The organism is Paraburkholderia saeva, assembly GCF_907164555.1.
GTDB lineage: Bacteria > Pseudomonadota > Gammaproteobacteria > Burkholderiales > Burkholderiaceae > Paraburkholderia > Paraburkholderia saeva.
The window spans coordinates 1-57671 of record NZ_CAJQZC010000007.1; the positions used below are offsets into that span (position 1 = coordinate 1).

General features: G+C 62.9%; 52 protein-coding genes (1 of these 52 running past the window's edge). 27 read left to right on the top strand and 25 right to left on the bottom strand.

Features of this window, described 5'->3' with window-relative positions; translation table 11 throughout:
* From LPA36_RS18590 to LPA36_RS18610, 5 genes are all read right to left on the bottom strand, one after another.
* The coding region (locus LPA36_RS18590; protein ID WP_228879774.1) for a dihydroxy-acid dehydratase at positions 1-1293 on the bottom strand (1293 nt) is incomplete at its 3' end.
* Between the two features lie 58 nt (positions 1294-1351).
* Positions 1352-2362 (bottom strand): L-arabinose ABC transporter permease AraH, encoded by a 1011-nt coding sequence (gene araH, locus LPA36_RS18595; protein ID WP_228879778.1) that lies wholly within the window; start codon positions 2360-2362, stop codon positions 1352-1354.
* A gap of 44 nt (positions 2363-2406) precedes the next feature.
* Positions 2407-3939: an L-arabinose ABC transporter ATP-binding protein AraG gene (gene araG / locus LPA36_RS18600; protein ID WP_228879780.1), complete on the bottom strand. Its 1533-nt coding sequence runs from the start codon at positions 3937-3939 to the stop codon at positions 2407-2409.
* 75 nt (positions 3940-4014) lie between these two features.
* Positions 4015-5019, bottom strand: coding sequence for an arabinose ABC transporter substrate-binding protein (locus tag LPA36_RS18605; protein ID WP_228879783.1), 1005 nt, complete (start codon positions 5017-5019; stop codon positions 4015-4017).
* Positions 5020-5163: 144 nt separating this feature from the next.
* Entirely contained in the window at positions 5164-6627 is a 1464-nt protein-coding gene (locus tag LPA36_RS18610; protein WP_228879786.1) for an aldehyde dehydrogenase family protein, read from the bottom strand.
* A gap of 183 nt (positions 6628-6810) precedes the next feature.
* On the opposite strand from LPA36_RS18610, the gene LPA36_RS18615 reads away from it, so the two are divergent.
* Complete coding sequence (locus LPA36_RS18615; RefSeq protein WP_228879787.1) at positions 6811-7788, top strand: LysR family transcriptional regulator; 978 nt, start codon at positions 6811-6813, stop codon at positions 7786-7788.
* Positions 7789-7850: 62 nt separating this feature from the next.
* Entirely contained in the window at positions 7851-8405 is a 555-nt protein-coding gene (locus LPA36_RS18620) for a YaeQ family protein (RefSeq protein WP_228879789.1), read from the top strand.
* Between the two features lie 35 nt (positions 8406-8440).
* Here the strand turns inward: LPA36_RS18620 and LPA36_RS18625 are convergent, their stop codons facing one another.
* On the bottom strand, positions 8441-8866 hold the full coding sequence (locus LPA36_RS18625; RefSeq protein ID WP_228879791.1) for a VOC family protein: 426 nt from the start codon (positions 8864-8866) through the stop codon (positions 8441-8443).
* 436 nt (positions 8867-9302) lie between these two features.
* On the opposite strand from LPA36_RS18625, the gene ada reads away from it, so the two are divergent.
* The 4 genes from ada to LPA36_RS18645 all read left to right on the top strand — a co-directional run bounded on the left by ada (position 9303) and on the right by LPA36_RS18645 (position 13993).
* Positions 9303-10436, top strand: coding sequence for a bifunctional DNA-binding transcriptional regulator/O6-methylguanine-DNA methyltransferase Ada (ada, locus tag LPA36_RS18630; protein WP_228879795.1), 1134 nt, complete (start codon positions 9303-9305; stop codon positions 10434-10436).
* Complete coding sequence (locus LPA36_RS18635; protein ID WP_228879797.1) at positions 10433-11359, top strand: DNA-3-methyladenine glycosylase family protein; 927 nt, start codon at positions 10433-10435, stop codon at positions 11357-11359. Before ada ends, LPA36_RS18635 begins: the two co-directional genes overlap by 4 nt.
* Positions 11360-11584: 225 nt before the next feature.
* Positions 11585-13198 (top strand): glutamate--cysteine ligase, encoded by a 1614-nt coding sequence (gene gshA / locus LPA36_RS18640; RefSeq protein WP_228879800.1) that lies wholly within the window; start codon positions 11585-11587, stop codon positions 13196-13198.
* 294 nt (positions 13199-13492) lie between these two features.
* The gene (locus LPA36_RS18645) at positions 13493-13993 is read left to right on the top strand and encodes a hypothetical protein (protein ID WP_228879802.1); all 501 of its coding nucleotides are present in this window, start codon (positions 13493-13495) and stop codon (positions 13991-13993) included.
* Positions 13994-14012: 19 nt separating this feature from the next.
* On the opposite strand, the gene LPA36_RS18650 is transcribed toward LPA36_RS18645, so the two are convergent.
* Complete coding sequence (locus tag LPA36_RS18650; RefSeq protein ID WP_228879804.1) at positions 14013-15584, bottom strand: DHA2 family efflux MFS transporter permease subunit; 1572 nt, start codon at positions 15582-15584, stop codon at positions 14013-14015.
* 440 nt (positions 15585-16024) lie between these two features.
* Here LPA36_RS18650 and LPA36_RS18655 point away from each other — a divergent pair, with 440 nt between their 5' ends.
* Positions 16025-16390, top strand: a complete 366-nt coding sequence (locus tag LPA36_RS18655) for a hypothetical protein (protein WP_228879807.1) — start codon at positions 16025-16027, stop codon at positions 16388-16390.
* A gap of 229 nt (positions 16391-16619) precedes the next feature.
* A complete protein-coding gene (locus LPA36_RS18660; RefSeq protein WP_324250952.1) occupies positions 16620-18233 on the top strand; it encodes an efflux transporter outer membrane subunit in 1614 nt (537 codons plus the stop codon).
* 38 nt (positions 18234-18271) lie between these two features.
* On the opposite strand, the gene LPA36_RS18665 is transcribed toward LPA36_RS18660, so the two are convergent.
* The 8 genes from LPA36_RS18665 to gspG form a co-directional block, all read right to left on the bottom strand.
* Positions 18272-19051, bottom strand: coding sequence for a type II secretion system protein N (locus tag LPA36_RS18665; RefSeq protein WP_228879809.1), 780 nt, complete (start codon positions 19049-19051; stop codon positions 18272-18274).
* Positions 19052-19073: 22 nt separating this feature from the next.
* On the bottom strand, positions 19074-19577 hold the full coding sequence (locus LPA36_RS18670) for a type II secretion system protein M (protein ID WP_228879811.1): 504 nt from the start codon (positions 19575-19577) through the stop codon (positions 19074-19076).
* Positions 19574-20938 carry a type II secretion system protein GspL gene (gspL, locus tag LPA36_RS18675; protein WP_228879813.1) on the bottom strand — a complete coding sequence of 455 codons (1365 nt, stop codon included), beginning with the start codon at positions 20936-20938 and terminating at the stop codon, positions 19574-19576. The genes LPA36_RS18670 and gspL overlap by 4 nt, the downstream gene beginning before the upstream one ends.
* Positions 20939-20958: 20 nt before the next feature.
* Positions 20959-22239 (bottom strand): type II secretion system minor pseudopilin GspK, encoded by a 1281-nt coding sequence (gene gspK / locus LPA36_RS18680; RefSeq protein ID WP_228879815.1) that lies wholly within the window; start codon positions 22237-22239, stop codon positions 20959-20961.
* Between the two features lie 626 nt (positions 22240-22865).
* Positions 22866-23585, bottom strand: a complete 720-nt coding sequence (locus LPA36_RS18685) for a PulJ/GspJ family protein (RefSeq protein WP_407674305.1) — start codon at positions 23583-23585, stop codon at positions 22866-22868.
* Positions 23563-23961: a type II secretion system minor pseudopilin GspI gene (gspI, locus tag LPA36_RS18690; RefSeq protein ID WP_228879817.1), complete on the bottom strand. Its 399-nt coding sequence runs from the start codon at positions 23959-23961 to the stop codon at positions 23563-23565. The genes LPA36_RS18685 and gspI overlap by 23 nt, the downstream gene beginning before the upstream one ends.
* 1 nt (position 23962) lies before the next feature.
* Entirely contained in the window at positions 23963-24448 is a 486-nt protein-coding gene (locus LPA36_RS18695; protein WP_228879819.1) for a GspH/FimT family pseudopilin, read from the bottom strand.
* A 12-nt stretch (positions 24449-24460) separates the two neighbouring features.
* Positions 24461-24925: a type II secretion system major pseudopilin GspG gene (gspG, locus tag LPA36_RS18700; protein ID WP_228879821.1), complete on the bottom strand. Its 465-nt coding sequence runs from the start codon at positions 24923-24925 to the stop codon at positions 24461-24463.
* A gap of 171 nt (positions 24926-25096) precedes the next feature.
* On the opposite strand from gspG, the gene LPA36_RS18705 reads away from it, so the two are divergent.
* Positions 25097-25507 (top strand): type II secretion system protein N, encoded by a 411-nt coding sequence (locus LPA36_RS18705; protein ID WP_228879823.1) that lies wholly within the window; start codon positions 25097-25099, stop codon positions 25505-25507.
* Between the two features lie 53 nt (positions 25508-25560).
* On the opposite strand, the gene gspF is transcribed toward LPA36_RS18705, so the two are convergent.
* Genes gspF through gspD form a run of 3 tightly spaced genes read right to left on the bottom strand, consistent with a single transcriptional unit; the run spans position 25561 to position 30588 of the window.
* The gene (gspF, locus tag LPA36_RS18710) at positions 25561-26778 is read right to left on the bottom strand and encodes a type II secretion system inner membrane protein GspF (RefSeq protein ID WP_228879827.1); all 1218 of its coding nucleotides are present in this window, start codon (positions 26776-26778) and stop codon (positions 25561-25563) included.
* A gap of 4 nt (positions 26779-26782) precedes the next feature.
* Positions 26783-28297 carry a type II secretion system ATPase GspE gene (gene gspE / locus LPA36_RS18715; RefSeq protein ID WP_228879830.1) on the bottom strand — a complete coding sequence of 505 codons (1515 nt, stop codon included), beginning with the start codon at positions 28295-28297 and terminating at the stop codon, positions 26783-26785.
* Positions 28294-30588: a type II secretion system secretin GspD gene (gene gspD, locus LPA36_RS18720; protein ID WP_228879832.1), complete on the bottom strand. Its 2295-nt coding sequence runs from the start codon at positions 30586-30588 to the stop codon at positions 28294-28296. The genes gspE and gspD overlap by 4 nt, the downstream gene beginning before the upstream one ends.
* A 467-nt stretch (positions 30589-31055) precedes the next feature.
* Between gspD and LPA36_RS18725 the strand changes: the two genes are divergently transcribed.
* Together LPA36_RS18725 and LPA36_RS18730 are read left to right on the top strand one after the other, a co-directional pair.
* The gene (locus tag LPA36_RS18725; protein WP_228879835.1) at positions 31056-31493 is read left to right on the top strand and encodes a lytic transglycosylase domain-containing protein; all 438 of its coding nucleotides are present in this window, start codon (positions 31056-31058) and stop codon (positions 31491-31493) included.
* 197 nt (positions 31494-31690) lie between these two features.
* Positions 31691-32986 (top strand): GTP-binding protein, encoded by a 1296-nt coding sequence (locus tag LPA36_RS18730; RefSeq protein WP_228879838.1) that lies wholly within the window; start codon positions 31691-31693, stop codon positions 32984-32986.
* Between the two features lie 57 nt (positions 32987-33043).
* On the opposite strand, the gene LPA36_RS18735 is transcribed toward LPA36_RS18730, so the two are convergent.
* Positions 33044-33322: an HU family DNA-binding protein gene (locus LPA36_RS18735; protein ID WP_074262967.1), complete on the bottom strand. Its 279-nt coding sequence runs from the start codon at positions 33320-33322 to the stop codon at positions 33044-33046.
* A 438-nt stretch (positions 33323-33760) separates the two neighbouring features.
* Here LPA36_RS18735 and mnmC point away from each other — a divergent pair, with 438 nt between their 5' ends.
* The 8 genes from mnmC (at position 33761) to LPA36_RS18775 (ending at position 43821) form a co-directional block, all read left to right on the top strand.
* On the top strand, positions 33761-35728 hold the full coding sequence (mnmC, locus tag LPA36_RS18740) for a bifunctional tRNA (5-methylaminomethyl-2-thiouridine)(34)-methyltransferase MnmD/FAD-dependent 5-carboxymethylaminomethyl-2-thiouridine(34) oxidoreductase MnmC (protein ID WP_228879840.1): 1968 nt from the start codon (positions 33761-33763) through the stop codon (positions 35726-35728).
* Positions 35729-36613: 885 nt separating this feature from the next.
* Positions 36614-37813: a cation:proton antiporter gene (locus LPA36_RS18745; protein WP_228879843.1), complete on the top strand. Its 1200-nt coding sequence runs from the start codon at positions 36614-36616 to the stop codon at positions 37811-37813.
* Positions 37814-37927: 114 nt separating this feature from the next.
* A complete protein-coding gene (locus LPA36_RS18750; RefSeq protein ID WP_228879847.1) occupies positions 37928-39043 on the top strand; it encodes a YbdK family carboxylate-amine ligase in 1116 nt (371 codons plus the stop codon).
* Between the two features lie 623 nt (positions 39044-39666).
* Entirely contained in the window at positions 39667-40305 is a 639-nt protein-coding gene (locus LPA36_RS18755) for a MarR family winged helix-turn-helix transcriptional regulator (RefSeq protein ID WP_228879850.1), read from the top strand.
* Between the two features lie 161 nt (positions 40306-40466).
* Positions 40467-41183 carry a glutamine amidotransferase gene (locus tag LPA36_RS18760; protein WP_228879852.1) on the top strand — a complete coding sequence of 239 codons (717 nt, stop codon included), beginning with the start codon at positions 40467-40469 and terminating at the stop codon, positions 41181-41183.
* Positions 41180-41905 (top strand): MOSC domain-containing protein, encoded by a 726-nt coding sequence (locus LPA36_RS18765; protein WP_228879855.1) that lies wholly within the window; start codon positions 41180-41182, stop codon positions 41903-41905. Before LPA36_RS18760 ends, LPA36_RS18765 begins: the two co-directional genes overlap by 4 nt.
* A 109-nt stretch (positions 41906-42014) precedes the next feature.
* Positions 42015-43127, top strand: a complete 1113-nt coding sequence (locus tag LPA36_RS18770; RefSeq protein ID WP_228879858.1) for an NADH:flavin oxidoreductase/NADH oxidase — start codon at positions 42015-42017, stop codon at positions 43125-43127.
* A 214-nt stretch (positions 43128-43341) separates the two neighbouring features.
* Positions 43342-43821, top strand: a complete 480-nt coding sequence (locus tag LPA36_RS18775) for an SET domain-containing protein (protein ID WP_228879862.1) — start codon at positions 43342-43344, stop codon at positions 43819-43821.
* Between the two features lie 42 nt (positions 43822-43863).
* On the opposite strand, the gene LPA36_RS18780 is transcribed toward LPA36_RS18775, so the two are convergent.
* On the bottom strand, positions 43864-45363 hold the full coding sequence (locus LPA36_RS18780) for a sensor histidine kinase (protein WP_228879865.1): 1500 nt from the start codon (positions 45361-45363) through the stop codon (positions 43864-43866).
* A 138-nt stretch (positions 45364-45501) separates the two neighbouring features.
* Positions 45502-46188, bottom strand: a complete 687-nt coding sequence (locus LPA36_RS18785) for a response regulator transcription factor (RefSeq protein ID WP_133661401.1) — start codon at positions 46186-46188, stop codon at positions 45502-45504.
* Positions 46189-46304: 116 nt separating this feature from the next.
* On the opposite strand from LPA36_RS18785, the gene LPA36_RS18790 reads away from it, so the two are divergent.
* On the top strand, positions 46305-46529 hold the full coding sequence (locus tag LPA36_RS18790) for a DUF3717 domain-containing protein (RefSeq protein WP_228879868.1): 225 nt from the start codon (positions 46305-46307) through the stop codon (positions 46527-46529).
* A 113-nt stretch (positions 46530-46642) separates the two neighbouring features.
* Here LPA36_RS18790 and LPA36_RS18795 read toward each other — a convergent pair whose 3' ends face one another.
* Both LPA36_RS18795 and phhA read right to left on the bottom strand, forming a co-directional pair.
* Complete coding sequence (locus tag LPA36_RS18795; protein WP_267478596.1) at positions 46643-47005, bottom strand: 4a-hydroxytetrahydrobiopterin dehydratase; 363 nt, start codon at positions 47003-47005, stop codon at positions 46643-46645.
* Positions 47006-47066: 61 nt separating this feature from the next.
* The gene (phhA, locus tag LPA36_RS18800; RefSeq protein WP_228879873.1) at positions 47067-47966 is read right to left on the bottom strand and encodes a phenylalanine 4-monooxygenase; all 900 of its coding nucleotides are present in this window, start codon (positions 47964-47966) and stop codon (positions 47067-47069) included.
* Between the two features lie 140 nt (positions 47967-48106).
* Here phhA and LPA36_RS18805 point away from each other — a divergent pair, with 140 nt between their 5' ends.
* Positions 48107-48598 carry an Lrp/AsnC family transcriptional regulator gene (locus tag LPA36_RS18805; protein WP_228879875.1) on the top strand — a complete coding sequence of 164 codons (492 nt, stop codon included), beginning with the start codon at positions 48107-48109 and terminating at the stop codon, positions 48596-48598.
* Between the two features lie 34 nt (positions 48599-48632).
* On the opposite strand, the gene LPA36_RS18810 is transcribed toward LPA36_RS18805, so the two are convergent.
* The gene (locus LPA36_RS18810; RefSeq protein WP_228879877.1) at positions 48633-49169 is read right to left on the bottom strand and encodes a class IV adenylate cyclase; all 537 of its coding nucleotides are present in this window, start codon (positions 49167-49169) and stop codon (positions 48633-48635) included.
* 187 nt (positions 49170-49356) lie between these two features.
* Entirely contained in the window at positions 49357-50256 is a 900-nt protein-coding gene (locus LPA36_RS18815; protein ID WP_228879879.1) for a LysR family transcriptional regulator, read from the bottom strand.
* Between the two features lie 130 nt (positions 50257-50386).
* Between LPA36_RS18815 and LPA36_RS18820 the strand changes: the two genes are divergently transcribed.
* From LPA36_RS18820 to LPA36_RS18845, 6 genes are all read left to right on the top strand, one after another.
* Positions 50387-51907 (top strand): CoA-acylating methylmalonate-semialdehyde dehydrogenase, encoded by a 1521-nt coding sequence (locus LPA36_RS18820; RefSeq protein WP_228879881.1) that lies wholly within the window; start codon positions 50387-50389, stop codon positions 51905-51907.
* A gap of 746 nt (positions 51908-52653) precedes the next feature.
* Entirely contained in the window at positions 52654-54360 is a 1707-nt protein-coding gene (locus LPA36_RS18825; protein ID WP_228880463.1) for a GMC family oxidoreductase, read from the top strand.
* A gap of 240 nt (positions 54361-54600) precedes the next feature.
* On the top strand, positions 54601-55380 hold the full coding sequence (locus LPA36_RS18830; RefSeq protein WP_228879884.1) for an ABC transporter ATP-binding protein: 780 nt from the start codon (positions 54601-54603) through the stop codon (positions 55378-55380).
* Positions 55377-56135, top strand: coding sequence for an ABC transporter ATP-binding protein (locus tag LPA36_RS18835; protein ID WP_228879890.1), 759 nt, complete (start codon positions 55377-55379; stop codon positions 56133-56135). The genes LPA36_RS18830 and LPA36_RS18835 overlap by 4 nt, the downstream gene beginning before the upstream one ends.
* 67 nt (positions 56136-56202) lie before the next feature.
* Entirely contained in the window at positions 56203-57411 is a 1209-nt protein-coding gene (locus LPA36_RS18840) for an ABC transporter substrate-binding protein (protein ID WP_228879893.1), read from the top strand.
* 149 nt (positions 57412-57560) lie between these two features.
* Positions 57561-57671 carry the start of a branched-chain amino acid ABC transporter permease gene (locus LPA36_RS18845; protein ID WP_228879894.1) on the top strand. Its footprint extends 774 nt past the window's final position, so the window shows 111 of its 885 coding nt (coding positions 1-111); the start codon lies at positions 57561-57563; its stop codon lies beyond the right edge, outside the window.

The following is a 57671-nucleotide window of genomic DNA, read 5'->3' on the forward strand; positions in this document are numbered from 1 at the left end:
GATATCGAGCGAATCGTCGTCGACCTTCGCATGGAGTTCCTCGACGTTTTCGAATACCACCGCGCGGCCGCGATGCTTGAGCAATGAAGCGGTAGCCGCCGATGGCTTGATCACCGCACCATTCGGCGCGAGATTGCCCTTCAGCACCGCGATGCCTGCCTTCGGCTTGAACGGCTCGGCGAACGTCGTGATGACCTTTTCGTCGTAATTGGGCGCGCTGGACACGTTGTCCCAGATCGTCTTGCCGTTGACAGTCAGCGCATCGCGATGCAGCAGGCCCTGTTCGCCGAGTTGCTTCAGCACCGCCGGCAGACCGCCTGCGTAATAGAAGTCTTCCATCAGATACTCGCCGGAAGGCTGCAGGTTCACGAGGCACGGCACGTTCGAACCGAGTTCCCAGTCTTCGAGCGACAATTCCACGCCGATGCGCTTCGCGAGCGCGATCAGGTGAACGACCGCATTCGTCGAGCCGCCAATCGCCGCATTCGTGCGGATCGCGTTTTCAAAGGCCTGGCGCGTGAGGATCTTGTCCATCGTCAGGTCTTCACGAACCATGTCGACGATGCGGCGCCCGGCCAGGTGCGCGAGCACCTGACGGCGCGCATCCACCGCCGGAATCGCGGCGTTGTGCGGCAGGCCCATGCCGAGCGACTCGACCATCGAGGCCATCGTAGACGCCGTGCCCATCGTCATGCAGTGACCGCGCGAGCGGTTCATGCACGATTCGGCTTCCGTGAATTCTTCCTGTGTCATCGTGCCGGCGCGTACTTCCTCCGACATCTGCCAGACGCCCGTGCCCGAGCCGATGTTCTTGCCGCGAAAGCGGCCGTTCAACATCGGGCCGCCGGAGACCGCGAGCGCGGGCAGGTTGCACGATGCCGCGCCCATCAGCAGCGCCGGCGTCGTCTTGTCGCAACCGACGAGCAGGATCACGCCATCCATCGGATTGCCGCGAATCGATTCTTCGACATCCATCGATGCGAGATTGCGGAACAGCATTGCAGTAGGGCGCAGATTCGTTTCGCCGAGCGACATCACCGGAAACTCGAGCGGCAGGCCGCCCGCTTCGTAAACGCCTTTCTTCACGTACTCCGCGAGTTCCCGAAAATGCGAATTACACGGCGTGAGTTCCGACCACGTATTGCAGATGCCGATGACCGGACGACCATCGAATTCGTCGTGCGGGATGCCCTGGTTTTTCATCCACGAGCGGTGCAGAAAACCATCGCGATCCTTCAGGCCGAACCAGGCCTGGCTGCGAAGCGGCTTCGCGTTTTTTTTGGAATCAGCCATAAAAAGCTCCTGTTATTTCCGTTGCGGCGGGCGCCAATGGGTGCGGGAGGCACGCGCGTCAGTGCACGCGTTTGCTGCGGCGGTACTGGTCGAACAGCACCGCGAGCAGCAGAATTCCGCCGCGAATCAGGTATTGATAGAAAGTCGGCACGTTCATCAGGCTCATTGCGTCCTGCACCGAGCCCATGATCAATACGCCGACGAGCACGCCGGAAATCGTCGCCACGCCGCCCGTCAGCGACACGCCGCCGAGCACGCAGGCGGAAATCACGCCGAGTTCGAGACCCACCGATGTCTTCGGATCGCCGAGGCTCATCCGCGACGCGAGCATCACGCCCGCGAAGCCGGTCACGAGCCCCTGCAGCACGAACACGGTGACCTTGATGCGCGTCACCGGCAACCCCGCGAGCAAAGCCGCTTCGCTGTTGCCACCGACGGCCAGTACGTTCTTGCCGAACACGGTCTTCTTCAGCAGGAAACCGAACAGCACGAAGCCGACGATGTTGCTCCAGATCGGATACGAAATGCCGAGGAACGAACCGCCACCGAGGTCGAAAAAGCTTTCTTCGGAGATCATCACCGCGTCGCCGTTCGACGTGATGAACGCGAGGCCGCGCACGACTTCCATCATCGCGAGCGTGACGATCAGCGAGTTGATCCTGTAGCGCGCCACCAGCACGCCGTTCACGAGCCCGACCGCGCCGCCGGCCAGCACGCCGGCGGTCACGCCGAGCACGACGCTATGCGTCGCGGTAATCAGCGTCGACGCCACCACGCCCGAAAACGCGACAATCGACGCCACCGAAAGGTCGACTTCGCCGAGTGCAAGCACGAACATCATCGTCACGGAAATCGAGCCGATCAACGTGACCGACAGCAACAGCCCCTGGATATTGCGCGAGCTGATGAAGCCCGGCACGGTCAGCGCCAGCACCGTGAACAGGATGAGAAACACCATCACGATGCCGGACTTGTTGATGAGATCCCACGTGCGCGCCGCGCGTGCGCTGACGCCAGCCGACGCGCCCGGCGGCGGCGGCGCAGAAGAATTGGTGGATTGCGTTTGCATATTGTCTGTTCCCGTTTCGGTTGCCTGATTCGCGCGCCGATGTGTCAGCGCGGTAGCGCGAGCTTGATGAGCGCGTCGGGCGTTGCCTGCGCCTTGGGCAGGTCGCCCGTGATGCGGCCTTCCTTCATCACGAGCACGCGGTCGGCAACGCCGATCACTTCCGCGAGATCGCTCGACACGACGATCACCGTGCGGCCCGCTTCGGCGAGTCCGTACAGCAGCCCATATATTTCGCTGCGTGCGCCGACGTCAATGCCACGCGTCGGCTCGTCCATCAGAAACACATCGATTTCCTCGGCGAGCCAGCGCGACAGGATTACCTTCTGCTGGTTGCCGCCCGAAAGCGTGCCGATCGCCGTGTCGCCGCTGCGCGTCTTGATCGCGAGCTTTGCGATGTATTCCTTCGCGGTTTGCGCTTCCTTGCGGCCGTTGAGCACATTGAAGCGGCTGAAGTGGCGGCGGCAGCTGATGTTCAGGTTGTCCGACACCGAAGCGATCGTGACAATACCTTCCTGCTTGCGATCTTCCGGACACAGCGCCACACCTGCACGCACCGCATCGCGCGGTGTCGCGAACTGCACGCGTTTGCCCTTCAACGTGACTTCGCCGGCCGTGGGTTTGACCGCGCCATAGATCAGCTTCATCAGCTCTGAACGCCCCGCACCGACAAGACCAAAGAAGCCGACGATTTCGCCCGCGCGCGCCGCGAAAGAAGCCGGCTCCGAAAGGCCCGGTCCCATCAGTCCCTTGACGTCGAGTTGCACGGCGCCCACGTCGCGCGCGCGATAGCCATACACGTCGCTGATCGAGCGGCCCACCATGCAGCTGATGAGCCGGTCGCGATCGAGCCCGTCGACGTCGCCGAATGTTTCGATGCGGCGTCCGTCGCGAAACACGGTGACGCGGTCGCACAGTTCATAGACTTCGTCCATCCGGTGCGTGACGTAGACGATCGCGCGGCCTTCGGCCTTCAACGCACGGATGATGCGGAAAAGCTGCTCCGTCTCGCGTGACGACAGCGAGCTCGTGGGCTCGTCGAACGCGATCACGCGCGCGTCGCGCATCAGCGCCTTGCCGATTTCGATCATCTGCCGCTGACCGATCGACAGATGCTTCACCTGCATCGACGGATCGATCTTCTCGCCGAGCCGGTCGAGTTCGTGGATCGCGCGTTTGATCAGCGCTTTCTCGTCGAGCACGCCGAAGCGGTTCGGCAGCGCGCCGAGCATCAGGTTTTCGGCGACCGTCAGTTCCGGTACGAGATGCAGTTCCTGATAGATGATCGCGACGCCGGCTTCGATAGCCGCCTTCGTCGTGGCGAACTGCTGTTCGACACCGTTCAACGACAGCACGCCCGCTTCGGGATGATTCACGCCCGACAGCACCTTCAGCAGCGTCGATTTGCCCGCGCCGTTTTCGCCCATGAGGCCATGCACTTCGCCGCGCCGCACGCCAAGCGACACCTGATCGAGCGCGAGCACGCCCGGAAAGCGCACGGTAATGCCTTCGAGCTGGAGATACGGATCGACGGCGCGCGGATCGGCCGCCGTCGTTTCCTCTTGAGATAAAGCGGTCATCGAATGCCTCTTGCTGATGGAGCGAGGAGCGAGGCACGCGACACCCGCCGCGCCGCGCGCCTCGCGCATGCATCCTTAGATACCCAGTTCCTGACGCACCTGCTGCCAGTTATTGCGCACCATCAGCTTGCCGGTCGTCTGCGTATCGGCCGGCGGTTGCTTGCCCTTCTGGATCCACTCGACGAGGTTCTCCGTGCTGTCCTTGCCGTGGTTCGTCGAGCTGACGGCGATCGTGCCGTAGAAGCCCGTCGGTTCCTTCTTCTGGAACTCGGCGAACGCTTCGCCCGCGCCGTTGATGCCCACGCCGATCACATCCGCCGAAGGGATGTGCAGCTGTTCGGTGGCGCGTACGCCGCCCAGCACGCTTTCTTCGTTGAGCGCGAAGACCACCCACTTCTTGATGTTCGGATGCTGCGCCAGCACCGGCGACGAAGCGTTAAAGCCGCCTTCGTCGTCCGTCGTCTTTTGCGGCGCATCGAAGATGTTTTCCTTCTTGAAGCCGCCTGCGAGCAGCGATTGCGTCGCGCCGTCGGTGCGCAGCTTTGCCGTCGGCAGTTCGTAGTTCGTGATGCGCAGCGCGCCGACTTCTTCCGGCTTCCAGCCACGGCGCTTCATTTCATCCGAAATCGCCTGACCGACCTGGTTGCCGATCTTGAACGCGGACATGCCAAGGTGCGGCACGTTCGCGAGCGGCTTGCCGGTCGAGTCGACGAGCTGGTCGTCGACCGTGACGAACTTCATGTTGTAGCGCTTCGCACGCGCCTGAATGGCCGGTCCGAGGCGCACGTCGGGCGCGCAGATCACGAAGCCTTTCGCGCCCTGAGCGCCGAGATTATCGATCGCGGCCAGCACTTTTTCGCCATCGGGCGTACCGATATTCACGACCGAGAAGTTTTCTTTCTGGCCGAGCGTCGTAGCGGCTTTCTGTTCGTTGATGAACCATGCCTGCTCGGGCATCTTCACGAGGAAGCCGATCTTCAGCGGTTCGTCGGCCTGGGCCGACATATGGAAAGCAAACGGGGCGGCGAGGGCGGCCGCGGCCATCGCGGACAGCGTCAAACGGCGAAGCTTGTGATTCACAGGTCTGTCTCCTTCGATTATTAAAGCTGCATGCCTTACTGGCGGATTGCAGCCGGTCAATGCAGACGCATGCGGATCCGGGTGCCCGCGTGCGCCGGTGTGCCACCTCGCGTGCGGCGCTGGTTCATGCTCCAGCGCGCGCGTTCAACCTGCGACGTAGGCGGTTTTCACAGTCGTGTAGAACTCCGCGGCGTACGTGCCCTGCTCGCGGGGTCCGTAACTCGAGCCTTTTCGTCCACCGAACGGCACGTGATAGTCGACGCCGGCAGTCGGGAGATTCACCATCACCATGCCGGCCTGGCTGTGGCGCCTGAAATGCCGCGCGTATTTCAGCGACTGCGTGCAGATGCCCGCGCACAGTCCGAATGGCGTGTCGTTCGCGAGATGCAGCGCGTGGTCGTAGTCGTCGGCGGGAAACGTGACGGCGACCGGTCCGAAAATCTCCTCGCGCGCAATGCGATGGCCCGGTTCGCCGATGAAGAGCGCGGGTTCGACGTAGTAGCCGCGCGTCGCGCGTTCAAGCTGGCGGCCGCCCGCCACGAGTTCCGCGCCTTCTTCGCGCCCGGCGCGCAGGTAATCGAGCGTCACGTCGAGTTGCTGTTCGTTCGCGATCGGGCCGATGTCGGTGCCGCGCTTGAGCGCGTGATCGACCGTGAGCGCGGCGAGTTTCGCCTTGAGCGCCGCGACGAACGGCTCGAACACACCGCGCTCGACAATCAGCCGCGACGACGCCGTGCAGCGCTGTCCGGTCGAAAAGAACGCACCGTTCAACGCGGCGTCGACGGCGATGTCCAGATTGGCGTCGTTCAGCACGACGAGTGGATTCTTGCCGCCCATCTCCAGTTGCACGCGCGCCTGGCGCGCGGCGGCCGCCTTCAGCACGCGCGTGCCCGTCGTCACCGAGCCGGTGAAGCTGATCGCCTGCACGAGCGGACTCGCGACGATCCGTTCGCCGACCTGGCGCCCGCTGCCCATCACGAGGTTGAACACGCCCGCCGGCAGCCCGGCGCGATTGATGATGCCGGCCAGCGCCGCTGCGCACGCCGGCACAGTTTCGGCCGGCTTGAAGACGACGCAGTTGCCATAGGCGAGGGCGGGTGCGATCTTCCACGCAGGAATGGCAAGCGGGAAATTCCACGGCGCGATGATGCCGATCACGCCAACGGGCTCGCGCGTCACGTCGATATCGATTCCGTTACGCACCGACGCTACATGCTCGCCGGGAATGCGCAACGCTTCGCCCGCGAAGAACTTGAAGATCTGCCCGGCACGTGTCGCTTCGGCGATGGCCTCCGGTAGCGTCTTGCCTTCTTCGCGTGCCAGCAGACGGCCGAGTTCGTCCTTGCGCGCGAGGATTTCACTGCCGATCGCATCGAGCGAATCGGCGCGGCGCTGGATCGAAGCGAGCGACCACTCGCGAAACGCGGCGCTTGCAGCCTCGATCGCGGCGTCGGTCTGACGGGCATCGGCGCGCGCATATTCGCCCACCGGATCGTCGAGATCGGACGGATTCAGCGACAGCCCGGTCGTCGCGCCCGATTCCCACGCACCATTGATGTAGTGCCGGAATGGACCCGAAACGAGGGGGACGAGAAAGTCGCGATTCATCGATGCACACTGCCGGTTCGCTGAAAGTCCACGAATGGTATGAGTCGGCGCAATAACTTTCCAATCCCTTTTTGGGACATCGTGATATCGTTTCTGGTATGACACGACTGTTTTCGCCCTGTCGCGCCGCGGATCATTTCCGGCGCTTCAAGGCACGACAGCGACAACGGAGCGAGACACGCAATGACCCGCAGCTATTCGAACTGGTTTGTGCGCGCGCGGTTGAAGACACGGCAGCTGCTGCTGCTCGCGGCGATGGAAGAAGAAGGCAACGTGCGCCGCGCCGCCGATGTGCTGGGCATGACGCAGCCCGCAGCATCGCGGTTGCTGAAGGAACTCGAAGACATGCTCGGCGTCAGCCTGTTCGATCGCACGCCGCACGGCATGCACGCCACGCTCTACGGCGAAGTAATGATCCGGCACGCGCGGATGGTGCTGTCAAACCTGAGTCACGCGCACGATGAAATATCGGCCTTACGCGAAGGGCTTGCGGGGCAGGTGCGCATCGGCGTGATCGCGGCGGCGGCCGCGACGATGGTGCCGCGCGCGATCGCGAACGTGAAGGCGCAATACCCACAACTGCAGATCTGGGTGCAGGTCGAAACGTCGGACGTGATGTTGCCGCGCGTCGCTGAAGGCGAACTCGATATCATGATCGGTCGCGTGCTGGAGCGGCAGGACCAGCTCAAGACGGAGATTCACTACGAGCCGCTCGCCGACGAGCCGCTGTGCGTTGTCGCACGGCCCGGCCATCCACTCGAAGGTGAAACCGGGCTGACGTTGCGCGGCATCGTGAACGCCGGCTGGGTGCTGCATCCGCCCGGGAGCGTGCTGCGTCACCGGTTCGACATGATGTTTTCGCAGATCGGCCTGAACCCGCCGCAGAACGTGGTGAACACGAACAATTTTCTGGCAATCGCGAGCCTGCTTCTGCAAAGCGACATGCTCGCCGTGTTACCCGACGAAGTGACGCGACAGTATCAGCAGTACGGTGTGCTGAAGCGCCTGCCGATCGAACTGCCATACCGGATGGATGCTTTCGGTATCATCACGCGCCAGTCGCATCTGCTTTCGCCCGCGGCTTCGGTCGTGCTCGACGCACTGCGAGCGGCTGCCGCAGAGGTGTACGGCGGCCCGTTCGACGCCTCGGCGGCCCGCTAGACGGCGGTCCGCTCTCTGATTCCTATCCTGAAACGCCCGTGCGAGCGGGCTGAAAACGTTGCATGGCTATCAAATCGACGATTTACAAGGCTGAACTCCAGATCGCCAACATGGACCGGCACTATTACGCCGACCATCAGCTGACGATCGCCCGCCATCCGTCCGAAACCGACGACAGAATGATGGTCCGCGTCGCCGCTTTTGCGCTCTTCGCACAGGAACGCCTCGAATTCTGCAAGGGCCTCTCGGACACCGACGAGCCGGATCTCTGGCAAAAGGATCTGACAGGCGCGATCGAAACCTGGATCGACGTCGGGCAGCCAGACGAGCGCCGCATCGCGAAGGCAAGCGGGCGCGCAAACGACGTGATCGTCATCGCGTATGGCGGACGCACGTCCGATATCTGGTGGCAAGGCGTGCGCAGCAAGGTGGAACGGCTGCGCAACGTGACGGTGTGGTCGCTTGGCGAAGGCGTGGCGGCATCGCTCGGCAGTCTCGCCGAACGAACGATGCGGCTGCAATGCACGGTGCAGGACGGCGCCGCATGGCTCGGCAGTTCCGCCGCTGACCCGGTACCCATCGAGTGGTCGGTGCTGAAGGCGCCTGCCGGCGCCTGAGGTCTACGTGCGGGCCGCGGCGCTCTATCAGGCATCTACAGTGTGTTGGAGCGCGCTGCCTCGGGCGGCCCTTTCAGTTCGACCATGTTGCCTTCCGGATCGAACAGATACTGTGACGGCCCGTATCCATCCGCGCCGTATCGCAGCGCCTGCTCACCGGGCTGTACGCCATGCGCGGCCAGATGGGCCTTGAGCGCGTCGACGTCGAACGGCTCGATGCGCAGGCAGAGGTGATCCATATTGCGCCCGGCATCCGGCGAGCCGCTCTCCGGACGGTCGATCGGGCCGCCTGTTCTCAGCAGGTCGATCAGCGAGCGCCCGGCGCGCAACTGCGTGAGGCCGATATCCGGCTGCTCTTTCTCGACATTGCAGCCGAGCACGTCGCAGTAAAACCGCGTCATCGCCTCGGGATCGCGCACCCTGATGACGACATGATCGATCTCGCGAATATGAAACTTCATGGGAATCTCTCCTTCGTTCTGACCCGGTTGTCGCGGGATGGCAGTCTACGAGTGTAGGAGAGCAGGACGCCGCGCGTGAAGGGAAAGCGCAACAAGAGGCCTGCCGGCCGACGGGGCCGCCCGGCGGGCCTGGACAGCGAACACACGCGGGAAAAACAGGCAAAAAAAAGCCCGCTCACTGGGAGCGGGCTGAATCCATATCAGGAGGAGACATGGAGGAGACAGAGACGACTATACACAATGGCCTGGTGCGATGCAATAACTTTTTAAGGGAAAACCCGAGGAAATGGCAATTTGTCGCATATTACTTACGGCGCGTCGGACAAACGCCCGTCTGCTGGCCGAACGGACGAAATGACAGAGCAAGAACCGGAGCGTAGGGTGAGGGGATGCCGACTACATTGGTGAACATCGAAACCGTCCTGTCGGAAACGTCATGAACACCTCGAATACCCTTCGTACCACCTGGTCCACCGACATCCAACGCTGGGCCGCCGTCATGGAACGCCGTACGGAAGCTGATGGCGCATTCTTCTTTGCCGTCCGCACAACGGGCGTTTTCTGCCGCCCTTCGTGCGCGTCGCGGCCGCCGCGTCGCGAAAACGTCGAATTCTTCGACACGGCGGAGGCCGCCCGTGCCGCCGGCTACCGGGATTGCAAGCGCTGCCAGCCCGGCCGTCTGCCGCGCGACATCGAGATCGTGAACCGCGCGTGCGCGGCGCTCGACGCCGATCCGCAGCAGCGCCTCACGCTCGCGCAACTGGGCGAGGCCGTGCACGTCAGCCCGTTTCACCTGCAGCGCCTCTTCAAGCGCGTAATGGGCGTGTCGCCGCGCGAATATCAGGCGGCGCAGCGCGGCGCCGCGCTGCGCGACGCACTCCGGCGTGGCGAAGACGTCACGCGCGCCACGGTCGACGCCGGCTTCGGCTCGCCGTCGCGCATGTACGACACCGCGCCGGCCGAACTCGGCATGGCGCCTTCCGCGTACCGCCGCAAGGGAGCGGGGCTTGTGGTGCGCTATGCCAGCGCGTCGACGTCGCTGGGTTACGTGCTCGTGGCCGCCACGGATAAAGGCATCTGCAAGATCGCTTTCGGCGACGATACGGGGCCGCTCGTCGACGAACTGCGCGCGGAATTCGCCAATGCGCAACTGCGCGAAGAAGCCGCGCCACTCATGCCATTTATCGCGCAGATCGACGCGTATCTGCGCGGCAGCCGGCAGCAGATCGATCTGCCACTGGATATCGCGGCAACCGCGTTCAAGCTGCGGGTCTGGGACGCACTGCGCCACATTCCGTACGGCGAAACGCGCAGCTATTCCGATATCGCCGAAGCGGTCGGCTCGCCGCGCGCCGTGCGCGCCGTCGCCAGCGCCTGCGCGACGAACCCCGTGGCGCTCGCGATTCCCTGCCATCGGGTCGTGCAGAAGGGCGGCGCGCTCGCCGGCTATCGCTGGGGCCTGCCACGCAAGGCCGCGCTGCTGGAAGCCGAAGCGCGTCGTGCAGGCACCGAAAGCTCTGGCGGATCATCCGCGCCGGCTGAAACCCACGATCTGGATCGCGTCGCTTGAGTACGACCGCTCCACTCGCCGCTGTCACGCTTGAACTGCCGTTCAAGCCACCGTTCGACTGGCCGCGCGTCCTGCGCTTTTTCGCAGGGCGCGCGACGCCAGGCGTCGAAGCAGTCGAAGAAGGCGCCTACCGGCGCGCCATCGAATGGGCCGGCGACAGCGGCACGCTCACCGTCCGTCTTCATCCGAAGAAACGTTGCATCGTGGCGAGCCTTGAAGGTGCCGTGGGGCAGCATGCCGAGGCGCTCGCAACGCCAATCGGACGAATGTTCGACCTGCGCGCCGACCCGGCCGCGATCCGCGCGCATTTCGCGGATGACCCGTGGCTCGCGCCGCTCGTCGAAGCTGCGCCGGGGCTGCGTGTGCCGGGTGCATGGTCGGGCTTCGAACTGGTTGTGCGGGCAATCGTCGGCCAGCAGGTCAGCGTCAAGGCCGCCACCACGATCATCGGAAGGCTCGTGCAGCGGGCCGGTCTGCGCATCGAAGGCCATGCCTACGAAAGTACGGCGTGGCGCTTTCCGACGCCGGCGGCGCTCGCTTCCGTCGATCTTGCACAGATAGGCATGCCAGGCAAGCGCATCGCCGCGTTGCAGGGTTTTGCGCAGGCGGTGGCGTCGGGTGCGGTGCCGGTCGACGACGCCGCGATCGTCGATCCCGTTGCCATGCGTGCGGCGCTCCTCGCGTTGCCGGGCATCGGGCCCTGGACCGTCGAATACGTCGCAATGCGCGCCTGGCGCGACGCCGACGCGTGGCCGGCACTCGATCTCGTGCTGATGCAGGCCATCGCCGCGCGCGATCCGGCGCTCGTGCGTCCGGCGCAGCAACGCGCACGCACCGAGGCCTGGCGTCCGTGGCGCGCGTATGCGGCGATGCATCTGTGGAATGAGGTCGCCGACCGCGCACAGGGCGCGCGCGGCGGGTAGGGGTCGATGGGGCGTTAAGCGGTCAGTGAACAGAGCGGCAAGAGGGATTACCCGGCAGCACGACAAAAGTGAAAATCGCGGCGTGAAGGGAGTCCCGAACCGCTGGAAGCACCGCCAGAGGCGCCACGAGCGGCCTTCCTGGCGAGATGTTAAAGTGCCCGCTACTGAAAATTCCGCCGATCGTTGCCGGTAGCACCACGCACCGACAGCGCACGACCTGCATCAATGCCCAACACGACTCCCATCCGCACGACCGACGCACTATCGCACCGCCTGTCCGTGCTGACTTCCGGCCCGCAGCGCGACGCGCTGACGACCGGTCTGCGCGGCATCGAAAAAGAAAGCCTGCGCGTGACGCAGGACGGTCATCTCGCGATGACGCCTCATTCACGCGCGCTGGGCTCGGCGCTCACGCATCCGTCGCTGACGACCGACTATTCCGAAGCGCTGATCGAACTGATCACGCCCGCCGAGAAAGACGTCAGCATCACGCTCGACAAGCTCGATGAGCTGCATCGTTTCGTCTACGCCGAACTCGGCGACGAAATCCTCTGGAACAACTCGATGCCGGGCGTGCTGCCCGCCGACGATGAAATCCCGATCGCGCATTACGGCACGTCGAATATCGGCAAGCTGAAGTATGTATATCGCGTTGGCCTCTCGCTGCGTTATGGCCGCACGATGCAGTGCATCGCGGGCATTCACTACAACTATTCGCTAAACGAAGAAGTGTGGCGTCTGCTGCATGCCGACCAGCAATCGACGGCGAATGCGGTCGACTTCCAGTCGGAGCGTTATCTCGCGCTGATCCGCAATTTCCGTCGCACGAACTGGCTGCTGATGTACCTGTTCGGCGCTTCGCCCGCGCTCGACCGGCGCTTCCTGCGCGAGCGCGAACATAACCTCGAGACCTTCGACGCCGACACGCTGTATCGCCCGTACGCCACGAGTCTGCGGATGAGCGATCTCGGCTATTCGAACACGACGGCGCAGGCCGCGCTGCACGCCGACTACGACACGTTGCCCGGCTACCTCGACGCGCTCGCGAAGGCCGTCAGCCAGCCGTATCCGCCGTACGAAGCAATTGGCACGCAGCGCGACGGCGAGTGGGTGCAGATCAACACGAACGTCCTGCAGATCGAAAACGAGTTCTACTCGACGATCCGTCCGAAGCGCGTCACGTATCCGGGCGAGCGCCCGTTGCATGCGCTGGCCGCGCGCGGTGTGCAATACGTCGAAGTGCGCTGCATGGATATCGATCCCTTCGACCCGGTCGGCATCTCGCTGGAAACGGCGCGCTTTCTCGACGCCTATCTGCTCGTCTGCGCACTCGACGACAGCGCCGCGCTGCCGCCCGACGCCTACGCGGAAGCGAACCGGAACTTTGGCCGCGTCACGATGGAAGGGCGCAAGCCCGCGCTCGAACTGGTGCGCGATGGCAAGCCGGTTCCGATGCTCGACTGGGCGAACGAACTGTTCGTGAAGATTGACGAAGCCGCCGCGGCGCTGGATGCCATCCGCGGCGATAACGCGCACGCTCGCGCAGTCGCGACCCAACGCGCGAAGCTCGCCGATGCGTCGCTCACGCCGTCGGCGCGCGTGCTGCAAACCATGCGCGACCACAAGCAGAGCTTCCTGGAATTTGGACTCGCACAAAGCGCCGCGCATGCTGCGGCGTTTCTTGCGCGTCCGTTGCCCACCGACGAGGCGCAGGCGTTCGCCGCGCTGGCCGCGAAGTCGCTGGAAGAGCAGGCAACGCTCGAACGCGAGGAAGTCGGCTCGTTCGACGCCTTCGTCGCCGCGTATCGCGCATACACGTTGAACCGCTTCAGCGTGTGACCGCAGCGGGCGCCACGCCCGGCTAACGAAGCATCACAGGAAGGGCAGCGCAACGCTGCCCTTCATCGTTTCAGCTCGCGCAAACGACACGATGCCGGTGCAGGTAACGAATACCCGTGTGACCCTGCATCGACGGATGCGATCGGCAATTTTCTCCTCCTGTCGGGCTATACAGCGTCGCGTATGAAACGACGTCGACTGGCCCCGGTCAAACTTTCATGACCTGATGTGAGGCGACGCGCGACGTGAAGTCAGTCGCCTCGCCCGAATCAACAAAGGGAGGATGAAAACCCGATGAAGAAAGCTCTGCTGGCTGCCCTTTGCGCGCTCGCCGCAGGCTGTTCGACCAGCGGTCAGGTCGATCCCGACACATTGCAGATCGCAACCGCGCCCCTTACCTGCGCGAACAGGACCGAGTGCGATATGTGGTGGAAGCGGGCGCAGACGTGGGTCACACAGGAATCGAGTTACGGGCTGCAATCGGTCAGCGACACGCTCATCCAGACTGCCGGCCCGGATGGCGGAAAACGCGCGCTCGCTTACCAGATCACGAAGACGGACAACAAGGACGGCACCGCGACGATCGGCTTCGCGGCGCATTGCGACAGCGCAATGGGTTGCAAGCCCAACCCGTGGGAAGCCGGCGCGAGTTTCAAGCGCTTCGTGCGTGGCGGCGCGGCGAACGCGAGCCCGGCTGGACAGCAACCCGCGTCAGCGCCCGCAGCAACGACGCAGCTCGAAACCGGGCCTGCGCAATCAACTCACGCGCCAACCGGCGAACCCGTAACGCAGTGAGCCGGGTGGCGCAAGATGGTCAGTGTCCCATCGAAGCGGACGCGCCTTTCCGCGGCTTCGTGATCCATACGAGAACCGCCAGCACCAGAAAACCGGCGCACGAGATCCTGAAGAAGTCATTGGTCGCCATCATGTAGCCCTGCTGCGTGACGATCTGGTTGATCTGCGCCGTGATGCCCTGGCCGGCGATGCCGAGGTTCGACAGCGCGCCGCTATACGCGGTCGTATTCGACGAATACGCGCTGACCGATTCCGACAGCACCGCGTGGTGATAGATCGCGTCGTTTTCCCAGTACGTCGTGCTCACTGCGGTGCCGATCGCACCCGACAGGGTCCGGAAAAAATTCGACAGACCAGACGCGCTCGCGAGCCGTTCGTCGGGCACGCTGGAGAGCGTGATCGTCGTCATCGGCACGAAGAAACACGCGACGCCAATGCCCTGCACAAGCCGCGGCCAGATCACGTGATTGAACGGCACATCGAGCGTGAACGTCGAGTTCCACAGCGATACGAACGCGAACACGCAAAACGCGAAGCTCGCCACCATCCGCAGATCGAGCCGGTGCATGTTGCGCCCGAGCAGCGGCGAGAGCACGAGCGCCAGCAGACCGACCGGCGCCGTCGCGAGGCCGGCGAGGCCCGCGGTGTAGCCCATCACCGTCTGCAACCAGAGCGGAAAGATCACCACCGAGCCGAAGAACGCCATGAAGCCGAACGAAATGATCAGCACGCCCAGCGCGAAGTTGCGGTCCCTGAAAAGCGAAAGATCAATGACGGGTTCCTTTTCCGTCATCTCCCACACGAGCATGAACGCGATCGACACTACCGCGACAAGCGCGAGTGCGACGATGAAGTTCGAGTTGAACCAGTCGCGATCCTTGCCGAGGTCCAGAACCATCTGCAGGCACGACACGCCGATCACAAGCAGCGTGAGACCGACGGCGTCGATACGCTGCTTCGTCGTCTTCGTTTCGCGGCCGCGCAACAGAAAAAACGCGCATACCGCCGAGAACAGACCAATCGGCACGTTGATATAGAAGATCCACGGCCACGTGTAGTTGTCGGTGATCCATCCGCCCATCACCGGGCCGAAGATCGGCGCGACGATCACCGTCATCGCCCACAGCCCGAGTGCGAGCCCGCGCTTTTCGGGCGGGTACGAGCGCATCAGGATGGTCTGGGACAGCGGCACCATCGGACCGGACACGAGCCCCTGCAGCAGCCGGAACGCGATCAGCGACTCGAAATTCTGCGCGAGGCCGCACATCGCCGAAGCAATCGTGAAAAGCAGCACGGAGAGCGTGAAGAGACGTACCTCGCCGACGCGACGCGCGAGCCAGCCCGTCAACGGCACGGCGATCGCCGAGGCCACCGAATAGGACGAAATTACCCAGGTGCCTTCGCTGGTTGCGACGCCAAGGCTGCCGGAAATGGTCGGCACGGCAACGTTGGCAATCGAGGTATCGAGCACTTCCATGAACGTGCCAAGCGCGAGGCCGAGCGTCAGCAAGGCGAGCGCGCCGCCTGCGAGCGGCGCGGGCTGGGCAGGTTGTGCCGCGCTTTCGGCGGTGGTCGTAGCTGAAACTGACATGTCCCAATCCTGTTTTGTCTGCGGGAAAAGCTTGTCGCGGCATGCTTATACAGGCACTCAGACCGGCTCCGAGGCGCTGTTTGCATGCTCCGACACTCTCTGCCCAGACAGATAAATGCCCAAAAAACAGGCGCCTCAAGGCGCCTTCTCTTTATTTATCAATCGCCCGACGGCTCTGGATGAAAAGCTCTAACAGGCGTAACACTGGCGTCCGATCGCTCCCCGAAAAGCCCACTGATTGCCCGGAAGCGTCATTGCCGATGGCGCGCCGCAACAAAAAAACAACAGTCAATCGGACGTGACGCAAAGTATGTTGAAATTTAATTGCATAGTCAATATTATGACAGGCAATGAGTTAAGCGCGACCTGCGCCGTCCCGAGACCATGTTCTGACCGATTGAATTGCACCGGCATGTGCCGCTGCACTAAGGATTCCCGCAATGCTGTACCTCAAAAACACCCTTGGCGGCCTGAGCCGCTCCCTGACCGGTTCCGCGCTCCAGACTTTCACGGGGCCCAACCGCTGGTGGAAGCTGGCGCTGTATCTGGTCATGTTCGTGCTGCCGGGTGGGTCGATTGCGGTAATGATCTTTGCATGGGTCGATCATCGGCGCGCTGTTCGCGATCGCGCCACGGTTGCACCCACCGGTCTTCTGACTTCGGCTTCCGACCAGCCAGGCAAGGCCGGCAAGCCGGCTGGCGCCACGCCCTCCAGCGCACATCTCTGCCAGGCGCGCTGCGACGCGCCGCCATGCCGCGCAGCCGCCGGCAAACAGGCACGCCAGACCAGCGATTCGCGCGGTTAAGGTACCGCTGCGCGCCGCGAGAAACGGCGCGACGTAACGCGGTGTAACCACGCCGAAACCGTCAGTAACACACCTGCGGCGTCCGCCGCATTACCCTTTCAGTTTTCCACGTCTTATGCAACGCGTGCGCTACCATCCCGGTGCGCCGCGCTGCCGCGCTTCGGCCAGTCATGGCGTCAGCGCGGCGCATTCCGTTGCGCGGCCGGCCGGATCGAAAGGAATTCATTGCATGCAGTTTGAACACACCACGCGTCCGCCTGCGGTCGCGCCCCGTGCCCTGACGCTCGCCGTCGCTTCCGCGATGCTGGCGCTCGCGCTCGCCGGTTGTGCGGTCGGCCCCGATTACACGCGGCCTGCCGTTCAGGTGCCCGCGTCGTACAAGGAAGCCGCCGAGGGCTGGAAAGTCGCGCAACCGTCCGACCAGGGCGATCGCGGCGCGTGGTGGACGATCTACAACGATCCGCAGCTGAACGCGCTCGAAGACAAGCTGAACCAGTCGAACCAGACCATCGCGCAGTTCGCCGCAGCTTACCGTCAGGCGCGCGCGCTCGTGGGCGAAGCAAGGGCGGCATACTTCCCGGTCATCAGCGCATCGGCGGGCGGCACGCGGCAACGCACGCCATCGCGCAGTTCGACGAGTTCAATCACGGGATCGAACGGCACGTCCATCGGCATCAGCAGTTCCGGCTCGATCACCAACAGCTACAACATTGGACTCGATGCATCCTGGGAACCGGACCTCTGGGGCCAGGTAAGCCGCACGGTGCATTCGCAGGAAGCCGGGCAGCAGGGCGCCGCGGCCGACCTCGCCAATGCGCGTCTGTCGGCGCAGGCTACGCTTGCGCAGACGTACTTCTCGCTGCGCTCGCTCGATGCCACGCAGAAGCTGCTCGACGACACCGTCGCCGCCTACGGCCGCTCGCTGCAGCTCACGCAGAACCAGTACCGGCAGGGCATCATCGCGCGCTCGGACGTCATCCAGGCGCAGACGCAACTGCAGTCCGCGCAGGCAGCCGCAATTGACAACGGCGTCGCGCGCGCACAGGACGAGCATGCAATCGCCGTGCTGGTCGGCGAACCGGCATCGACGTTCTCGATCCCGTCTTCGCCGCTCGACGCAACACCGCCCGCCGTGCCGGCGCAGATGCCTTCGGCGCTGCTCGAACGCCGGCCGGACATTGCTTCGGCCGAACGCAAGGCGGCGGCGGCCAACGAACAGATCGGCGTGGCCATCGCGGCATTTTTCCCAACGCTGACACTGACGGCGAGCGGCGGCTTCGAAAGCTCGGTGTTTTCGCAACTGCTTACGGCGCCGTCACGGTTCTGGACGCTCGGCCCGCAACTCGCGGCAACGATCTTCGATGCCGGCCTGCGTAGCGCGCAGACCGAGGCTGCGCGCGCGACCTACGACCAGAACGTCGCCACCTACCGGCAAACCGTGCTCGCCGCGTTCCAGGACGTCGAGGACAACCTCGCCTCGCTGCGCATTCTCGAGCGGGAAATCGTCGTGCAGCAGCAGGCGGTGGATTCGGCCCGTCAGGCGCGCGACATCGTCGAGAACGAGTACAAGGCCGGCACCGTGGGCTACGTCAACGTCCTGACCGCGCAGACCACGGCGTTCACCGCCGAGCAGAAGCTGGCGACGATTGCGGGCCAGCGGATGGTGTCATCGGTGGGGCTCGTGAAGGCGCTTGGCGGCGGCTGGGACGTCGCGCAGATGGACCACGAGACGGGCAGCGTCACCGCGCCAGCCGCGGCACCTGCCGCGTCAGCGCCGGTCGCCGCAACGGCACCGGCACCGGTACAAGGCGCCGCGAAGCAGCCCGTCGTCGCGCAAAAGTAAGCGGCCGGTCCCCGTCGCGCTACGCGACTTCCGACCGCTCAATGGACGAAGGTTAGCGCCACCGTATCCGGGCCGGTCCGTCGACCGAGCAGATTCAGCAGTCCGGCGAGATTGTCGCGCTGCTCGGGCGCGGCGCTGGCCGTACCCTGAAACGACGTGTGCGATTGCTGCACGGTGCCCTGTCCGGCGAGCATCAACGGCCCCTTCAGCGTCGACAGATCAACCGTCGAACTCGCGCCTTCCGCCTGCACCGCCACCCGGTATGAACCAAGCGGCTTCACGGGCGACACCCGCGCGCTCATCCCGGCGAGCGTGACGTTGAGCTGACCGAACGCCTCGTTGCCAAGCGTGCGCCAGTCGGTCCATGCAAGGCGCACGTCGCCCTGCAGATCGAGTGTATTGAACGGTGCACCGAGCCCCGCCAGCAGCGAGGCCGGCGCCGCGATGCTCCCGCCCGTCACCGTTGCGCCACGCATGGTGGCATCGAGCGTGATCGCGTCGGGCATTGCCTCGGTCTGGCGCATCTGCATCCGCACGCGACCGGTAAATAGCGGCCAGAACGCCGTATGCCACTCGATGCGGCCTGGCAGCAGCGTCGCGCCGGATGGATCGTCGCCCGCGGCAAGCATCAGCGTCGCCGAGCCGTTCCAGAGCGAACCTGCCGGGTCGACGAGGTTCACGTGCCCGCGCGTTGCTTTGGCGAATTGCGGCGTAACCCAGGCGGCGGGCAGCAGCACGAGCAGCACGGCAACGTTCGACAGCACGGCAACCAGCACCCACGGCACCACCGCGCGCGCACGGCGCATCCAGAAATTCATCGGCGATCCTGTCGGTAAGCGCTCATTTGATCGTCGAAGGCTGGAGCGAGGCCGTCAGATCGACCTGACCGTCGTCCTTGAGCGCGCTCACGTGCGCCTCGGCGACCTGCACCTTGAACTGCCTGCGCGCGTCGTCGAGCCAGGCCGTCCAGGCCGGGAACGACGCGTTCTTCAGCTGGATCTGCACCGCGTTGCCAATCACCTGCATCTGGGTCGCGGCAAGCCCGTGGTCGGTCAACGAGGCGCTGAGCGCATCTTTCAGCGCGCCGCCCGTGGGCGCGACACCTTGCGCGGCCGCTGAGAGCGCACGCGCATCGTTCGCCTGCGCCGTCATCTGGGCGAGCTGGCGACGCATCGTCGGCAGCGTTTCTCGCAGATGCGCGCGACCTTCCTGCGCCGGCACCCACAGCACCGACCACGCAAGCGCGACGGCAATGGCCGCGCCGCCCCACGTCAGCAGCGTCTTTTCGCGCGTCGAGCGCGCGTCCCAGAATCCCGCCCAGGTATCCGCCAGTGTTGTTCTCATTGTCCGTTCCTGATGGTCCACTTGCCGGTGTTGCTGTCGATCGCGCCGTTCAGCCCGTTGCGCGCGAGGCGTTTGTCGAGATCGGCGTCCACCTTCACTTCGGGCTTGAACGTCACGTCGAGACGCCGGTCGTGATAGTCGAGCGCGGCGATGCCGTTCACTGGAATGCTGCCGAGCGAGCGGGCGAAGCGGTCTGCGATCGACAGAAAATCGTCCGGCGAGAGTTCGCCTGCGGCAACGCGCAACTGCTGCAACTGGCGCGACATCTGGTCGGGCGCGTCGAGCACGACGGTCGTTTTCGGGAACGCGTTAAGCAGCAGCTCGGTCATCTGCGCGTTGATGTTGTCGCGCTCGCGCGCGAGCATCATCCACTGCACATTGGCGCCGATGATCGCGACTACGAGCGACGCAACCGCCAGCAGCAGCGGCAGGCGCAGATGGCGCAGCGTCGCGCGGTCGAGGCGCCACGGCTGCGACGCGAACTCGAACTGGCACAGATCGAAGCGGCATTCGAGCGCCCGGCGCGCGAGCGCCTCGAACGAAAGCGGTTGCGCGCCGCTCACCAGCGCGGCGTTCGACGCCAGACGCGGCTCGTTGCCCGGCAGATCGGTGAGCGTGTAAAGCGTGACGGGCGCGGCGCCCGCGAGCGCGGCGAGCGTCGCGGGAACAGCGGAGGCGGACACCGCCAGACCTTCGCCCTGCACGCCGCGCACAATCGCCAGTTCCACACGCGACGTTGCGCTATCGAGCGCGGAATCGATCAGCAGTGCGGGGGCAGTCTGGACGACACGGCCCAGCACGGCGGCGACGACAGGCGTCGCGGCAGGCTCCGTGCCGGGTATTGCCGCGCGGGTTGGCGCGCGCTCCGCGCCGGCGAGCGCGACCGCTTCTTCGAGCGCGTTTGCCGTTTCGGTTGCCACTGCCGGCGGCAGGCAACGCGTGACCGGGACGGCGCGCAGGTTGCGATGTCCGGCGGCCTGGAAGCCTTCGACGACGAACCGGAACCAGCCGCGATCGACGATGGCGAGCAGATGCCGGCCGGCTGCGAGCGGTTGCGGATCGAGCGCGATGTGACAGGTCTGCGGGTCCTGGATCAGTTGATCCTCGACGACGTTTGGCAATGCCTGACGCAGCCGCGGGCCTTTGAGCGGGGGCACCGTCGCGGCGAGCATCAGGAGATCGCGGGCGGCGACCATCAGCACGGTCGACGACGCGCGCGGCAGCAGCGCGAGCGCCGAACGGCCGGCGCGCTGCGTGCGACCCGCCTTGTCGAGCAGCAGGAACGGCATGTCCGGCAGTTGCCATTCCTGCGAAGGCACCGCCGGGTCACGCGGCGGCAACAGGACGATCAGGGTGCTCAAAGGTCAGTCTCTCCGGTTATTCATAGCTGGTCGCGCCCTCGCACGATACGCGTAGTGTGAGTCAATGGATCGCGATAGACGAGCGTCGTGCGGTCCACTTCTGCGCGTTCGTGCTGAACGCGTCCGCGGATCAGAAAGTAGTTCGTATTGACGTCGAGCATGTTCGGGTCATACACCGCAAGCTGCACGCCTGCACCGCGCAACGCGAGCTGGACGTCGCCGACGTTACGGAAGAACACCGTCTCGCGACGCGCGACGAACGCCTGTGCGCTCGACAGGCTCATCCCCGGCACGACGGCCGCGATCACTTCGGCGGAGGCGGTGTTCATGTTGACGGCGCTCGTCGTGGGCAGCACGGTGACGAAAGGGCGCAGCCGCTCGACGGTTTCGCGCGTGAAGCCGGGGATGTCGAGCAACGCGTCGACGCTGGTCATTTGAAGCGGAGCGGTGGCGGAATTGTCTTCGCTGTCGCCGAGGCCGGGTTGATTCGTGAAATTGCTGTTGCCGGTGATGCCGCCTTGCTGCGCAGCTTTTTGGGGCGTCGTGGTGCTGGTAGTCGATTGCGACTGGAAGCGCGTGGCGGACTGGCCGAGGCCTGCGCGTAGCTGGACGGCGGTGTTCTTTGCGAGTTGCCCGTTGACGCCGAGGATCGCGAGCAGGCGCTGGAACGACTGGATCTGTTCGATGTTCAGTTGCAGCGCGCCGGGTGCGGGGCTCGAGACCAGGTTTCGCAGGTTGAATTTTGCCTGGGCGTCTTCGATGGAGCCGGAAAGGTACGTGTCCGCGCCCTGGGCCGCGCGCACTTCGCCGATCTGGCCGAGGAAGTCTGACAGACGTGTTTTGGCGATCGGCACACCCCAGATGCCGCCGAGGTAGGTGATACCGGCGGAGGTATCGCCTTCCGAACGGAGGATGAGGCGTGTCCAGTCGAGCGCGCCACGGGATACCCACTGGGCTTGAGCCAGTAATCGCTGGTTTTCGATTCTGCGGGTTTGTACTTGCTGGCGCCAGAGCATGCCCGAGACCAGGATGGCCGAGAGCGCTACTACCAGGAGCGCGGTTATGATTGCCGCGCCTTTTTGGGTTTTGTTGTTGTTTTTTCTGCGCGGAGCGGTGTTCAGGGGGTTTTTGTTGGCCTTTCCTTGAATTCGCATCGGTCTGTTTGCGTTGCCCCTGTGCGGGGCGGCACCTACTTTTCTTTGCCTTGCCAAAGAAAAGTAGGCAAAAGAAAGGCGCTTCGAAAACTCGTCTTTTCCCGGTGTGTCATCGCCGGGGAATGGCAACCCATGAAGTGTCGTCATCGCGCAGCCCCCCTTAGGCCCGCGCACGAGACCGTCCCCCGTATAACAATCACCCCTGACAAAGGGCTCATCCATCCCGCTCCGCACTGCGTGCGGCGCGGAAGGGTTTGCCTGGCAAAAGCGCGAGGGGCCATAGCAATTCCCGCCGCGTGAGCGGCGACACTCAATAGTTCGCGCAAACGGGAAACAGCAAAAAGGGCGAGGGCAGTTAACCGCCCGGCGACACGCAAAGCGTGGAGTCGGGTGGATGACGGCTTTGCCACGAAGATGAACCGCGCGCGAGACGGAATCGCGTGGGGACCCATGCCGCGTGAAATGCGAGGGCGACACTTCATGGATTGCCATTCCCCGGCGATGACACACCTGGAAAAGACGAGTTTTCGAAGCGCCTTTCTTTTGCCTACTTTTCTTTGGCAAGGACAAAGAAAAGTAGGTGCCGCCCCGCACAGGGGCAACGCTAATAGACCGACATGAATACAAGGAAAGGCCAAAGCAAAGACTCAGCTTCGGCACGAAAAACCGAAATGCCGCCCCGCACAGGGGCAACGCTAATAGACCAAAAGCAAAACAGGGAAAAGCCAGGGAAAAAAACAAAACCCCAGCGTGGAACGCAAACTCCCCCATCATCATTCCCCCACCAGAAACACGCGCACCACTGGCCTCGCGAGCGACTTCGCGCCCACACTTACTTCCAGCCCGGTGACCGAGCGCGGCAACGGCGCGTTCCCCAACTGGGGGATCTTCAGATTGTTGTCGTACTCCGTAATCGCCGACTGCACATCTTTCATCTGCGCAGTCCACCCCACCTTCGCCACGTACAGCCGCGCCGATATCGATCCCACGCCGCCCATCAAGGGCACAGCATTCCAGTCGCTTCCCTCGCCACCGTGCAACGCACGCCGCAACTCCCCCACGTTTGCGAGCGGCGGCGACGCATACCGGATTACGCGTCCGTCAGCGATCCGGTACCGCACCACCTGCATCCGCGGCGCAACACCCACCTCGTCACGCTCCCGTACGATCTGCAGCACGCTGCCGCTGATGCTCACCGCAGCCTCGCCGGCCTCGTCATCCGATGCGGCCTGGCGGACGTCAATCCGCATCTGGTCGAACAGCTGCGCAAACACGCGCTCGTCTTCCATCGCATTTGTAATCGTCTGGCGCCCACGAACAATCTGGTCCAGCCCGCGCCACGACAACACCGCAATCACCGCCAGAATCGCAATCGCAACCAGTAGTTCAATCAACGTAAAACCACGCGCGCCATCGCGTGCGCACTCACGAGACTGACGACGCCCCCGCGCGATCCCGCGCCCGCAACGCTCACAGTGACCGGTTCGTTTCATTCGGGATCACCGTCACCAGCTGGGCCAGATTGCCGGAACGTCCGGGCGTCGTCACCGTCACTTCAACGCGCCGGAAAACCGGATTCGGCGTGGCGCTCACGTTCTCGGTACAGATCAGTTGCAGATTGCCCTGCGAACAGTCGAAGCTATGCGCGCCCACCTCGGGCCACGCATGCGCAAGGCGCAATTGCGCGAGCGTGTTGTCAGCGCTCCAGCCGGCCAGCAACCGGTTGTGCAAGTCGGCCTCGCCGGTCGCGAGACTCCCCACCGCGCGCAACGAGGCAGCAAGCGCGACCGCAATGATCGCGAGCGCAACCAGCACCTCGATCATCGTGAAGCCACGCGAGAGCCCGACGCCCAACGCCCGAGGCCGCATCTCAATGCACCTCATACCGGCCGTTGCCCGTGCCGGTGATCGTCGCGCGCCCCGCCGAAGAAAACAGCGTGACCTGCACCGGCGCATCGATGCTCTCCGTGCCGAACACAACCCGGTCGGATTGCTGGTCCGAGCCCGGATAGGTGATCGACACGCCCGTTACACCCCCTTCCCAGCGACGCGCCCCCAGCAGGTCGTCACGCAGCGGACGCCATCCATCATCCGTGCGCATATCGAAGCGATAACCGCCCTCGAGCGGCAGCCACGCAATCGGACGCGCGCGGACCTGCGCTTCGTCGCCGGCCGATTCGAACAGCAGCGCAAGCCGTTGTGCCTCTTCGTTCAGATCCGTGCGTGGATTGCGCGTCAGCGACAGCGATGCCAGCGACACCAGCAGGCCGGCAATCACCAGCACCACCAGCATCTCCAGCAACGTGAAGCCGGACGCGCGCGCGTCGATGCGCGTCCCCGGACGGATCGCCTTCATACGTTCAGCCGTCTACTGCCAGGAACCGACGTCGGAATCGTTGCCTTCGCCGCCCGCCTTGCCGTCGGCGCCGTAGCTGAATACATCGATCTCACCATGCACGCCTGGATTCAGATACTGATATGCGTTGCCCCACGGATCGTTCGGCAGACGCTCCAGATAACCGCCGTCTTTCCAGTTGTTCGGCACTGGGTCAGTCGAAGGCTTTTCCATCAGTGCATGCAGGCCCTGCTCCTGCGTCGGGTAACGACCATTGTCGAGCCGGTAGAGCTTCAATGCCTGCATCATCGTGCCAATGTCCTGCTTCGCTGCGACGCGGCGTGCTTCGTCCGGACGGCTCATGATCTTCGGCACGATCAGCGCGGCAAGAATGCCGAGGATCGCGATCACCACCATGATTTCAATCAACGTGAACCCGCGTTGACGGCGGGCGCGCGGCCCCGTGATTTCAGCGCGGCGTGTGGTCCACATCTGCATAGCTTCCTACCTCATTCCAGAAAAAGTATCGATGCACCAGGCGTCGCCCGATGCGGTGAATATTCTGCATTTCCATCGCCAGGATTCAGACCCGGCAGGTCATTCTAATGTCATGGAGTTGAAGGGTTTCAACTCCACGCAAATTTCACAATAGTCCGTACAATGACGCGCATGAACGCACTTCAGATACGCCTTCTATCCCTCGCGCTCTTCGCCGTTTTCTGCGCGACACTGACCTGGTGGGTCGTCACGCTCACCGCGCATCGGCCCGGTCCGGCAGCGGCTGCGGCACAGCCGCCCGTGTCGGTCGAACAGGCCGCCACGCTCTTCGGCGGCAAGCTCACGCGTAACACGAACCAGGACGTGCGCCTCTTCGGCATCCTCGCGCTTCGCGAAGGCGCTGCGGCTATCGTCAGCACCGGCGGTGAACCGCCTCATGCCGTGTCGCTCGGCGGCGCGGTCATGCAGGGCGCGAAGCTCTCCGAAGTCCGCGCGCGCTCGATCATCATCGATCGCAATGGCGCCCATTCCGAAGTCTTCCTGCCCGCCAACGCCCCCGGCCCTACCATCTACGTGCGCTAGGTTCCGGCGCGGCATCATGCTCCGCGCCGCGTCTTCCACTCACGCCGGTCACTTCACTGAACCAGGTTGTTCAGTTCGATAATCGGCATCATTACCGCCAGCACAATCACGAGCACCACGCCGCCCATCGCGAGAATCAGGAGCGGTTCCAGCAGACTCGTCAGAAACATCGTCCTTCGTTCGAGTTCGCGCGCTTCGCCTTCGGCGGCGCGGTCGAGCATCGTGGTGACATCGCCCGTCGCTTCGCCGGAACGGATCAGGTGAACCAGTACCGGCGGAAACGTCTTCGTATTGCCCAGCGCGCGTGACAACGACGTGCCCTCGCGCACGCGCACGATCGCGTCGTCGATGTTCAGGCGCATCGCCTTGTTGCTGAGCGTTTCGCTCGCGGCCTGCAGCGCGCGCAGGATCGGCACGCCCGCAGCCGTCAGGATGCCGAGCGTGCTCGCGAAGCGCACCGTGTTGTAGCCGCGCACGAGTTTGCCGAAGAGCGGCGCCGTGAGGAGCCACCGGTCGAACGTGAGACGCGGCCCGGGTTGCGCCAGAACCGAACGCACGACGTAGATCACGACCACGAGCGCGATCAGCATCGCCCACCACCAGTTCCGCACGAAACTGGAGAGCGCCATCATCATGATCGTGAGAAACGGGAGTTGCTGCTTCGTGCTCGCGAATACGTTCACGACCTGCGGCACGACGTAACTCAGCAGGAACGTGACGATACCGAACGCGATGATCGTGACGACCGCCGGATACGTGAACGCAAGTACGATCTTCTGCTTGAGCGCGTTACGCTGCTCGATGTAATCGGCGAGACGCGACAGCACGAGACCGAGCTTGCCGGTATGTTCGCCGGCCGAAACGAGCGCCCGATAGATCTCGGGGAAATCGCGCGGATGCTGCGAGAGGGCGTTGGCAAGCGAATGGCCGCCGAGCACTTCAGCGCGGATCGAGGCCATCAGTTCGCGGATGTAGTCGCGCTCCGATTGCTCCGTCAGCACCGACAGTGCTTCGTCGAGCGGCAGACCCGCGATCAGCAGGCTCGCGAGTTGCCGCGTGAGAATTGCCTGCTCGCGCTGCGACAGACGGCGCCCGAGCGACAGACGCTGGTTGCGCTCGCCGCGTGTGCGCGTCGCGGCCGGTTCGACGACCAGCGGCGTCAATCCCTGCGTGCGCAACTGCGTGCGCGCGCCGCGGGCGCTGTCGGCGTCGAGCACGCCTTTTTGCGCCTTGCCGGCCGCATCGATCGCTTCAAAGCGGAACGCTGGCATGCGCTTACACTCCGCCCGTCACGCGGATCACTTCTTCGAGCGACGTCAGCCCGGATTCGAGCCAGCGATCGCCGTCTTCGCGCAGCGTGCGCATGCCTTGCGCGCGCCCGGCTTCGAGAATCTCCGAATCGGCGGCGTTGCGATGGATCTGCGCGCGAATCGCATCGTCGACGAGCAGCAGTTCGTACACGCCACGACGCCCTGCGTAACCGGAATGGCCGCACTTGTCGCAACCGACCGGATGCCAGCGCACGCTGCCATCTTCCTCAACGCGTTCTTCCTTGCACACCGGACACAGCCGCCGCACAAGCCGCTGTGCGAGCACGCCGAGCAGCGACGAAGCCAGCAGATACGGCTCGACGCCCATGTCGGTCAGACGTGTGACGGCCGAAGCCGCATCGTTCGTATGGAGCGTCGCCAGTACGAGGTGGCCCGTGAGCGACGCCTGCACGGCGATCTGCGCGGTTTCGAGGTCGCGGATCTCGCCGATCATGATGACGTCCGGGTCCTGCCGCAGAATCGAGCGCAACGCACGCGCGAACGTCATGCCGATCCGCTCGTTGACCTGCGTCTGGCCGATACCGGACAGGTCGTATTCGATTGGATCTTCGACGGTCATGATGTTCGTCGTCGCAGTCTCGAGCCGTGACATCGACGCGTAAAGCGTCGTCGTCTTGCCCGAACCGGTCGGGCCCGTCACGAGCACGATGCCGTGCGGACGTCCAATCAGCGTGTCGAATTTCACGAGCGTGTCGGCAGCCATGCCGAGCGCTTCGAGATTCAGCCTTGCCGCGTCTTTTTCCAGCAGACGCAGCACGGCGCGTTCACCATGGCCTGTGGGCAGCGTCGAGACTCGCACGTCGACCGGACGGCCACCGACGCGCAGCGTAATCCGGCCATCCTGCGGCAGACGTTTCTCGGCGATATCGAGCTGCGCCATGATCTTGATGCGCGAGATCAGCGCGCCGTGCAGCGCCTTCTTGGGACGCACGACGTCGCGCAGCGTACCGTCGACGCGAAACCGCACCACGGAAGACGTCTCGAATGGCTCGATGTGAATATCCGATGCCTGTTCGCGCGCCGCCTGCGTGAGGAGCGCGTTGATCATGCGGATGATCGGCGCGTCGTCTTCCGATTCCAGCAGGTCTTCGACTTCGGGAATTTCCTGCATCAGGCGCGACAGGTCGACTTCGCCCTCCACTTCGCCGACCACCTGCGCCGCGCTGCCGTCCTGACGCGCGTACGCCTGATTGATCGCCTGCGCGAGTTCGTCAGCCGGCAGGCGCACCACGGAAAGCGCCCCGAAATTGCGCGCGACTTCCGCAAGCGCCGCATCGGTCGTGCGATCGCTGATCCAGACTTCAAGACTGTCCGCGTGCTGATGCGCGACGAGGATCTGGCCGCTTTTGGCGAATCCGTACGGCACGAGCCGGGCGGCAAGCGGCGAGGGCGGCTCGCGCCCGGTTGCCGCCTCGCCGCCCGGAGCGCGTTGCGATGCCTGCGCGGGCGCCAGCGTCACGGCTTCGCTCCCGGTGACTGGGTGCTCCCCGCCGCGCCGTTCGCTGGGGCGGGAACAGGCGCCGGCGGCGCCATCTGCTGACGACGCATCTGGTCGAGGTCGAACAGGTTCAGCGCGGGCGTGCCGCCCTGGCTCGGGCCGATCGGCATCGGCGGAACCACCGGATCGTCACTGTCCTTGATCAGGTTGTTGTCGGACTTGTACGCGCCCTGAACGCCCTGGATGTAGTCGTAGCGGTTCGACGTCACGGCCTGCGCGGTATTGCGATCGTTGATGATCACGGGGCGCAGGAACACCATGAGGTTGGTCTTGTTACGGTTCTTCTGCTCCGAACGGAACAGCTGGCCAATCCACGGAATATCACCCAGCAGCGGCACCTTGCTGTTGCTGACCTGGTAGTTGTCCTGCATCAGGCCGCCGAGCACGATGATCTCGCCGTTGTCGGCAAGCACCGTCGACTGGATGGAACGCTTGGTGAATTCCGGACCGGCCGGGTTTGTCGTCGCGTTGGTCGTGCCATTCACGATCGCCGAATCTTCGGTGTAAAGCTGCAGCTTGAGAATGCCGCCGTCGGTGATCTGCGGCTTGACGTGCAGCGTCAGACCGACGTCGACGCGGTCGAACGTATTGAATGCCGAGCTCGTCGCGCCGCTCGTGAGGTTCGAATACGAACCCGTCTGGATCGGAATGTTCGTGCCGACGACAATCTTGGCTTCCTCGTTGTCGAGCGTGATGAGGTTAGGCGTCGACAGCACGTTTGCGTCGGCGGTCTGCGACAGCGCCTGCAGCAGCGCGCCGAGTCCCTGCACACCGAAAATATTGTGAATCCAGCCGACGTTGAGGCCCTGCTGGATACTCTGGCCTGCGAGCGCTCCGGCAAGCCCGCCGGTAGTCGCCGTGGCCCCGGCCGCGGCGGCGGCGGCCGTCAGATTGAGGATGCTGTTGCTCTGGCCAGTCGTCAGGTTTGTGCCGGCAAACACCGTGCTGTTCCCGATCTGCCACTGAATGCCGAGATTCGCATTCGTGTTCGAGTTCAGTTCGACGATCAGCGCCTCGATGTAGACCTGTGCGCGGCGCGCGTCGAGCTGGTCGATCACCGCGCGCAGATTGCGATATACCGGCTCGGCCGCTGTGATGATCAGCGAGTTGGTCGCCGCGTCCGCCTGGATCATCCCGCCGGGCTGGTTATCGTCGTTCTTGTCCTTGTCGCCGCCGAGCAGGCCGGACGAACCCGAGTTGCCGTTCGAGCCGTATGCGCCACCGCCGCCGCTGCCGCTGCCGCCCATTGACGACGACATCGAACTGTTGCCGAGCCCGCCGGACGGCAGCGGCGGCGTACCGGCCGTGCCCGTCGAATTGCTGCCCGCGCCGCCACTATTCTGGTTGAACGAGTTCGCCTCGTTCCCGCCTGACGAAGAACCGGTGTCGCCGGCTTTGCCGAGCATCCCGCGCAAGGTCTTCGCGAGCCTGGTCGCGTCCGCGTTGCGCAGCGCCACGACGTGCATGTTGCCGGGCACGCTGCTCGGTGCGTCGAGTTGCTGCGCAAGCGTCTTCGCAGCGGCAAGCCGCTGCACGTTCGATGCGCGAAGCAGCAGCGAATTGGTGCGCGGATCGGCCGTCACGGACACCTTCAGCGTCGCATCCGTGCTGCCGATTGCGCCCGGATCGAGCATCTTCGCAAGCTGCGTGGAGATATCGATCGCGTTGGCGTTCTTCAGCGGCACGACCTGAACCTGCTGGCCCGCGGCCGTATCGACCCCCGAGATGATCTGCGCGATACGCCGCACGTTGTCGGCGTAATCGGTGACGATCAGTGTGTTATTGGCCGGGTAGGCGGCGATCGTATTGTTCGGCGAGATGAGCGGTCGCAGCACCGGCAAGAGGTTGTTTGCCGATTCGTTGTGGAGCTGGAAGACCTGGGTGACCACCTGGTCGCCGCGCGCGGCCGGCGCGTTGCCGACGTAGGTCGGCACGCCCTGCAGTTTGGCGTCGGCTTCCGGGACGACCTTCAATACGCCGTGATCCTGCACCAGCGCAAAGCCCTGCATCCGCAGCGCGGACTGCAGCGTTTTCAGCGCCTGATCTTCGGGGACAGCATTTTCGGAAACGAGGTTGAGCTGACCCTTGACGCGCGGGTCGACGATGATCGTTTTGCCGGTTGCCGCGCCAATCGCCTTCGCCACCTGGTCGATGTCCGCGTTGACGAAGTTGAGGGTCACCTGTGCGTATGCGATCTGCGAGGTGATCGATCCAGCAACCAGCAGCGCCGTTGCGACGCGACGCAATGCCATACGATTTCTTCTCATGGAATGTGATGTCGATGCCGACGGCAACCGCCGCCGACGGTCATGCGCAGTGGACATGCTGGCCGGGCGCAACCCCTTCGCCCCGACGCCTGCCGGTCGCCCGGATGCACGCCAATCTGAGGTCCGAAAAAAATGAACAGTAACAGCTTTTCATGACGAAATTCTCACAAATAGCCCCTCGCCAGTGAGTTTCCTCTAATTGAAGCGCCGCTGTCGTCAACTTCATGAAAGCTTGCTCGCCCGTGAGACGCAACATATAGAAGAAGGCCTCTTCCGGAATCTTCAGCCTTATGTCGGTTAGCCAACCTTGACCCGTCACAGGCTGCCGGTATGATACGGGCGGTTCCATGCGATAGACGCATCCCGACGGCCACGGGTTTTCCCCGATGTCTGGCCGCGAGGAAGGCCATTGCATCGTCTCGTCACCGTTATTTGCTTAGTCATCTTGATCGATGAAACCGGCTCTCGTCACTGTTGCTATCGGGCTCTGCGCGTGGTTCGCCGCCGCGCCGGCGCGCGCCGACTGTTTTGACGAGGCAGCCAGTTATCAGAAGGTCAATCCGCTCATTTTGCGCGCGATCGCATGGCAGGAGTCGCACAACCGGCCCGACGCCCTGCACAAGAATGCGAACGGTTCAACCGACTACGGCGTGATGCAGATCAACTCCGTCCATCTTGCGACGCTCTCGCAGTACGGCATTTCTACCGGTACGCTGATGGAACCCTGCAAGAATGTCTACATTGCCGCCTGGCATCTGCGACGCCAGATGAACAAATACGGCAACACGTGGACCGCGGTCGGCGCCTACCATTCAGAAACGCCCACGTTGCGCGATCAATACGCGAAGCAGATCGCCGCCATCCTCCAGAAGTGGAACCTGCTGCGCTGAGCAGCTGGCCGCACCGGTTTTCCGCCAGTCCTCCCTGAGTTCCAGTCAGCGTCATCCGTCGATGTATGCAATCGCGAGGCGGCAGATTCGCGCGGCTTCGCGACGTTTGATGCACAATGCGGCTTCGTCCTGCCGCTCGGCCGCACCCCGGTTTTGCGCCCGGCACGCCCTTATTTCCTTCTCGCTTTCTGACCGCAATGAACCAGTCGCCACTGCCCGTCACCGTGCTCTCCGGTTTTCTGGGCGCGGGCAAGACCACGCTCATCGAACACCTTCTCGCGAACGCGGCTGGCCTGCGCATTGCAGTGATCGTCGCGGACGTCGCCGCCATCGAACTCGATGCGACGCTCGTGCGCGCATCGGGCACGACGCAAGGCGCGGCGCAAAAACGCATCGCGCTGAAAAGCGGTAGCGCGTTGATCGAAGCGGGCGACGATCTGCTCGACGACATCGAACGTGTTGCCAGTGAGCAGATGTTCGACGCGATCCTCATCGAGCCGACGGGAAGCATCACGGCGATATCGATTGCCGAAGACCTCACGTTTGGCGACGACGAAAGCGATGACGACACACCGCTCGCTGGCATCGTACGGCTCGACACGACGGTGACGATCGTCGATGCGTCGCGCTTTCTGACTGACTTCGCGCGAACCGGTTCGCTTGCCGAAGCGGGCATCGTTACGACGGAAGACGACGATCGCACGGTCGTCGAACTGCTCGTCGACCAGATCGAGTTCTGCGACGTGATCGTGGTGAACAAACAGGATCTCGTCAGCGATGAGGCGCTCGCGTGTCTGCAACGCATTCTCACGCGCATCAATCCAGGCGCCGTACAGATCGTGAGTCACTTTGCCGATGTCGCGCCTGCCGACGTGCTCGATACGAAGTACTTCGATTTCGATGCAACGTCGGGGTCCGCAGGCTGGCTCGTCACGCTGACTGAAGATCGCAATCCCGAACCGCACGTCGTAGACGATGAATCCGGCGTCAGTACGTTCGTGTATCGCGCGCGCCGTCCGTTCCACCCGGAACGTCTTTGGGCGCTGCTGCATGAAGAATGGAAGGGCGTGCTGCGCAGCAAGGGCTTTTTCTGGCTGGCGACGCGCAACGAGATTGGCGGGTCGCTTTCGCAGGCGGGCGGCACATGCCGGCCTTCACCGGCGGGCACGTGGTGGGCCGCGCAGGATCGCAGCGAATGGCCCGAGGGCGACGACGAACTGATGAACGAAATCGCCGCCGACTGGTACGGCGACGCTAACGACTTCAGCATTGGTGACCGTCGACAGGAACTGGTGATGATCGGCGTCGATATCGACGCGTCCGAATGGCGCGCGAAGCTCGATGCGTGTCTGCTTACCGACGACGAATATGCGTCCGGGCCTGAGGCGTGGACAGCATTCGCCGACCCGTTCCCTGCATGGGATCTGGATGACGACGACCACGACCATCACGATCACGACCATCATCATGGTGATGGCCACCACCATCACTAGAAACGCAGACGAAAAAAAACCCGCCGATGGCGGGCGTCAACACAAGGCTCTAAATGCTTAGCGCTTGTTGACTGCGTCCTTGAACGCTTTACCAGCCGTGAACTTGACGGTCTTGGCGGCCGGAATCTTGATGGTTTCGCCAGTCTTCGGGTTGCGGCCCGTACGCGCTGCGCGCTTGCCCGAACCAAAACTGCCAAAGCCGATCAACTGGACTGCGTCACCCTTGGACACAGCCTTCTTGATCACTTCAAGCAGCGTGTCCAGCGTTTCGCCGGTTTGAGCTTTGCTGGCGCCCGTCTGACCTGCGACGGCGTCGATCAGTTCCTGTTTGTTCATTAAGGTTCCTTTCTGGTTTAGGTTGACACGAACAGCGCGAACGCGCCGATTATACGTGCGCGTGCCGCGCCGTCGAGCAGCGACGGTGGCCGGAGCGCTCCGGACAAACGCGTCGCGAAGCTTTTTACGCGACGGCCGTGCTGCCGCTTCCCTGTGCGGCGCCTGCTATGATAGCGCAGCGCAAACCCAATCAGGATAAGGGTTTCGAAGATTTACACGGTTCTTTGACCGATCGAGTTCCGATTGGACGTGGATTGGGCCTTTTTCCGCATGGAATGCATCAAACGACCCGCGTGAATGGCCTTAAACAACGCGCCGACGTTGGTTTTTGCCAACGATCGGGCATGCGTGTATCGCCGTGTAACCCTTGTAACAAGGGCTTTCCAGCGCTTCGAACTACGCGTTGTTCCTCATTGTCGACGTCCTCTTTCTATCTGCATGACCGAGCCGCTGATCCCTGCCACGCTCGCCTTTCGCGACAACGGCGCGCCTTTCTCACGTCAATACGACGATATCTATCACAGCGCAGTCGGCGGTCTGGCGCAGGCCGAATACGTGTTTTTGCAGGGCAACAATCTGCCCGCACGCTGGCAGTCAAGGCGCGTTTTCACGGTGCTGGAAACGGGCTTTGGGATGGGCATCAACTTCCTGATGACATGGGCCGCCTGGCGCGCCGACCCGTCACGATGCGAGCGGCTGCATTTCGTTTCGACGGAAAAACATCCTTTTTCAAGGGATGATCTGCATCGCGCGTATGACGCGACGGTTTCCGATCCATCGATTGCAACGCTCGCGCGCACGCTCGCCGATGCCTGGCCATTCCTGGTTCCTGGTACCCACCGGCTTGAATTCGACGAGGGCCGCGTCACGCTGACGCTCGTCTTTGGCGATGCGGGCGAAACATTGCCATCGCTCTGGTTACGCGCCGACGCGTTTTACCTCGATGGTTTTGCGCCCGCAAAGAATCCCGAACTCTGGACGCCGCAACTCTTCAAGCAGCTTGCGCGTCTGGCCGGCGACGACGCAACGTTCGCCACGTACACCAGTTCTGGCGACGTAAAACGCGCGTTGCTGCAAACGGGCTTCGAGTATCGCAAGGTCGATGGATTTGGCTGGAAGCGTGCAATGCTGGTTGGACGTTTTGCACCACGCTGGCGTGTACGGCGGCATGATCCGCCGATGCCGCTTGCCGTCGACGAACGTCGAGCGGTTGTGATCGGCACCGGTCTCGCGGGTTGCGCCGTGATCGAGCGACTCACCGCACGCGGCTGGCACGTGACTTCACTCGAACGACACGATGGGATTGCACTGGAAGCGTCCGGCAATCCTGCAGGTGTGTTTCATCCGATGCTCTCGCGCGATGACAGCGTCGCCTCGCGCATCACGCGCGCCGGCTTTCTCCACGCATTGCAGAGATGGTCGGCACTGGTCGATGCAGGACATCCGCTCACGCGTGGCACTTCAGGTCTTCTTCAGCTTGCCGGAAGCGAAGACGAAGCACGCGCGATGTCGGCGTCGCTCGCTTCGTTTGGGTGGCCTGCCGGATACGTCACGCCAGTGTCCCGCGGCGAAGCGCGACGGCTCGCGAACACGGATGTAGCGAATGGCGGATGGTTCTTCCCCGAGGGCGGCTGGATCGATCCCGCGACGCTATGTGCCGCGCAATGTGCGGCCGCCGGTTCACGACTCGAGCGGCGCTTCGGCGTGCACGTGGCGCGCATCGAACGTGACGGCAATCAGTGGAACGTGTTCGATGAGCGCGGACAGGCCGTTGCGCGAGCTCCGGTTGTCGTTGTTGCGAATGCACATGACGCCGCTCGCATCGCCGGACTGCGCTACACGACGACTGTCAGTGTGCGCGGCCAGTTGACCGTGTTGCCACCGGGTACGGTGCCGGGTCTGCAACTGCCGGTCATTGGCGAAGGTTATGCGGTGCCGCTCGCCGACGACCTGACGCTCACCGGCGCGACCTATGACCTCGACGATCCCGATTCCTCATTGCGCGCGAACGGGCACGAAGAAAATCTGGCGCGCCTCACACATATGCTGCCCGGCCTGCGCGACGCAATCGACCCGCTCAAGGCCGCGGCGCTCGACGGACGCGTCGCGTTTCGATGCGTGGCACCGGACCGCCTGCCGATGATCGGCGCGCTCGCCGATGAAACAGAAGCCGCCCGCGAGGCGCTGCGTCTGCGCGGCGCATGGCCGCTTGATTTGCCGCGCTCATCGGGTCTCTTCGGCGCATTTGCCTATGGCTCGCGCGGGCTGGTGTGGGCTTCGCTGGGAGCGGAGTTGATCGCCTCCCAGATCGAAGGCGAGCCCTGGCCCATCGAACGTGACCTCGCCGAATCCATCGATCCAGCCCGTTTTCTGCTTCGCGCATTGCGGCAGGGAACCGTTCGATAGCGCAATCGCGCGAAAAAGTTATCCACGTCAATCTGTGGATAACCGTGAGAAAAACGGCATCAACTCATGTGGACCCCATGTGGACGTAAACGGGACAACTTTCTCGCCGCGTTCTGGCTGGAAAAGTTGTTCTTCGAAGCCAGCGAGACCCACACATGCTGTGCGCGCGGTTATGCGTTTCGTAACCTGATGATCTGCTTCGGCAAATAGAGGTTATCCACAGAAATGCGATGTCCTTGTTAACTGTTACTACGTATACATACAGGTAAACATATAAACAAAGAGACGTGGGCGGTCGCATCGGAACAAACCCAAAACCTCACAACCGAAAAAACCTGAAAAGCCGTCACCCCGGGAAAACCGCCATTCGTTTCGATTCGCCTGACCTTGATCCACGCGTTTCTTTGGCAAAACACCCCGGTCGACAGAGGGATAAAGCCTTCAAACGGTCGTTTTTTCCTGTCTCCCCGAAGATGACGTACGTTTTTACCGCTTTAACCCCACGTTAGGCCCTTTTCAGTCCAGCCAGAAAAACCTGTGGCACAATCGCCCTTCTTCACGCGCACGCCTCGTTTCATCCAGGATGCGCAATCACGGAACGGTTGCCGGTCAACAACAATCTGATTCACAGGTCGACGGCGTTCGTACACATGTATCTGGCAAGCTGCCTGAATGCACACGCGGGCTTCGCCGTCCGCAGTCAATCGGTCTTCGCGCAACCGTCTCAGTTTTCACCCGATCGACAATCTGCAACGCCCGTCGGCGCAGCGCCATATCGACGACGAATGCCGTAGCGACGACGAACGCGAGCCGCGTTCACGCCGTCACCGGTCCGTCCACCGGTTAGCGCCGCATGGCCGTTGCTGCAAAGGAGAAGCCACCACGATGAAGTCGGCGTTTTCATTTTTCCCGGCGCTGCCGCTTTCGCCCGATGCGATCTTCTGGGCCGGTCTCGCGCTGCTCGCGGCCGGTCTGTGCGGAGAACTCTGTTATCGCGCATGGCGCTTGCCGCGCATTTCCGGCTATGCCGTGATCGGCCTGATCGCCGGATCGGCAGGCTTTGGTGTGATCGACGCCAGCACCGGCGCCGCGCGCCCGCTGCTCGATGTCGCGCTCGGCCTCTTGCTCTTCGAACTCGGCAGCCGTCTCGATCTGCGCTGGATCCGCCGCAACCCGTGGCTGATTCTCTCGAGCATCGCCGAATCGACTCTTACATTCGTGCTTGTCCTCGCCGTGCTGCTGTTCCTGCAGGTGCCGACGATGGTCGCGATGGTGCTTGCCGCAATCGCGATGGCAACGTCGCCCGCAATGGTGATCCAGCTAAAAACCGAATTGCGCGCCGAAGGGCAGGTGACGCAGCGTCTGATGACATTGACTGCGCTCAACAGCATGTACGCCGTGGTGATCGAAAAACTCGCGTCGAGCTGGTTGCATCAGGAGGTGTACGGCAACGTGCTGGCCACGATCCTGCAACCGCTTTATCTGCTGATCGGCTCATTCGTTCTGGCGTTCGCGCTCGCGCGGGCGTGCAATTTCTTCTATCGACGCATGAACATGCAGGATGAACATTCGTTTGTCGCGCTGTTCGGGCTGGTACTGCTGGCAATCGCGCTTGCGCATCTGTTCAAGCTGTCGACAATCCTGAGCCTGCTCGCCGCCGGCATCATCGTGAAGAATCTGGAAGCGCGTCCGCAACTGTGGCCACAGCATTTCGGCACGGCGGGATGGCTTCTGACTGTGATCCTGTTCGTGCTTACGTTGACGTCGTTCGAATGGAAAGACATCGCGCTTGGCGGTGTTGCGGCGTTGGGTCTGATTGTTGCGCGTCTGATCGGCAAGCTGGTCGGCGTGCTCGCGTTCGCGAAACCGAGTGGCCTGAACTGGAAGCAGGGTATGGCGCTCGGGCTCTCGCTTTCGCCGATGTCGGCGCTCGCGTATCTGCTCGTCGACGATACCTATGACCTGTATCCGAATTTCGATCCGCAGCTGCGTGCCGTCGTGATGTGTTCGATTGTCGTGCTGCAGCTTGTCGGGCCGTGGCTCGTCTATCGCAGCCTTGCACTGGTGGGCGAACGTCGCGAATAGGCGTGGTAGCCGTTCGCATCGAACCGACCTGAATTCACAACGATTTTCACAACGACTGCGACCGGCCAGTGCTTCGCTGCCAGGCCGGTCCAGTCAGCAAATCCAAGGGACGTCATGTCACTCGAACCCTTTGTCGACTCGAAACCGTTCACCTTCGGGATCGAGCTCGAAATGCAGATCGTCAATACCCATGACTATGATCTGACCAAAGCCGGCACCGATCTTCTGCGCCTCATCAAGGACCAGCCGATTCCCGGCAACATCACACCGGAAATCACGGAGAGCATGATCGAGCTGTCGACGGGCATCTGCACGACGCACGAGCAGGCCTTGACCGATCTGCGCACGATCCGCGACACACTCGTCGCCGCGGCCGACCGGCTGAACGTCGGCCTGTGTGGTGGCGGCACGCACGCGTTCCAGCAGTGGAGCGACCGGCAGATCGTCGATACGCCGAGGTTCCAGTACCTGTCCGAACTGTACGGCTACCTTGCCAAGCAGTTCACGGTGTTCGGCCAGCACGTGCACATCGGTTGCCCGGATCCGGACAGCGCGCTGTTCCTGCTGCATTCGATGTCGCGTTTCATCCCGCATTTCATCGCGTTGTCGGCTTCGTCGCCGTTTGTGCAGGGCGTCGATACAGGTTTTCATTCCGCGCGTCTGAATTCCGTGTTCGCGTTTCCGCTGTCGGGCCGCGCGCCGTTCACACTCACGTGGGACAGCTTCGAAGAGTATTTTTCGAAGATGGTTCACACGGGTGTCGTGAACAGCATGAAGGATTTCTACTGGGACATCCGGCCGAAGCCTGGTTTCGGCACGATCGAAGTGCGCGTGATGGATACGCCGATGTCGGTTGACCGCGCCGCGGCGATTGCGTGCTACATCCAGACGCTCGCGCGCCACCTGCTGCTCGACAAACCGCTGATCCCGAAAGAAGACGACTACCTCGTCTACACGTTTAACCGGTTCGAAGCGTGCCGTTTTGGTCTGGCGGGTACGTGCATCGATCCGCAGACGGGCGAGCGCCGCACGATTTCCGAAGACATCCTCGCCACGCTTGACCGGATCGCGCCGCACGCCGACGCACTCGGGTCCGGCAAGGCGCTCGACGAAGTCGGCGCGATCGCGCGCGGTCAGATCAACGACGCAACGTGGCTGCGCAGCGTGTTTTCGGAAGAAAAGTCGCTGCATGAAGCGGTTCGGCAACAATGTCTGCAATGGCGGGCGTGATTGTCAGTCCGCAGTCTGTTGCCGTTATCTGACGGAACCCGCTTTTAGCGGGGTTTTTTTCGACTTTTGTTTTCCAGCCAGGGCTTCCTCAGGTTTGTCGAATGTTTACGTATACATACGTAGTAATAGTTAACAAGCATCGGCTTCATCTGTGGACAACGAAGGAATTCCCTGCAAAGTCAACACATTGCGTAAACGACAACTGTGCTGATCCGATGGGCGTTTTCGCCGGGAAGCGCGGATAACTTCATGCATCCCGGAAGCCCAGGTTGCAGTTATCAAGAATCGGTGCACACCCATTTCATAAGATATCCCGGGGTTATCCACAGCACGCACTGGATAACTTAGCTGTACGATTGGCCGCACTCGCATAGAATGTCGGTTTTAACGCTGTGACGTGGTCGCGTCGCCCCGTTCGCAGAACGATGGCTGACGGTTCACAGCGAAATGAGAGAGCGGTGCTGCACGACGCGCCGGAACAGGCGTGCAAAGCAGAATATTTTTGAGATAGTTAGAATCGGCCCGGCTTTCCCGGACGGGACCGTCCCCACACAGGCTGCCGGCGTGTTTATCGCCAACGGCCGGACACGCGGCAGCATGCTGTCATTAACGAACGAAAGATTATGAGCGAAGGCGTCTACGGAGAGCAGGCAACCGGGCGGGTGACTCACACCCTGCTGCGACTGAGCACAGCCATGCGAAGCCAGGCATGGGAATGGGCGGAAGGTGCGGGTCTCACACCGACTCAGGGTGAAATTCTCGTGTTGCTGATGCAGCGCAAGGGTCCGATGCGTCTCGGTGAGATCGCGCGCGAAACGGCGTTGACCGCCGCCACCACGAGCGATGCGGTCAGCACGCTCGAAGGCAAGGGTCTCCTCGAAAAACGCCGCGCGCTTGACGACGGCCGCGCACTCGCGGTGCGTCTGACGGCACGCGGCCGGACGGCGGCAAAGCGCGCAGCGCAATGGCCCGACTTTTTGTCGAAAGCAGTCGGCACGCTGAAGGACGAAGAGCAGGCCGTCTTCTATCGCACGTTGCTGAAAACGATCCATCAGCTCGAAGCGCAGGAAACGATTCCTCCGCATCGTATGTGCCTGTCGTGCACGCATTTCGATCCGAGCAGGAATCCGAAGAAGACGCCGCATTACTGCGCGCTGCTCGAGCTGAAAATGTCGGATACGGATGTGCGTCTGGACTGTGCAGTCCACGAAACTGCCGACGTCGCGACACAGAAGAAAATCTGGAAAATCTTCGCGCAGTAAGCGCGAATCTGCCGTGCCGCACGGCGGGTAAGTGGGGAACGCGTCGCTGATCGGGCGTCGGCGTTTCCCGCGAACCGGACCTCGGTGCGGCAGCAGCGCCCGGCAATACACAGGCACAGGCTGGATCATTTTCAAGTTTATTTCGGGAACAGGAACTGCCGATGAATCACGAAGTTCTGGCCATTCGCCATGTCCACTTCGAAGATCTGGGCAGCCTCGAACTCGTGCTCGGCGAGCGCGGGCGTCCGGTGCGTTATCTCGACGTCGGACTTGGGCGCATCGAAGCGCCTGATCCAGTGGCGGCTTCGCTGATGGTGATTCTTGGCGGCCCGATCAATGCATGCGACGACGCACATTATCCGACGCTCGTCCCGCTCGTTTCGATGATCGAACGACGGATCGCCGCCGGGCTGCCGACACTCGGAATCTGTCTTGGCGCGCAGCTGATTGCGCGTGTGCTGGGTGCGCGGGTTTATGCCGGCGCGAGGTCCGAAATCGGCTGGGCACCGCTGACACTCACCGACGACGGCCGTGCGTCGCCCGTCCGTCATCTGGATGGCGCGCAGACATCGATGTTCCATTGGCACGGCGACACGTTCGATCTTCCGCAAGGCGCCACGCGGCTAGCTTCCACGCCCATCTGCGAAAACCAGGCGTTTGCATGGGGCGGGCATGTGCTTGGCCTGCAATGTCATCCGGAAATTCGTGCCGACCGCTTTGAGCCCTGGTTGATCGGCAACGCGTCGGAAATTGGCGGAACCGACGGCGTCGATGTGTTGCAGTTGCGCGCGGATACGGCCCGTTTCGGTCCGCGTCTCGAAGAAGCGTCGCGCGCGATGTTCAATGAATGGCTCGACCAGGTCCAGGCGAAGCCATGAGTGACGCGGTGTTTCGTGTCGCTGCCGTGCTGACGGGTGTCATTGCGCCGCTCGGGGAGCATGGCAAAGAGAGTGCAATCGGCAAGAAGCCGGTCGGACATCGCGTGTGGCTGGGCGAAACGGGTCTCGACGGCGACGAGCAGGCCGAACGCAAACATCATGGCGGCCCCCAAAAGGCGATGCTGCACTACGCGTTCGATCACTACGACGTGTGGCGCAGTGAATGGCTGGCGACGCCCGCTGGCCGGACGCGGCTCGATGCGCGCGGCGCATTCGGCGAAAACATCAGCACGCTTGGCATGACGGAGTCGACGGTGTGCGTTGGCGATGTGTACCGCATCGGCGGTGCGATCGTGCAGGTTTCGCAGCCGCGACAACCGTGCTGGAAACTGAACCTGCGTTTTTCGCGCGAAGACATGTCGCGCCGGGTTCAGGACACGCGCCGCACGGGCTGGTATTACCGCGTGCTCGAAGCGGGTGAGATCGGCGCTGGCGACACCATCGAACGCCTTGCACGCCCGCATCCCGGATGGACCATCGAGCGCCTGCTGCGCGTGCTGTATGTCGATCGCGACGATCTCGCCGCGCTCGAAGCCATCGCGAATCTCGACACGCTCGCGCCTTCCTTGCGCGCGACCGCAAAGAAGCGGCTCGCGAACGGCACGGTCGAGTCGTGGTCGAGCCGCCTCGATACGCCGCCATCGCAGAACCGCGACGCCTGAAGTCGCGAAGGCTGCGGGTTTCAGCCGGCTTTCTGTGCGGTCCGCTGTCAGCAACGAACGACACGCGGTGCTATGCTCGATCGCTCTTTGTCCTCCTTCGCGAGAACCTATGAGCGCGCTCTTCTCTCCGCTCACGCTGCGCAGCGTGACGCTTCGTAACCGTATTGTCGTGTCCCCGATGTGCCAGTACTCCGCCGAACGTGGCGAGGCAACCGGGTGGCACATGATCCACCTCGGTCACCTCGCGCTATCGGGCGCGGGACTCCTATGCATCGAAGCGACGGCCGTCGAGCCGGACGGGCGCATCACGGCGGGCGATCTCGGACTGTGGGACGACGCGACCGAAGCCGCGCTCAAGCCCGTGCTTGCCGCAATTCGCAGGCACTCGCATGTGCCCGTTGCGATGCAGCTCTCGCACGCCGGCCGCAAGGCTTCGAGCCATGTGCCATGGGCAGGCGGTCAGCTGGTTCCCGTGTCTGAAGGCGGCTGGCTGCCGCATGCCCCTTCGGCGTTACCGCACAAGGCCGGCGAAGAGCCGCCGCTTTCGCTCGACAACGCCGGGCTCAACCGGATTCGCGAAGCGTTTGCCGCTTCGGCGCGCCGTGCAGCGCGACTCGGTATCGATGCGCTCGAAGTGCACGCCGCACACGGCTATCTGCTGCACCAGTTTCTCTCGCCGGTCGCAAACCAGCGGACCGATGAATACGGCGGCTCGCGCGAAAACCGCTTTCGTTTTCCGCTGGAGATCTTCGATATCGTGCGTGCGGCGTTTCCCGCCGACAAACCTGTTGGCGTACGCGTGTCGGCGACCGACTGGGTCGAAGGCGGCATCATGCTCGACGACACCATCGCGTTCGCGCACGAACTGAAAAAGCGCGGTTGCGACTGGATCGACGTGTCGTCGGGCGGCGTATCGCCGTTGCAGAAGATTCCGCTCGAGCCCGGCTATCAGGTGCCGTTCGCGCAGGCCGTGAAGAAAGCGACGGGGCTCACGACGATCGCCGTCGGCCTGATTACGGATGCGCAGCATGCCAACGGACTCGTCGAAGCGGGCGACGCCGATCTCGTCGCGATGGCGCGTGCGATGCTCTACGATCCGCGCTGGCCGTGGCACGCGGCCGCGCAACTTGGCGCGAGCGTCGAGGCGCCGCCGCAATACTGGCGCTCGCAACCGCGCGACCAGAAGGCGCTCTTCGGCGAAACAACGCTCGGACAGCGCTGACCCGCAACGACGACGAAGGACGACAGAAGGTTTTTGGCGGTTGAACGAAGCCGTCTCTAGCGTGTACGATGCCGGTTGTGGCGCAAGGGCGTCGCAGGATACGCGGCGCCGGTATGGCGCCGCGTTTGCTATCTACGTCAGAAAAACCGGCAGATTCTCAGGTTCACGGGAGCGACTGCATGTTCACCTTCAGTTCTTCACAAGGATTCATTCAATGAGTTCACGCAGGATCGCTGTGCGCCGTTCGGGTGTGCACGGCAAAGGCGTGTTCGCCGTGGAAGCAATCGCTGCCGGCGAACGGTTGATCGAATACAAGGGTGAGCGGATCACGTGGAAGGAAGCGCTGCGTCGTCACCCGCACAATCCGGACGAACCGAACCACACGTTCTATTTCGCGCTCGATAGCGGCCACGTGATCGACGGCAAGGTCGACGGCAACAGCGCGCGCTGGATCAATCATTCATGCGCGCCGAACTGCGAAGCCGAGGAAATCGACGGCCACGTGTACGTGCACGCGCTGCGCGACATCGAAGCGGGCGAAGAACTGTTCTACGACTACGGCCTCGTGATCGACGCGCGTCAGACGAAAAAGCTCAAGAAGGAATACGAATGCCGTTGCGGCGCGCGCAAGTGCCGCGGCACGATGCTGGCCGCGCCGGACAAGACAGAGAAGAAAGCGAAGAAGAAAAAGTGAACGGCAGGCGGCGCTACGCGAGCATCAGCGCCCGCCAGACAGTCACATATCGACCGGCGCCCTGTGCGCCGGTTTTTTTGTCACGCGCACGGGCACGTCGCGTCCGCTGGTAACGGCATCGGCCACGACCGGAATGCGCACGATAAAACGGGCGCCGCCTTCGGGTGCATCTTCGTAATGCACGCTGCCGCCGTGCAGCACCATGATGTCGTGCACGATCGCGAGGCCGAGACCCGCGCCACCATCGACGCTCGTATCGCTTTGCCCGTCGCCGCGGAAAAACCGCTTGAAGAGCTCTGCCTGCTGTTTCGGCGGCACACCCGCGCCGTTATCCTCGACGACGATTTCCGCCATCGTCTGGCCTTCAACGCGTGTCTGCGAGACGCTCATCGTGATGCGTGCGCCGTCGTAACGCGTCGGCGGCACGTATTTCAGCGCGTTGTCGAGCAGGTTCGCGATCACCTCATGCAGCAGCACCGGATTGCCGCGTGCGATCAGCGGATGGTCGTTGGTCGGATCGTCCAGACGCTGGAAGCCGAGATCGACGTGGACGGCGAGCGCGCGCGGCACCCATTCCGCGCCGGTTTCGAACGCGAGCGCCGCCATGTCGACGTTCACGAAGCGCGCGGCCTGTTCGCCTGGTTCCGCACGTGCGAGCGACAGCAACTGGTTCGACAGCCGGACCGCGCGATCCGCGGCGGCGCGCAGTTCGCGCACCGCGGCGAGCACCTGCTTCGGCTCGCGTGCGGTGGCGGCCTGCTCCGCGTGCAGCTTGACCGCGGTCAGCGGCGTGCGCAGCTGATGCGCCGCATCGGCGATGAATTTGCGCTGCGAATCGAGCGCGGTTTTCAGACGGTCGAGGAGACCATTCAGCGCGCTCGTCAGCGGGCGGATTTCGATCGGCACGAACGTTTCGTCAACCGGTTCGAGCGACGTGTGCGTCTGCCGGTTCAGCGAATCGGCGAGATCGGTCAGCGGATTGAGCTGCTGGTTGACGACGCGCCACACGATCACCCATCCGGCGAGCAGCAACAGCAACAACGGCATCATGATCGCGACCAGAAATTCGGCGGCGATCCGGAAACGATGGTGAACCGGCTGCCCGACTTCGACGACGATCGGGTTGCCCTGCGGCTGGTTCACGCGCACCTGTGCGACACGCACGCTGGTGCCTTCGTGCTGTGTCTCGAACACGTACGCATAGTGCATGCGACGCACGCTCGTGCCTTGCAGCGGCAGTTTGGGATCGCCGGCAATTTCGGTTTCGCCGTTGCTGATGCGGTAGACCAGTTGTTCGACTGGATCGGAGAACATCGCCTGCGCGAGCGGCGGCACGGTGATCGGCGCGTCGGGTCCGGCGATCTGCACCTGACGTGAGATCGCGGTAGCGAGGTCGGCGAGCGAACGGTCGACGACATGCTGCGTGTACTGCCAGGCAAGCCAGTACGCGATGAGCCCGCTCATCAGCGCGAGCAGCGAAAGAGGAGCAGCGAGTCGGCGCAGCAGCGAGCGCCGCAGGCTGTTCGCGACCGGGTGGGGCATGGTCGAACGCGCAAAAAAGATCAACGCGGTACAGATTACTCCTCGTCCGCGAAAAAAGCCGGGAATGGCCGGATGTCCCGATTCAGGAGGGACGTCCAGCCATCAGCCCGGCCAGGTCATGCTGCCCGAAAAAGCGCGTTACGCAGCCTGACGGATTTCCTGCAGCAAATAGCCGAAGCCGCGCACCGTGACGATTTCCACGCGGCAGGCTTCGAGCTTTTTGCGTACCCGGTGCACGTAGACTTCGATCGCGGTATCGCCGAGATCGCCGCCGAAGTGCGTCAGGTGATCCTGCAGTTGCGCCTTGCTGACCACGCGGCCGTGGCGCAGCAGCAGCATTTCGAGCACGGCAAATTCTCGCGGCGACAGTTCAAGCGGCTTGTCGTCGTTGAAAATGCGGCGATCGACACCCGACAGACGCACGCCGCCCAGCGAAACTTCCGGACGCGGCATGTCGCCATGCGGGCCGCTGCGGCGCATCACCGCGCGGATACGCGCTTCGAGTTCGGCAGGTTCGAACGGCTTTAGCATGTAGTCGTCGGCGCCGGAATTGAGGCCCTGAACGCGGTCGTTCAGCTCGTCGCGCGCGGTCAGCACGATCACCGGCGTGTGACGGTTGCTCTGGCGGAATCGCGAGAGCAGCGTCATGCCGTCGATGCCGGGCAAACCGAGATCGAGAATCACGAGCTCGTGACGGTTTTGCGTGAGAGCCTGTTCGGCGAAGATGCCGTCGTGGACCATGTCGACCGTGAAGCCGGCTTGTTCGAGGCTACTTTGGATGCCGCGTGCGATGGGGCGGTCATCTTCGATCAGAAGGAGTCGCATGGATTTCGCTCAAGTACAATGGGTTAGGCGTATCGTGCATGCGTTCGCCGGAGCGCCTGCTGCACAGCGTGTGTGGCGTTGCCGTGCGATCCGGCCATCGAAAGATCACGAAAGTCATGTCCGTCATTACGATCAACGAACTCGAAGCCGCGATCAATTTCTGGCGCAGCCGCTCGCCTTCGAGCGGCGACGAACTCAGCCTGTGCAAGGAGGCAAGCGCGCTCTCCAGGCCGTATGCGCAGATGATTGTACAGCGAGAGACCTGGCTCGCACCGGAACGTTTGGACGCGATTGCCCGGGAGGCGTGGGATTCTTACGTGCGCCTTAAAAACGGCCTGTAGAAGTGAAGGTTTGGTGGCCTGAATACCTGCAAAAACCTTTCATCAGACGCGTTCCAGCGGGTTTTCCCTGTCTCTGGCGTTCTTCCCTTCGCAATTTCACTTTATTTATTACGTCACGTTTCCGAGGCCGCTTTCGCGATGCCATCGACGAAACGGGCCAGTGCGATATCGCGCTCGGTGACCCCGTTCGCCTCGTGCGTGGACAGCGTGATCTCGACCTTGTTGTAGACATTGAACCACTCCGGGTGGTGGTCCATCTCCTGAGCCTTGATCGCCACGCGCGTCATGAAGCCGAATGCCTCGTTGAAATCGGCGAACTGCAGACTGCGCGCGATGGCGTCGCGCCCCTCAGTGACCTGCCAGCCGTCGAGCTGGCCTAGCTGCGCTGCACGCGCTTCGGACGTCAGTTTCTGGATCATCGGATATACCTCGCTCGTTCGGGTGTACGCGCGCGCCGTGGCGCCGCGCGCCTGGATCGGAGTGACCCGACTATTTTTTCACGGATGGGCGAGCGCTGCCGGGCACGGCGCCGGGCGCTCAGACGTCGCCATCGATGGCCCAGCCTTCCTGCGTGCCGCGCGTGATGATGCGGCCCGCATCGCGCGTTTCGCAGATGTCGCCGGCCGCAAGCGCAGGCTCGCCCGCGAGTTTCGCGAGCAGCGGTGCGAAGTCTGTCTGCGCCACGTCGAACAGCTGCGCGAAGTCGTCGATGACGAAGTAGGTCTTCTGGAACGTGTCGATGCGGTAGCGCGTCTGCATCACGCGTTCCAGATCGAAGCCGATGCGGTTCGGCGCGTCGCTTAACTGGCTGTACAGCGTTTCGCCCTTGCTCGACACGATGCCGGCGCCGTAGATTTTCACGCCGTTCGGGCTCGCCGCGTCGCGGATCAGGCCGAACTCCACCGTGTACCAGTAGAGACGGGCGAGGAGCGGCAGCGCACCGGCGTCGCTGGCGGCGAGTGCCGCGCTGCCGTAGGCGTGGATGTAGTCGGCGAAAACCGGATTGATCAGAAGCGGCACGTGGCCGAACAGATCGTGGAAGCAGTCCGGCTCCTGCAGATAGTCGAGCTGGTCCGGGCGGCGCATCCACCACGTCACCGGAAACCGGCGATTCGCCAGATGCTCGAAGAAGACGCGGTCGGGCACGAGGCCCGGCACGGCGACGATCTGCCAGCCCGTGGCGTGCGTGAGTTGCGCGTTGATCGCATCGAACGACGGCACCCGGTCGGCCGACAGATCCAGTTGCCGAACGCCCGCGAGAAACTCGTCGCACACGCGACCTTCGAGAAGCGCCGTCTGCCGCGTATAAAGCTGTTTCCACACCGCGTGATCGACCGCGCCGTAGCGATGCATCGGCTGATCGATGGTGAAGTCGGCGCGGGTTTCGAGACCCGCGTCGAACTGTTCCTTGAGCTTTGCGGTGTTGGCCGTCGACATAATGCTTGCCCGTCGCTGCAGAGTGAAGATGCCTGCAAGTGTAGAGCGAAGAACACGCGGAAAGGGCGCAAGTGTGGCGCCATTGAAGGTGAATATGCAATAATCGTGCATCAAATGGCTATTTAATGCGGAGAACGATCATGCTCGAACTGGATCACTTTGATCTGGCGCTTCTGGAAGTGCTGCAGCGCTTTGGGCGCGCCACGCACCAGCAGCTGGGCGAGCAGATTCCGCTGTCGCCTTCGCAGATTGGCCGGCGCTTGCAGCGGCTCGAATCGGCGGGGGTGATCGACGGCTATCGTGTCGTGTTGCGACCCGAGAAGCTCGGGCTCGGCGTAACCGCGTTCACCAGCCTGAAACTGAAGCACCACGGCGATTCGATCATCGAGCAGTTCCAGCAGCAGCTCGATGTGCTGCCGGAAGTGCTGGAATGTCACGCTGTGGTCGGTGACGCGGATTATCTGCTGCGAATCGTGGCACCCGACCTGAACGCGCTGTCATCGTTTGTGATGAAGAAGCTGATGCGCGTGCCCGGCGTCGACAGCGTACGTTCCAACATCGTACTGACGACGTTCAAGCGCAACGGGCCGCTGCCGCTCGGCCATCTTTCGGCGGGCGCGCCCGACGCGTAAGCGGGCGCGCGGTTGAAGCGGCAGCTTGCGGGCGTCAGGCCACCTTCAGCGGCTCCGTTTCGGGGTTGAGCAGGTCCACGTACGCGACCGCGACCAGATCCGCTTCCGGCACGCCGAGCTTCGCGAACATCGCGTGCGCTTCGGCCTGGCCACCTTCCTCGTCGTCATCCTGCGCGAGCACGACTTCGAGTTCGATGAAATCGCCCAGACCGTCGACGCGGTCCAGATGAATCCGCGTCCGCCCGGTCAGGTAGACGTGACGTTCCTTCGTGACAATGCCGCGCGTGGTCAGCGCGGTTGCCAGCAGCGAATGCATCGCTTCGGCGTTCGTGACCGGGCTGCGCGTGTAGTACGACGCCTTGGGGCCGTCGCGGTCGTCGCGCTGATAGAAGATCAGTTCGGCGGGCGTGCCGTCGTCGAACTGACGCAGCTTCAGACGTCCGCGCGGCACGTCGTAGAAGAAGTCCTGCTGGCGGAAGATCAGCGGCGCGTCCGGCGAAAGCTGGGCGGCGCGCTCGCGCAGTTCGTCGAATTGCCTGGCGCGGGCTTTGATCTCGATGTTGCGTGCCATGTGTGACTCCTGTCGAAAGATAGGGCGGGCGGCTTCACGTCATACGGCGAAGCGCGGCGGGATGGACCAACGGGAAAAGACAGAAAGAAGGCAGCGGTTGCGCACTGCGCAAAACTCGAATCTAGCAAAAAGCGCGTGACACTGTCTTTACATCACCCTGCAAGGCGGCCCCTCTCATGAGGGCCGCTCATATCGTCCACTGCTGCTCGATCAGCTTCAGGGCGGCGGCGATGGCCGGTTCGTCCTTGCGGCTCGCGAGCGAGATGAACGTGAGTTCCGTGGGCACCGTAATGCCTTCGACGATCGTCAGCGCGTGCGCGTGTGCTTCGGCGATCGCGGTGGCGTCGCGGGCAAGCGTGAGTCCGACGCCCGATTTGACGAGATCGAGCATCGACGGCTCCTGATCCACTTCCGCCACCTTGACGGGCTTTACACCTGCCTCGTCGAACAGACGCGACAGCAGCCGGTTGTGCGCCGAAGCCGGCGGCGTCCAGATCCACGGCAGCGCGGCGAGTGCGCGCCAGTCGCGCGCGCCCTTGACGCGATCCTTCCAGCCCGCCGGCGCCAGCACGCGATACTGGAAGTGTGTCAGCGTGACCACGTGAAACGCTGCTTCGCTGCGGCTTTCGCCGTCCGAAGGCTGGCCGATGTAATAACCCACGTCCAGTTCGCCCGCGAGAATCTGGTCGCGCACCCAGCCGGACATGCCGTGACGGAGCGCGGTTTCGATATGGGGCCACGTTTCGACGAGCTGCTTGAGAAAGCCGCCCAGTCGCAAGAATTCCGGATCGAGGATCGTGCCGATGCGCAGGCGGCCGCGCACTTCGTGCCGCAGCGCGGCAGCGGCGCGCTGCACGTCGCTTGCAGCATTGATTGCGCGCTCTGCGTGCGGCAGCAAGGCCTGGCCATCGCGCGTCAGCGTGAGCCCGTGCGACGTGCGCGTGAAGAGGGACACACCAAGCGTTTCCTGCAAATGCTTGATCTGCAGGCTGACGGCGGGTTGCGTCAGATGCAGTTGCACGGCCGCGCGCGTGAGGTTGCCTTCGCGCGCGACGGTGACGAATGCCCGGAGCAGAGTCAGGTCCATATCCTGATATTAGCGCGTCTTATATCGCAATTGAGCATAACTCATTGGATTTAGGGTGCTGTGGGCGTTTACGCTTCGGTGAAACGTGTGTGCAACGCACGCGTACCGATCTTCACCCGAGAGGAAAGACATGAGCGAGACAGATCAAGGCGCCCGCGTTCGCGCGCTGACCCACGTTATCAACGGCCGTGCGGCTGAAGGCAGGAGCGACCGCTTTGCCGACGTATTCAATCCGGCGCTTGGCAACGTGAGCGCGCGGGTTCCGCTTGCGAGCGTCGAGGAAGTCGATGCCGCTGTTGCCGCCGCGAAGGCCGCGTATCCGTCATGGAGCGAAACCGCGCCTATCAAACGCGCGCGCGTTCTGTTCAAGTTCAAGGAACTGCTCGACCGTCATCACGATGAACTGGCGGAACTGATCACGCGCGAGCACGGCAAGGTGTTTTCCGATGCGAAGGGCGAGGTGATGCGCGGCATTGAGATCGTCGAGTTCGCGTGCGGCATTCCGAATCTGCTGAAGACCGACTTCACCGACCAGATTGGTGGCGGCATCGACAACTGGAACCTGCGTCAGTCGCTGGGGGTCGTGGCGGGCGTGACGCCGTTCAACTTTCCAATGATGGTGCCGTGCTGGATGTTCCCGGTTGCGATTGCCTGCGGGAACACGTTTGTGCTGAAGCCGTCGGAGCGCGATCCGTCCGCTTCGATCCGGCTTGCTGAACTGCTGAAGGAAGCCGGCTTGCCGGATGGCGTATTCAATGTCGTTCACGGCGACAAGGTTGCTGTCGATGCATTGCTGCAGCATCCGGACGTAAGCGCGCTTTCGTTTGTCGGTTCGACGCCGATTGCGGAATACATCTACACGGAAGGCACCAAGCGCGGCAAGCGCGTGCAGGCGCTGGGCGGCGCGAAGAATCATCTGGTGGTGATGCCGGATGCCGATCTCGACCAGGCCGTCGATGCATTGATTGGTGCCGCATATGGTTCCGCGGGCGAGCGGTGCATGGCGATTTCGGTGGCGGTTGCCGTGGGTCACATCGCCGATGAACTGATCGAGCGGCTGACACCGCGCGTGCAGACGCTGAAGATTCGCAACGGGATGGATTCAGAGGCCGAGATGGGGCCGCTCGTGACGTCGGCACATCGCGCGAAGGTGGCGGGTTATATCGATGCGGGCGTGGCGGCGGGTGCGAAGCTGGTGGTGGACGGTCGGGGGCATCAGGTCGACGGTCACGAGGATGGATTCTTCCTGGGTGGGACCTTGTTCGACGATGTGAACACCGACATGACGATTTACAGGGAAGAGATCTTTGGCCCTGTGCTGTGTGTGGTTCGGGTGCCGGATTTTGCTTCTGCTGTTGCGTTGATCAACTCGAATGAGTTTGCTAACGGTGTGTCGTTGTTCACCTCCGACGGCGGTGTGGCCCGGGCTTTTTCGCGGCAGATCGAGATCGGGATGGTCGGGATTAATGTGCCGATTCCTGTGCCGATGGCGTGGCATTCGTTTGGTGGATGGAAGCGGTCTTTGTTTGGGGATCATCATGCCTACGGCGAAGAGGGTGTGAGGTTTTATACCCGCTATAAGAGCATCATGCAGCGGTGGCCTGACAGTATTGCTAAAGGCGCAGAGTTTACGATGCCGGTGGCTAAGTAAGGGTTTGGTTTTTGGTTGTTGGCCTTTCCTTGTTTTGCTTCTGGTTTATTAGCGTTGCCCCTGTGCGGGGCGGCACCTACTTTTCTTTGTCCCCCAAGGGGACTTCCTTCGGGGCGTCTTCCAAAGAAAAGTAGGCAAAAGAAAGGCGCTTCGAGAACTCACCTTTTCCAGGTGTGTCATCGCCGGGAATGGCAATCCATGAAGTGTCGCCCTCGCACTTCACACGGCATAGGTCCCCGCGCGATTTCATCTCGCGCGCGGTCCGTGTCCGTGACAAAGGTGTCATTCATCCCGCTTCGCACTACGTGCGTTGCGGTGGGGTTTTCGGGTGGTGAGCGGGTGTCTGTGAGCGGGTGTCTGGTTGGTGTGCGGACGCATCAGTAAGTTGTGCCCATCGACGACGCGCGAAGCGCGGAGTCGGGTGGATGAGTGCTTTGTCACGTGCTGTTGATGTGCGAGGGATGGAATCGCGGGGGGACCTACGTCCCATGAGGTGTGGGGGCGACACTTCATGGGTTGCCATTCCCCGACAACGATGCGCCTTGAAGAGGCGAGTTATCGGAGCGCCTTTCTTTTGCCTACTTTTCTTTGGAAGACAAAGAAAAGTAGGTGCCGCCCCGCACAGGGGCAACACTAATAGACCGACACGAACACAAGGAAAGGCCAAAGAATTCCAGAGCAACGAAAAAACCCAAACCGATATGTCGTGAACGGCGACACGGACAAGGAGACACCGGGTGCCCAGCATGAACGAAGAGAAAGCAAAACCCAACCGCCAGCTGGAAGGCGAATTCGACTACATCGTCATTGGTGCAGGCACGGCAGGCTGCGTCCTCGCAAACCGCCTCAGCGAAGACAAAGACGTGCAGGTACTGCTAATAGAAGCCGGCGGCAAGGACGACTACCACTGGATCCACGTACCCGTCGGCTACCTCTACTGCATCGGCAATCCCCGCACCGACTGGCTCTATAAAACACAGGCAGAACCCGGCCTGAACGGCCGCTCCCTATCCTATCCGCGCGGACGTGTGCTCGGCGGCAGCTCGTCGATCAACGGCATGATCTACATGCGCGGTCAGCGCGAAGACTACGACGACTGGGCCCGCGCCACGAACGACCCGTCATGGGCCTGGCAAAACGTCCTGCCCGTCTTCAAACGCAGTGAGGACTATTACGGTGGCGCCAGCGAATCGCACGGTGCAGGTGGCCCGTGGCGCGTCGAGAAACAGCGCCTCAAATGGAAGGTCCTCGAAACCTTCGCGCAAGCCGCGCAGCAAACCGGCATCCCGGCCACCGATGATTTCAACCGCGGCGACAACTCAGGTGTCGGCTACTTCGACGTCAACCAGAAACGCGGTATCCGCTGGAACGCTTCAAAAGCCTTCCTGCGCCCGGCAATGCAGCGCCCAAACCTGACCATCATCACAGGCGCGCATACCGAACGTCTCGTCTTCGAAGGACGCCGCTGCACGGGCGTCGAATATCGCGGCGGCGACACCCACTTCGTCGCAAAGGCGCGCTGCGAAGTCATACTCAGCTCGGGGGCAGTCAACTCGCCGCAGTTGCTGGAGCTCTCAGGTATCGGTAACGGCGCGCGTCTGCAACAACTGGGTATCGATGTCGTGCGCGATCTGCCCGGCGTCGGCGAAAATCTTCAGGACCATCTTCAATTGCGCATGGCCTTCAAGGTCAACGGCGTCCGTACGCTCAACACGGCGTCGGCGCACTGGTGGGGCAAGCTGATGATCGGCCTGCAATACCTGCTGCTGCAAAGCGGACCGATGTCGATGGCGCCTTCGCAGCTCGGCGCGTTCGCGAAGTCCGATCCCGATGACCGCGCATTGACGCGTCCCGATCTCGAGTACCACGTGCAGCCGCTCTCGCTCGACCGCTTCGGCGAACCGTTGCACCGGTTCAACGCGTTCACCGCGTCAGTTTGTCAGCTGCGTCCCACGTCGCGCGGCAGCATCCACATCGAATCGAACGATCCCCACTCGGCGCCGCTCATCGCGCCGAACTATCTCTCCACCGACTACGACCGTCACGTCGCCGCCAATGCGTTGCGGCTCACGCGCCGGATTGCCGCGGCTCCCGCGCTCGCGCGCTATGGCCCCGAAGAGATCCTGCCGGGCATCCAGTTCCAGACGGAAGAAGAACTGCAGCAGGCGGCGGGGCAGGTCGGCACGACGATCTTTCATCCAGTCGGCACCTGCCGCATGGGCCTCGCCGATGATCCCGCCGCAGTCGTCGATAACCGGTTGCGCGTGATCGGCGTCGCTGGGCTGCGGGTCGTCGACGCTTCGGTCATGCCCACCATCACGTCCGGCAACACGAACTCGCCCACGCTGATGATCGCGGAACGGGCAAGCGACATGATCCGCGCCGATCGTCGTGCCCGACAGTCGGGTCTCGAAACAGACACATACCGTCCGCAAACCGTGTCCCTTGCATGACATGCAAGGCTTGCGCGCAATCGAATGGCTGATGCGCATAAAACACTAAGTGCAAATCCCAATGAATGCGCTGCATCATTGGCGAGACAATGGCATCCGTGCTGCGTGGTGCGGCATGGATTACCGTCCGTATTGGTGCACCACGCAAACAAGCGACACGGGGGTGTCGTCATAAAACGTCGCGCGGCTTTCAGGCGCGGAAGATCGTAGCGGTTCGCCTTACTCCGTATGGAAGGGAACATGATTCTCGGCGACACGATTCTTGAGACGCGCGGATTGACCAGGGAATTCAAGGGCTTCACCGCAGTCAGCGGTGTGAACCTGCGCGTACGCCGTGGTTCGATCCATGCACTCATCGGCCCGAATGGTGCCGGCAAAACAACCTGCTTTAACCTGCTGACCAAATTCCTCGAACCTACAGCGGGCCAGATCGTCTTCAACGGTGTTGACATCACGGGTGAACGGCCGGCGCAGATCGCGCGGCGCGGCATCATCCGCTCCTTTCAGATTTCCGCGGTATTTCCGCATCTGACAGCATTGCAGAACGTCCGCATCGGGTTGCAACGCTCGCTCGGCACCGCCTTTCATTTCTGGAAGAGCGAACGCACGCTGCGCCAGCTGAACGATCGCGCGATGGATCTGCTCACGCAGGTAGGTCTCACCGATTTCGCCGATGTGCCGACCGTCGAACTCTCATATGGCCGCAAGCGCGCGCTCGAAATCGCAACGACACTTTCGATGGAGCCCGAACTCATGCTGCTCGACGAACCGACGCAGGGCATGGGCCACGAGGACGTCGATCGCGTGACGGCGCTCATCAAGAAAGTATCGGCGGGACGCACGATCCTGATGGTCGAGCACAACATGAACGTCATCGCCGGCATCTCGGACACGATCACGGTCCTGCAACGCGGCGAGGTGCTCGCCGAAGGCAACTACGCCGACGTATCGAAGAATCAGCTCGTGATGCAGGCCTACATGGGTAGCGCGGACGCGGCCCTCGCCGGAGCGCACGCATGAACACAATGGCGGAACGCGAAAGCGCCGAGGTCAGCGGCGCGGCCGGCGCTGTGCCCGCGCTTGCGATTGCAGGCCTGCAGGCCTGGTATGGCGAGTCGCACATCCTGCATGGCGTCGATCTCACGGTGAACCAGGGCGAAGTCGTCACGCTGCTTGGCCGCAATGGCGCCGGCCGCACGACGACCCTGCGCGCGATCATGGGCCTCACGGGGCGCCGCACCGGTTCGATCCAGGTAGCCGGGCGCGAAACCATCTCGATGCCGACGCACAGGATTGCCCACTGCGGCATCGGCTATTGCCCGGAAGAGCGGGGCATCTTTTCGAGCCTGTCGTGCGAGGAAAACCTGCTGTTGCCGCCGCCTGTCGGCGACGCGGCGCGCGCGATGTCGATCGAAGAGATCTACTCGATGTTTCCGAACCTGAAGGAGCGGCGTGCAAGCCAGGGCACGCGTCTGTCAGGTGGGGAGCAGCAGATGCTGGCCGTCGCGCGCATTCTGCGCACCGGTGCCAACCTGCTGCTGCTCGACGAAATATCCGAAGGTCTCGCGCCCGTCATTGTGCAGGCGCTCGCGCGCATGATCATGACGCTCAAGTCGCGCGGCTACACGATCGTGATGGTGGAACAGAATTTCCGGTTTGCGGCGCCGCTCGCGGACCGTTTTTACGTGATGGAACACGGTCGTATCGTCGAGCATTTCGGCGCAGGGGAGCTCGAAAGCAAGATGCCTGTTCTACACGATCTGCTCGGGGTGTAAGCGTCAAGGTACTGTGAACGCCTGAATGCCTCTGAATAATCACAAGTATGGAAACAAGGAGACACGCATGAAACTGAAGACTCTCGCAGGGCTCGCGGCACTTTGCTTCGCAAGCACCGCGTTGACGATGGGCACGGCCCAGGCCGCCGCGGGCGACACCGTGAAGATCGGCTACATCACCGATCTTTCCGGCTTGTATGCAGATATCGATGGCCAGGGTGGCCTCGAAGCGATCCGCATGGCAATCGCTGATTTCGGCGGCAAGGTGAACGGCAAGCCGATCGAGCTTGTCTATGCCGATCACCAGAACAAGGCCGACATCGCCGCTTCGCGCGCGCGTGAATGGATCGACCGTGACGGCGTGACGGCTATCATCGGCGGCACGAATTCGGCGACGGCACTCTCGACCAACCAGGTCGCGGGCGAAAAGAAGATTCCGTACATCAACATCGGCGCGGGCGCGGACAATCTGACGAACGAGCAATGCACGCCGTACACGGTGCACTATGCGTACGACACGATGGCGCTCGCGAAGGGCACGGGTTCCGCCGTGACGAAGCAGGGCGGCAAGACGTGGTACTTCCTGACGGCTGACTACGCGTTCGGCAAGGCACTGGAGAAGAACACCGCGGACGTCGTAAAGGCGAACGGGGGCCAGGTGCTCGGCGAAGTGCGTCATCCGCTGTCGGCATCGGACTTTTCGTCGTTCCTGTTGCAGGCGCAGGGTTCGAAGGCGCAGGTGCTCGGCCTCGCGAATGCCGGCGGCGACACGATCAACGCGATCAAGGCCGCGAAAGAATTCGGCGTCACGAAGACGATGAAGATCGCCGCGCTGCTGATCTTCCTGACCGACATCCACAGCCTCGGCCTCGAAACCACGCAGGGTCTGGTGGCGACAGACAGCTGGTACTGGAACAAGGACGACAAGACGCGCGCCTGGGCGAAGCGCTACTTCGACAAGATGAAGAAGATGCCGACGAGCCTGCACGCCGCGGACTACTCGGCTGTCACGACGTACCTGAAGGCCGTGCAGGCAGCCGGCACGACCGACAGCGACAAGGTGATGGAGCAGCTTCACAAGATCAAGATCGACGACTTCTACGCGAAGGGTTATATCCGCCAGGACGGCAGCATGATTCACGACATGTATCTGATGGAAGTGAAGAAGCCGTCGGAATCGAAAGAGCCGTGGGACTACTACAAGATCACCGCGACGATTCCGGGTGAACAGGCTTTCGGTACGAAGGCGGAGTCGCGCTGCGCGTTGTGGAAGTAAGCGTCGGCTGACGCGCGCCCGTTCGGGGCGCGGCAGGCGGCACCGTCGCACGTAGCACGCACGAGGTGTGCGGCTACGTGCGGACGCCCGACGGCCCGCGCGCGCCGAGTGGTTCGCGCGTCTATCGATCTCATCTGGACGACGGGTTAATGGATATCTTTGGCATTCCGCTTCCGGCGATGCTGAGCCAGTTGCTACTCGGACTCGTGAACGGTTCGTTCTACGCAATCCTGAGCCTGGGTCTCGCCGTGATCTTCGGC

Excerpts from the sequence above, each read along its gene's own strand:
- araH (WP_228879778.1), bottom strand. The coding sequence starts at position 2,362 with ATGCAAACGCAATCCACCAATTCTTCTGCGCCGCCGCCGCCGGGCGCG.
- araG (WP_228879780.1), bottom strand. The coding sequence starts at position 3,939 with ATGACCGCTTTATCTCAAGAGGAAACGACGGCGGCCGATCCGCGCGCC.
- LPA36_RS18610 (WP_228879786.1), bottom strand. The coding sequence starts at position 6,627 with ATGAATCGCGACTTTCTCGTCCCCCTCGTTTCGGGTCCATTCCGGCAC.
- LPA36_RS18615 (WP_228879787.1), top strand. The coding sequence starts at position 6,811 with ATGACCCGCAGCTATTCGAACTGGTTTGTGCGCGCGCGGTTGAAGACA.
- LPA36_RS18620 (WP_228879789.1), top strand. The coding sequence starts at position 7,851 with ATGGCTATCAAATCGACGATTTACAAGGCTGAACTCCAGATCGCCAAC.
- LPA36_RS18625 (WP_228879791.1), bottom strand. The coding sequence starts at position 8,866 with ATGAAGTTTCATATTCGCGAGATCGATCATGTCGTCATCAGGGTGCGC.
- ada (WP_228879795.1), top strand. The coding sequence starts at position 9,303 with ATGAACACCTCGAATACCCTTCGTACCACCTGGTCCACCGACATCCAA.
- gshA (WP_228879800.1), top strand. The coding sequence starts at position 11,585 with ATGCCCAACACGACTCCCATCCGCACGACCGACGCACTATCGCACCGC.
- LPA36_RS18645 (WP_228879802.1), top strand. The coding sequence starts at position 13,493 with ATGAAGAAAGCTCTGCTGGCTGCCCTTTGCGCGCTCGCCGCAGGCTGT.
- LPA36_RS18650 (WP_228879804.1), bottom strand. The coding sequence starts at position 15,584 with ATGTCAGTTTCAGCTACGACCACCGCCGAAAGCGCGGCACAACCTGCC.
- LPA36_RS18655 (WP_228879807.1), top strand. The coding sequence starts at position 16,025 with ATGCTGTACCTCAAAAACACCCTTGGCGGCCTGAGCCGCTCCCTGACC.
- LPA36_RS18660 (WP_324250952.1), top strand. The coding sequence starts at position 16,620 with ATGCAGTTTGAACACACCACGCGTCCGCCTGCGGTCGCGCCCCGTGCC.
- LPA36_RS18665 (WP_228879809.1), bottom strand. The coding sequence starts at position 19,051 with ATGAATTTCTGGATGCGCCGTGCGCGCGCGGTGGTGCCGTGGGTGCTG.
- LPA36_RS18670 (WP_228879811.1), bottom strand. The coding sequence starts at position 19,577 with ATGAGAACAACACTGGCGGATACCTGGGCGGGATTCTGGGACGCGCGC.
- gspK (WP_228879815.1), bottom strand. The coding sequence starts at position 22,239 with ATGACGACACTTCATGGGTTGCCATTCCCCGGCGATGACACACCGGGA.
- LPA36_RS18685 (WP_407674305.1), bottom strand. The coding sequence starts at position 23,585 with ATGAAACGAACCGGTCACTGTGAGCGTTGCGGGCGCGGGATCGCGCGG.
- gspI (WP_228879817.1), bottom strand. The coding sequence starts at position 23,961 with ATGCGGCCTCGGGCGTTGGGCGTCGGGCTCTCGCGTGGCTTCACGATG.
- LPA36_RS18695 (WP_228879819.1), bottom strand. The coding sequence starts at position 24,448 with ATGAAGGCGATCCGTCCGGGGACGCGCATCGACGCGCGCGCGTCCGGC.
- gspG (WP_228879821.1), bottom strand. The coding sequence starts at position 24,925 with ATGCAGATGTGGACCACACGCCGCGCTGAAATCACGGGGCCGCGCGCC.
- LPA36_RS18705 (WP_228879823.1), top strand. The coding sequence starts at position 25,097 with ATGAACGCACTTCAGATACGCCTTCTATCCCTCGCGCTCTTCGCCGTT.
- gspF (WP_228879827.1), bottom strand. The coding sequence starts at position 26,778 with ATGCCAGCGTTCCGCTTTGAAGCGATCGATGCGGCCGGCAAGGCGCAA.
- gspD (WP_228879832.1), bottom strand. The coding sequence starts at position 30,588 with ATGGCATTGCGTCGCGTCGCAACGGCGCTGCTGGTTGCTGGATCGATC.
- LPA36_RS18725 (WP_228879835.1), top strand. The coding sequence starts at position 31,056 with ATGAAACCGGCTCTCGTCACTGTTGCTATCGGGCTCTGCGCGTGGTTC.
- LPA36_RS18730 (WP_228879838.1), top strand. The coding sequence starts at position 31,691 with ATGAACCAGTCGCCACTGCCCGTCACCGTGCTCTCCGGTTTTCTGGGC.
- LPA36_RS18735 (WP_074262967.1), bottom strand. The coding sequence starts at position 33,322 with ATGAACAAACAGGAACTGATCGACGCCGTCGCAGGTCAGACGGGCGCC.
- mnmC (WP_228879840.1), top strand. The coding sequence starts at position 33,761 with ATGACCGAGCCGCTGATCCCTGCCACGCTCGCCTTTCGCGACAACGGC.
- LPA36_RS18745 (WP_228879843.1), top strand. The coding sequence starts at position 36,614 with ATGAAGTCGGCGTTTTCATTTTTCCCGGCGCTGCCGCTTTCGCCCGAT.
- LPA36_RS18750 (WP_228879847.1), top strand. The coding sequence starts at position 37,928 with ATGTCACTCGAACCCTTTGTCGACTCGAAACCGTTCACCTTCGGGATC.
- LPA36_RS18755 (WP_228879850.1), top strand. The coding sequence starts at position 39,667 with ATGAGCGAAGGCGTCTACGGAGAGCAGGCAACCGGGCGGGTGACTCAC.
- LPA36_RS18760 (WP_228879852.1), top strand. The coding sequence starts at position 40,467 with ATGAATCACGAAGTTCTGGCCATTCGCCATGTCCACTTCGAAGATCTG.
- LPA36_RS18765 (WP_228879855.1), top strand. The coding sequence starts at position 41,180 with ATGAGTGACGCGGTGTTTCGTGTCGCTGCCGTGCTGACGGGTGTCATT.
- LPA36_RS18770 (WP_228879858.1), top strand. The coding sequence starts at position 42,015 with ATGAGCGCGCTCTTCTCTCCGCTCACGCTGCGCAGCGTGACGCTTCGT.
- LPA36_RS18775 (WP_228879862.1), top strand. The coding sequence starts at position 43,342 with ATGAGTTCACGCAGGATCGCTGTGCGCCGTTCGGGTGTGCACGGCAAA.
- LPA36_RS18780 (WP_228879865.1), bottom strand. The coding sequence starts at position 45,363 with ATGCCCCACCCGGTCGCGAACAGCCTGCGGCGCTCGCTGCTGCGCCGA.
- LPA36_RS18785 (WP_133661401.1), bottom strand. The coding sequence starts at position 46,188 with ATGCGACTCCTTCTGATCGAAGATGACCGCCCCATCGCACGCGGCATC.
- LPA36_RS18790 (WP_228879868.1), top strand. The coding sequence starts at position 46,305 with ATGTCCGTCATTACGATCAACGAACTCGAAGCCGCGATCAATTTCTGG.
- phhA (WP_228879873.1), bottom strand. The coding sequence starts at position 47,966 with ATGTCGACGGCCAACACCGCAAAGCTCAAGGAACAGTTCGACGCGGGT.
- LPA36_RS18805 (WP_228879875.1), top strand. The coding sequence starts at position 48,107 with ATGCTCGAACTGGATCACTTTGATCTGGCGCTTCTGGAAGTGCTGCAG.
- LPA36_RS18810 (WP_228879877.1), bottom strand. The coding sequence starts at position 49,169 with ATGGCACGCAACATCGAGATCAAAGCCCGCGCCAGGCAATTCGACGAA.
- LPA36_RS18815 (WP_228879879.1), bottom strand. The coding sequence starts at position 50,256 with ATGGACCTGACTCTGCTCCGGGCATTCGTCACCGTCGCGCGCGAAGGC.
- LPA36_RS18820 (WP_228879881.1), top strand. The coding sequence starts at position 50,387 with ATGAGCGAGACAGATCAAGGCGCCCGCGTTCGCGCGCTGACCCACGTT.
- LPA36_RS18825 (WP_228880463.1), top strand. The coding sequence starts at position 52,654 with ATGAACGAAGAGAAAGCAAAACCCAACCGCCAGCTGGAAGGCGAATTC.
- LPA36_RS18830 (WP_228879884.1), top strand. The coding sequence starts at position 54,601 with ATGATTCTCGGCGACACGATTCTTGAGACGCGCGGATTGACCAGGGAA.
- LPA36_RS18835 (WP_228879890.1), top strand. The coding sequence starts at position 55,377 with ATGAACACAATGGCGGAACGCGAAAGCGCCGAGGTCAGCGGCGCGGCC.
- LPA36_RS18840 (WP_228879893.1), top strand. The coding sequence starts at position 56,203 with ATGAAACTGAAGACTCTCGCAGGGCTCGCGGCACTTTGCTTCGCAAGC.